Raw genomic sequence first — 56,258 nt, 5'->3', positions numbered from 1 at the left:
CGCGCAGACGCTGCGGCCTCCGGGCGCTTTGCCCGAGAAGGACTTCCTGGCGGCCTGCGTCCGCTGCGGTCTCTGCGTGCGCGACTGCCCTTACGACACATTGAGGCTTGCGGACTGGGCGGACGGGCCCGCCGTGGGAACGCCGTTCTACGTCGCTCGCAACGTTCCTTGCGAGATGTGCGACACCATTCCCTGCGTCAAGGCCTGCCCGACCGGCGCGCTCGAGCATGCGCTGACCGACATCGCGAAGGCCAAGATGGGTGTCGCGGTGATCACCAGTCGCGAAACCTGCCTCAACCTGCAGGGCTTGCGCTGCGACGTCTGCTATCGGGTATGTCCGGCCATCGACAAGGCCATCACGCTCGAGGTCTCGCATAACGCGCGCACGACCAAGCACGCGATCTTCGAGCCCGTCGTTCACGCCGAGTATTGCACCGGCTGCGGCAAGTGCGAGAAGTCCTGCGTGCTGACCGATTCGGCGATCAAGGTGCTGCCGATCGAGGTCGCCGCGCTGAAGCAGGACGAGCACTACAAGCGCGGCTGGGAAGAGAAGACCAAGGCAGGCGGAGCCCTCGTCGATGCGCCGCTGAAGCTGCCGGTGCGCAGGCCCGAGGGAGGCACGCCATGACGGCGAATGTCAGACCCTATGTCGAGGCGCGTGCGCAGAAGGGGCTTTGGGCCGCCTCGCGGTTTCTCGTGCTGCGCCGGGCCAGCCAGCTGTTCTTCCTCGCGCTGTTCCTGTCGGGACCGCTTCTGGGCGTCTGGATCGCCAAGGGCACGCTGGCCTCGTCCATGACGCTCGGCACGCTGCCGCTGACCGATCCCTTCGTCTTCCTGCAGTCGCTCGCGGCGCGCCATTGGCCCGAGGGCCTCTCGGCGATCGGCGCGGCCATCGTGCTCGCCGCCTATCTCCTGTTCGGCGGCCGGACCTATTGCTCCTGGGTTTGCCCGATCAATCCGGCGACCGATCTCGCAGCCTGGTTGAGGCGGCGGCTGGGCATCACCTTCACGGCCAAGATCCGCACCGATCTCAGGCTCTATTTCGTCGGTGCGGTGCTCGCGGCATCAGTGCTGTCGGGGTCGATCGCCTGGGAGCTGATCAACCCGGTGACGGCGCTGCATCGCGCGCTGGTATTCGGCCTCTGGTTCGGCGCCGGCGGCACCGCGGCGATCTTCGTGTTCGACCTCCTGGTCGCCAAGCACGGCTGGTGCGGCCATCTCTGTCCCGTCGGCGCGTTCTACGGCCAGATCGGCAAGGTCGCGCTGCTGCGCGTCACCGCCGACAACCGGGCGGCCTGCAACGACTGCATGGATTGCTTCGCCGTCTGCCCCGAGCCGCACGTCATCAGCCCCGCGCTCAGGGGCGAGCGTAGCGGCGCCACGCCGGTCATCACCGCGGGCGACTGCACGGTCTGCGGAGCCTGTATCGACGTTTGCTCCAAGCAGGTCTTCCATCTCGGTCTGCGCGGCCGCAATGCGGCGCGTCCTGACCCCTCCATGACCGCGCCATCGCCAGCGGCGCGTGTCGTCTCTTCCCAGCCGGCCGTCCTTGAAAGGGACCTCCCATGACGTTTGTTCGACTGATTCCGTTGATTGCGGCGGCGGCCGTGACCGTCGCGCTTGTCATTCCGTTCGCGGTGTCGGGGCCGCTCGCGCAGGAAGCCAGGCAGCCCAAGGCGCTGCGCGAGGCTCCGCTCACCGAAATGTCGGCGCCGCCCGACGTGACCAAGCAGTCGGTGCCGGCCAGCGGATTCGAACGCGCCTATCGTCAGCAGCCGCCGCTGATCCCTCACAAGGTCGATGGCTACCAGATCACCACGGAGAACAACGCGTGCATGGGCTGCCACGACTGGCCCGGCAACACGCGGGTGAACGCGCCGAAGATCTCGGAGACGCATTACGTCGACCGCCAGGGCGTGCGGCTCGATAAGGTCGCCGGCACCCGCTATTTCTGCCAGCAATGCCACGTGCCGCAGGCCGACGCGAAGCCGCTGGTCGGCAACATCTTCCAGAACGCGACGCAGGCGAAGTGAGGTTGACATGCAGGACACCAGCACTTCTGCCGCCGTCGCAGCCGCGCGGCCGGGCCTCCTGAAGCGGCTGTGGCGGTGGTTCTTCTCGCCGACCGCGCGCTATGCCTGGGGACTGATCGTCGTCGTCGGATTTGTCGCCGGCGTCCTGTTCTGGGGCGGCTTCAACTGGGCGATGGAGATGACGAACAACGAGCAGTTCTGCATCTCCTGTCACGAGATGAAGGAAAACGTCTATCTCGAATATCGCAACACGGTGCACTATTCGAACCGCACCGGCGTCCGCGCGAGCTGCCCGGACTGCCACGTGCCGAAGGAATGGAGCCACAAGGTGGTCCGCAAGATCCAGGCCTCGAACGAGGTGCTGCACAAGATCCTCGGCACCATCGGCACGCCCGAGAAGTTCAACGCGCACCGCATCGAGCTCGCCAAGAGCGTGTGGCGCGGCATGAAGACGACGGATTCGCGCGAGTGCCGTAACTGCCACAAGTTCGACCACATGGAATATGCGGTGCAGGAGCCGCGCGCATCCAAGCTGCACCAGACCGCGTTCGCGCAAGGCAAGACCTGCATCGATTGCCATCAGGGCATCGCACACAAGCTGCCGCCCAAGGCGCAGGAGGGCTATCGCGACATGCTCGACCATATCGACGAAGCCAGCCCCGTGCAGCGCATGATCGACTTCCTGCAGGATGCCGACATCGCCAAGGCGAAGGCGGCGAGGTGATGGACATGCTTCAGCAATCCCGCGATACGGCCGACAGCGCCGCCCGGCCTTCCGCCGCCGTCAGCGTTGCCCTGGTCTATGATTCGGGTCCCGCGGTGAACCGGTGGTTCTCAGGTCTCGTCGCCGAGCTTCGCCGCTCGGGCAAGAGCCTCGCCGGCCTGATCCAGGAGGACGTACCCCAGCCGGGTCGCACGCGCTGCGACATGGTTCTGCACGAGCTTGCCACTGGCCGGGCGATGTCGATCTCCGAGGATCTCGGCGCGGGGGCGACCTCGTGCCGTCTCTCCACGCCGCGCCTGCTCGAAGCCGCGCAATTGGTCGAGGCCCAGCTCGCCGACGCCGAGATCGTCTTTCTCAACAAGTTCGGCAAGGCCGAGGCCGAAGGCGGGGGCTTGCGCGACCTGATTGCCCATTGCATCGAGTCCGGCAAGAGCCTCGTGATCGGTGTTCCCGCGGGCAACCTCAAGGCCTGGACCGAGTTCTGCGGCGAATATTTCAGGACGGTCGCGGCGACGCCCGAGCCGCGCCAGGATGCGATCGCAGCTCTTGCGGCTCTGCTCGGTGATTCCAAGGCCGTCAGCGAGCATCTGCACGTGGTCTGAGGCGCGCCGGCTCGCGATCCAGCTTCTTCCATGCCGCGGAATTGACGGCGGGTGGACAGGATCGCCTCGCTCAATAGAATGCCCGCAATAACAAGAAAGTAGCGGGAGAGCGAGGCCATGAAGTTCGGCATCTTCTACGAGCTGCAACTGCCGCGGCCCTGGGTAGCGGGCGACGAGCTCGCCCTCTATCAGAACGCGCTGACGCAGATGGAGCTCGCCGACAAGCTCGGCTACGACCACGCCTGGGTGGTCGAGCATCATTTCCTCGAGGAATATTCGCACTCGCCCTCGCCGGAATCCTTCCTCGCCGCCGCCAGCCAGCGGACGAAGAACATCCGCCTCGGCCACGGCATCCTGCAGCTCACCACCAATCATCCGGCGCGCGTCGCCGAGCGTGTTGCGGTGCTCGACCTGCTCTCGAACGGCCGTTGCGAGTTCGGCATGGGCGAGAGCGCCTCCATCACCGAGCTCACCCCGTTCGGCCGCGACATGGAGACCAAGAAGGAGGTCTTCGAGGAGGCCGTGCAGGCGATCTTCCCGATGTTCAAGGACGCCGGCAGCGAGCATCACGGCAAGTACTTCGACATCCCCTTGCGCAACGTGGTGCCGAAGCCGGTGCAGAAGCCGCATCCGCCGCTGTGGCTCGCCTGCTCGCAGCTGCCGACCATCGAGCGTGCCGGCCGCTATGGTTTCGGCGCGCTCGGCTTCCAGTTCGTCAGCGCCGATGCCGCGCATGCCTGGGTGCACGCCTATTACAACGCCATGACCAAGCGGCTCACCAAGCTCGCGGACTATCGGATCAATCCGAACATGGCGCTGGTGTCGTTCTTCATGTGCGCCAAGACCGACGAGGAGGCGCGTGCCCGCGCCGACGGCGCCACCTTCTTCCAGTTCGCGCTGCGCTTCTACGGCGCCTCGCAGAACCGCCAGCGTCCCGCGCCCTACACGGTCAACATGTGGGACGAGTACAACAAGTGGAAGCGCGACAATCCCGAGGCGCAGGAGGCGGCCTTGCGCGGCGGCCTGATCGGCTCGCCCGAGACGATCCGCAGGAAGCTGAAGCGTTTCCAGTCCTCGCACATCGACCAGGTCATCCTGCTGAATCAAGCGGGCAAGAACAGTCACGAGCACATCTGCGAATCGCTCGAGCTGTTCGGCCGCGAGGTGATGCCGGAATTCCAGAACGACCCGGCGCAGGCCGAATGGAAGCAGGGCGTCATGAGCGGCGAGATCGAGCTGGAAGAGATCGACACCGAGGCCTTCACGGACCGCTACGGCAAGCTCGCGATCAATGTCGCGCCGGCCAAGGCGGCGGGGTAACGCTCGCATCCGGCATGGGCCCCGGTTCTGCAGCGCACCACCGAAGGGGTGCTGCGCTGCGTCCGGGGCACGAGGCTGTCGACCGACCCCACTCTCGTGTCCCGGACAAGCCGCAACGCGCCAGCGTTGCGGCGCAGAGCCGGGACCCAGAAAGCGGCAGATGCCGGCCCCGCTGTCGAACGCATTGCGAAGCACCAGGAGCAAAGCGTTAACCATCGCTGGCGGTTCCGGTCCGGCCGGCATCGCTTCGAAGTTTCTTAAATTTTGCTGGGTACCTCTTCAGGCACAGTGACCCCCTGGAGAAAGATATGGCTAAGCGCGCCAAGGCCAAACGTGGGAAGGCGGAGACGCTCGCAATCCCGGTGGCCGCGAGGGTTGCAATCGGCGCCGTGGCCGTCGCCGCCCTGGGGTACGGGGTGCTGTCTGGCCCGGCGAACGTGCAACCGGCACGCAAGCCCTCGGCGCAGGAAGTCCGGGCATCGTCGTCTCCGGTCTACGTGGCACCTCCAGTTCATGCCGCAGCGGCGGCTCCGGCCCCGGCTGCAGCTCCGATTCCGACACCGGCTCCGGCGCCACTGGCCGAACCGCCAAAAGCCGACGCTGATGCTCCCGGAGCCCTCGTTCGGCAGGTGGTCGACTATGCCAGCCGCCAGGCGCCGGGTACTGTCATCATCGACACCGGAAACACATTCCTCTATCTCGTCCTGAACGACAGGCAGGCGATGCGTTACGGCATCGGCGTCGGCCGCGAAGGTTTCACGTGGTCCGGTGAGCAGACCGTCGCCCGCAAGGCCGAATGGCCGGATTGGCATCCGCCGACGGAGATGATCGGGCGCCAGCCTTATCTTCCGCGCTTCATGGCGGGCGGCCCCGGCAATCCGCTCGGCGCGCGCGCGATGTATCTCGGCGAAACCGAATATCGCATTCACGGCACCAACAACCCCAATACGATCGGCAAGCGGGTGTCGTCCGGCTGCATCCGGCTCACCAATGACGACGTCACGGACCTCTATGAGCGGGTGAAGGTCGGCGCGAAGGTGATCGTGCTTCCGGCATCTGCCCGCAGGCCAACCCAGGGCACGCCGGCCGACGCCGCCTTCCGCCTGCCGGATCCGGGATCGCCGTCGAAGCGGTTCTCCGCGGCCAACGCACAGCTGTTATCGCCCGGACCGAGGGTCGCCGAGGCGCAATAGTCCGTTCCGTCCGACAGTCCCGATGGCCTGGACGAAACGCGCTGTGTCCGACGCTGCTATGCCGACGGCTTACGCGAGATCCGACGCCAGACCTCGAAGTCTCCCTCGGTAGCCTCGCGGGCGGCGCGGGCGTTCTTGTACAACCAGTCACTGCGTCTTGCCTTCAAGTCCTTTGTAATCGCCGCGGCGACGTCGCCGGTCCCCGTGTGGACGGCGGCGAGGTCGGCGCCCATGGCGCGCAACTGCTCGTAACGGAGGCCGGCGGCGTCATCGTCGAGATTGATCTTGCGCGAGTCCGCCGAGAGCCGGCGAAACACGAAATGCGTGCCTTTGGCATCCGGCTCGACGTCGAGATAAGGGTCTGGCGCACGATAAGCCCCGGTCGAGAGCTCGAGGAATCTGTGCCGCCGCGACGACTTGCGGTGCGACCAGTCCCAGGCGGAGGGAACGAGTGCCTTGGCCTCGCGCACCACGCGGCCGCCGCGCCAGGTCGCGACGACGACAAAACGAGGACGCCCCAGGCTTCCGCCACCGGCCCTCCGCCGGAAGAAGGCCGCATCCTTCGCGCCGTCAGGGAGGTTGGCTACCAGCAGCTTCCGGATCGAGGGCGAGGGAGTGGCAGCCTTGAAACCGTCGACGTCCTTCCAGAACTTGCGTCGGCAACGATCCGAGCATCTGACGTAGTGCCGGATCCAGATTTCCTGCTCGTCGAGCAGCGCGGGTCGCGGTTGCTTCAGGCCAGCCCGGTAACCCTCGAGAATGGCGTTGACGGCATCGCGGCCGACAATCTTCAGCTTCGGCGCGAGTTCGGCGCTTGCGACGAGGCGGACGAGATCGAAGGCGTACGGCATGACGGCCGCTTCGTCGAAATCGTTCACGCCCCACACCCATCGCCCGTCGGCATCGCGCCACGTTCCGAAATTCTCGAGATGGGTGTCGCCGACGCAAAGGGTAGATGGCGCGTCGGCCAGATCCGGGCAGATCGTCTCGATCCGTCGCGCCCAGTGATAGTAGGTCGCCCGCAGGAATGCGAACGCATTCTCGCGCATCCGCTCGTGCTTGTGTGCGAGGTCGTTTTCGACGACCTCGCACTGGCGACGAAGCCAGGTCTCGTATTCCTCGGTGTCCTCGAGAATGGACATGCCGCTCCAGGCCAAATGTTGTCCAGGAAGTAGGACGTGGTCGACGGACCCTTGCAGTCTGCACAGCCGGTGGCCAAATCCGCGTAGCCTGGAGGTTCAGGCGAATAGCTCACGATCTACTGAGTGCAAATCCTTCGGATCATAATATTTCTCGACCCAACTATCGTTGGTCGACAGAAACCAGCCGGCGTCGACAGCTGCCTGTTGCGTTTCTGCTTGCTTCTTGGCCTTTCCCTGTTTCTCGGCTTTCGGACCTTTTGCCGTACTGTCCAGGAAATTGAAATGATCCACCAATAGCAACGCTTCGATGACAAAGACGGTGGCTACATCGTCATCGTAGATCGCGAGCAAATTGTCGCCATTGGCCTCTTCGCCGCCCTGCGCAAGATTGGACGATCCGCAGAAGACCACCGGGTCGTCTCCCCTGAAACCGCACACCACGAACTTGTGGTGGATTTGGTGGCCGACTCCGAGGATGTTGGGGACTTGGTTGAAAGGAGGCGGCAATTGAGTATTGACGGGCTTGCCGGTCACCAAGACGCCGGTCTTCCTGCCTAGCGGGTAGAGCGAAGTGCCGCCGGGACTGTCGGAGATGCCAAAGCTGAAGACCTTGTCGTTGGCATGGATTGTTTTCAGTGCGTCGTAGACCGGGTTCGGCGCGGGCTTGGTGACCTTGCCGGTCTTTTTGCTCTTTCGTGGCGGGGACGAGATCGCCATCACCGCAAAGAGCACGCTACCTTCGCCCTTCTTCTGTTTGCTCTCCTGGCCGATGCGGTCGACGATGACTTTGAGCACGTCGCTCGCATGTTTCGGATCGTGCGGCGCAAAGGTGATGTCGGTTCTCGGCGTGCTCTTGCCCTTTGTGCTGAAGGTCTGATTCGACCATGTCGTCTTCTTGAAATTCGCCGCACTTACATCGTCTTCCCACACCTTGGCGAAAACGTCGGCGTACCAGCCGGCGACCTCCGGATCGTCATATATCAAGACGTGGTTGGAATTGACGTAGATACCGGTCACCGAAAAATTGGTTGAACCGGTGAGGACCTTTATCGCCTTGTTGCCTTTCGCGGCTCTCTTGTGGACGATGAAGACCTTGTCGTGAGCGTAGCGGCTGAAATGGCCGCGCTTGAGCAATTCCTTCTTGCCGGCAGCCTTCACGAAGGCCTTCTCGAAGGCATCCTCCAGCGGTGCCGCTTTCGGCTTCTCGGACTTCTTCGCAGCCCCGGATGATCGCTTCTTCGGCTTGCCCTGATGGTGGAGTGCGGCGTTGTCGAGAATCATGCGGATGCGCCCCTGCTTTGCGAGCTTCAACAGGATGTCGACCATATCCGGCTCGTTCAGATCGTATGCGAAGACGTCGATCGCAAGACTCTTGTCGGACATGACCTCGTCGAGCATGGCGAATATCTTCTTGCGCGCGGTGAAGCCGAGCCATTCGTATGCCTGCTGATAGGTGAACTCCTCTCCTTGCGCATTCTTGCCGGCGATCTGGGACGTGTCGAATTGCAGTCCTCTGCGGTCCGGCTGGATCTTCGTGTCCTTGCCGAAATGGTTGTCGAAAGCTTGCGACTGCGTGTAGCCTCGCGCAAATCCGAGCGCCAGCTTGCCTTTCGCGAATTCGTCGACCTCGATGTCCACCGACGTACTTAGAGCGGGATCGAGTGGCTGGAGCGATCGCTTGTTGTCGAAGAACCGCGGCGTCACCGTGTACTTGTAGTCGCCGAAGAATGGCTGAAGTCCCTGATGGACCTGCCCGGGGACGTGCACCCAGCGAAATTTGTGAATCGGCGCGTTGACGCTCGAGTTTGCCGGCTCGCTTGCGACCTGGGCGTGACTTGCGGGCCTCTCGAAGCGCAACTGGTTGTGAATATAATAGGGTGCCTGGCCTTTCGGCTGGCACGCGATTGTGAAGCCAGCGAGATTTTTCGTTGCGGCCTTGCTGGTGAAATCGAATGCCAGAAGCGTCTTTGCGTCGCCTCGATAGGCTCGGATCGAGAAATCACCCTTCTTCTGGGACGCGCTTCCCATGGAAATCTCCTCTTGCGCTTTTACTTCGAAAAGAAGCGTTCGTTGCCGAGGACCGTAAAACAAGAAATTTTCTATCGATTTTCATATGCTACCATGAATCTGTTCGATGCGCCACAAACAACCTTAGGGATGAGGGCGGGGAGGCTCCGCGTCCTCCTGGCGCGTGTACGAACCCGAACCTGGGTTGGTTTCGCAGGGTCCGTATGGCCGCCGCTGCTCAGAGCGGGACCGGCGCAGTCAGTCGCCGCCGTCCGCCAGTTGCGCCGCGCCAATGATGTGTATCCCCGGCGTTCCCGCCACGGCCGCCTCGATGAGCTGCCGGGCCACCTGGGTCACTGAACTGACGCGCGCAACGCGCGGCAACACGGGCGCGACGAAGCGCAGGACTTTCCCGACGGCCTGCTCGATGGGCCGGCTTTCGGCACGCTCACCATCGAGAAAGCCGGGCCGCAGGATCGTCAGGGAGGGGAAACCGAGCGCTCCGATCGCCTGCTCCAGCTCGCCTTTCGTCCGCGGGTAGAGAAATGGCGACCTGGGATCGGCACCCAGGGCCGACACCAGCGCGAGCCGGACGACGCCGGCTTCGCGCAGCCGCCGCGCGACGCGCAGCGCCAGGTCGTAGTCGACCGCCCGGAACGCCGCCGCCGACCCTGCCGCCGCCCGCGTCGTTCCGAGCGCGCAGATCGCGCCGTCGGCGCGCCAGTCGTCGTCGCCGGCACCGGCAATCAGATCATCGAGCCGGGGATTGGCGACTCGCTCCTCGGGCGGCAGCGCACGCCGCGTTGGCGCGATGATGCGCGTGATGCGAGAGTCCGCGAGAGCGAGCGTCATCGCGCGGCCGCCAACCAGCCCCGTCGCGCCTACGATGAGCAATGTGGTCATGACCATCCCGTCCTGGTTCTGCAGGTCAAGCCTTGCAGGCCAAACTTTGCAGGCCAAACTCTGCTGGCCAAGTGTACAGGAACCGGTTGCCGCTACAAATTCGGAGACTTCCTTGCCGTTTTGTCCCTATCGCTGGGGACAGACGCGGTCAGTAGAATTCGCTAGTCTGCGCTGAAGCCTAGGAAGATCGGAGGAGACCGTCTTGAGCACCGCGCCGCGCGTCGACATCGACCCTGCAGCCTTCTGGGCCGATCCCTATCCGATGCTCGCCAGAATGCGCAAGGAAGCGCCGATCGCCTTCGTGCCGCAGCTCGGCTCGACGCTGCTGACCAGCCGCGACGACATCTCGATCTCCGAGAAGCAGATCGACGTGTTCTCCTCGCACCAGCCCGCGGGCCTGATGAACCGGCTGATGGGCCACAACATGATGCGCAAGGACGGCGAGGCGCATCAGGTCGAGCGCCGCGCGATGTTTCCGACGGTGTCGCCGAGGACCGTGAAGGCGCACTGGACCGCGCAGTTCCAGGCCCATGCCGACCGTATCCTCGATGCGATCGCGCCGGGACGGGTCGATTTCATGCGCGACTTTGCGCTGCCGTTCTCCGGCGAATGCCTGAAGTCGATCACCGGCCTCACCAATATCGGCTTTGAGGACATGGACGCGTGGTCGCAAGGCATGATCGAGGGCATCGCCAATTATGCCGGCGATCCCGCAGTCGAGGCGCGCTGCCATGCCGCGACGTCGGGCATCGATGCGGCGATCGACGACATCCTGCCGGTGATGCGCAGGAATCCCGACCAGAGCATTTTGGGCGTGCTGCTCGCCTCCGGCATGCCGATGGAGAGCGTGCGTGCCAATGTCAAGCTTGCGATCTCCGGCGGTCAGAACGAGCCGCGCAAGGCGATCGCCGGCACGATATGGGCGCTGCTGACCCATCCCGACCAGCTCGACCTGGTTCTGCGCGGTGAGGTGACCTGGCTGCAGGCCTTCGAGGAATATGCCCGCTGGATTTCGCCGATCGGCATGTCGCCGCGCCGTATCGCAAAGCCGTGGAGCATCCGCGAGGTCGCCTTCGAGTCCGATGAGCGTGTGTTCCTGATGTTCGGTTCCGCCAACCGTGACGAGAAACACTTCGCGCGCGCCGACGCATTCGATGTCCGTCGCGACACCTCCAAGAGCGTCGCGTTCGGCGCCGGCCCGCATTTCTGCGCCGGCGCCTTCGCCTCCCGCGCCATGATCGCCGACGTCGCGCTGCCGACCGTGTTCGCCCGCGCCAAGAAGCTCGAGATCGCCGACGACGAGCCGGTGCGGATCGGCGGCTGGGCGTTTCGCGGCCTGCAGAACCTGCCGGTGAAGTGGGCGCATTAGGCCGTCAAATCACGACGGCTCCTGCAGCGATGACATCATGCGCCTGTTTTGCCCGACGGAGCAAACGTCATGCCCGCCGCGCGAGCCGCAAATCGCCTGAAGTGTAAGTCATTGATCTCATTGACGCCGGCTACTGTGCATGGGGTTGTTTTCGACATTTTGAGGTCCGGTGTCTTGCTGTGCCGCGGCCGACCAGTGCGGCTCTCACATTCGCGTGCGAAAAAATTCCCTCTGTATGGTCGCCCGCGCTTGAAAGAATAATCATGCGCGCCGCCGCAGACGCAGTGCTCGCATCGCTATTTTTCTGCATGGCTCGACAGCTTCAGCAACGCGCACCATCATTCTCCGCACGTGAATGAGCAACGGCCGCACGCGGCCGGGAGTGTGGAATGCAACGTCGTGACTTTCTCAAGCTGTCGATCGGAACCGCGGCCGCTGCAGCGATTGCTTCGCCTGCGGTCGCGCAAGGCGCTGTGAAGGAAATTCGTATCGGCTACCAGAAGACGGGCGTGCTGGTGATCGCGCGCCAGCAGGCCGCCCTGGAAAAACATTTCACAGCCTTGAGCATCAATGTGAAATGGATCGAGTTCTCCTCGGGTCCGCCGATGATGGAAGCGATGAACGTCGGCAGCGTCGATTTCGGCGCGGTCGGCGATTCCCCGCCGGTGTTCGCGCAAGCCGCGGGCGCTGCGATCGTCTACGCCGCCGGCCAGCCCATCACCAACGGCCAGGGCATCCTGGTGCCCAAGGATTCGCCGATCCGCGACATTGCCGGCCTCAAGGGCAAGCGCGTCGGCTTCACCAAGGGTTCCAGCGCCCACAACATCGTGGTGCAGACGCTGGAGAAGGCCGGCCTCACCTATGCCGACATCACCCCGGTCTATCTGACGCCGCCGGATGCGGGCCCGGCCTTTGCCAATGGCAGCATCGAGGCCTGGGCGATCTGGGATCCCTATTTCGCGATCGGCGAGACCAGGCAGAACGGCCGCATCCTGATCAATGCGCGCGAGGTCACCAAGACCAATTCGTTCTACATCGCCAATCGCGAGTTCGCGAAGAACCATGGGTTGATCCTTCGGCAGATCGTCGACGTCACGACTTCGGCCGGCAGATGGGCCGAGCAGCACCGCGATGAAGTCGCCAGATCGCTCGCCGCGATCACCGGCGTCCCGCTGGACATCCAGACCGTCGCGGCCGACCGCGCCAACTTCGTCGTCGGCCCCGTCACCGATGAGATCGTCGCGACCCAGCAGGGCGTCGCCGATCGCTTTTACAAGCTCGGCCTGATCCCGAAGCCGATTCAGATCCGCGACATCGTCTGGCGCAGCCCGGCAGCCTGACCGTGCCGACCAATCTCCCCATTTCAAAAGGTCTAGACATGAGACGCATCATTCATCGGCTGATCGCAGCGATCATGCTGTCGGTCGGCATCGTCGCCGCCGCCGTCGGCACCTCCTATGGCTAGTCGCCCGAGTGCATCCATGAGCAAGCAATCCAACGCCAACATCCTCTGGTTCCTGCCGACCCACGGCGACGGCCGCTATCTCGGCAGCGGCATCGGCGGCCGCGAGGTCAACTTCAACTATCTGCGCCAGATCGCGCAGGCCGCCGATCAGCTCGGCTATTACGGCGTGCTGCTGCCGACCGGGCGCTCCTGCGAGGATTCGTGGATCGTCGCCTCCAGCGTCGCGCCCTTCACCGAGCGTCTGCGCTATCTCGTCGCCGTTCGCCCCGGCCTGCAATCGCCGAGCGTAGCTGCGCGCATGGCCGCGACGCTCGATCGCGTCACGGGCGGGCGGCTGCTCGTCAACGTCGTCACCGGCGGCGATCCCGTCGAAAACAAGGGCGACGGCATCTTCCTCGGCCATGACGAGCGCTACGAGGTCACCCGCGAATTCCTCGACGTCTACAGCGACCTGCTCGCCGGCAAGACCGTCAATGTCGAGGGCAGGCACATCCACATCGAGGACGGCAAGCTGCTGTTTCCGCCGGTGCAGTCGCCGCGCCCGCCGCTCTATTTCGGCGGCTCGTCGGACGCCGGCATCGATGTCGCCGTCGACACCGTCGACAAGTACCTGACCTGGGGCGAGCCGCCGGCGCTGGTCGCCGAGAAGATCGCGAAGGTGAGGGAGGTCGCCAGCGCCCGAGGCCGCAAGCTCTCCTTCGGCATCCGCCTCCATGTCATCGTCCGCGAGACCAACGAGGAAGCCTGGCGCGCCGCCAACGATCTGATCAAGCATGTCGACGATGACACCATCGCCAAGGCGCAGAAGAACTTCGCGCGCATGGACTCCGTCGGCCAGCAGCGCATGGCGCAGCTCCATGGCGGCAAGCGCGACAAGCTCGAGATCGCCCCGAATCTGTGGGCCGGTGTCGGCCTCGTGCGCGGCGGCGCCGGCACGGCGCTGGTCGGGGACGCCCAGACCGTGGCGGCTCGCATCAGGGAGTATCAGGACCTCGGCATCGATACCTTCATCATGTCGGGCTACCCGCATCTGGAGGAGGCCTATCGCTTCGCCGAGCTGGTCTTCCCGCTGCTCTCGCTGGAGCAGCCGAGCAACGTGAGCAGGCTGCACTTCAACGGCGGTCCCTTCGGCGAGACGGTCGGCAACGATTTTCGTCCGCAGCACCGGGTGTCGCAGTCATGAGCCTGATCGACAGCATCTCACGTCCGCGCGCCGTCCGCCTGCCGCGCATTGACGGCCTGATCCAGTGGATCGTGCCGCTCGCCATCATCGCGATCTGGCAGCTTGCCAGCGTCACCGGCTTCGTGCCGACGCGGGTGCTGCCGGCGCCGAGCGACGTCGTGCTCTCGGGCTGGAAGCTGTTGCTGTCCGGCGAGCTGGTCCGCAACATCTGGGTCTCGTTCTGGCGCGCCTCGATCGGCTTTCTGATCGGCGGCAGCATCGGTTTCGCGTTCGGCCTCGCCAACGGCCTGTCGCAACTCTCGGCGAAGCTGACCGACACCACGTTGCAGATGGTACGGAACGTGCCGCATCTGGCGCTGATCCCGCTCGTCATCCTCTGGTTCGGCATCGACGAGAGCGCAAAGCTGTTCCTGGTTGCGCTCGGCGTGTTCTTTCCGATCTACCTCAACACGCTGCACGGCATCCGCACCGTCGATCCGCAGCTGATCGAGATGGGCCGCATCTACGGCATGACCGACGGCGAGCTGTTTCGCCGCGTGATCTTTCCGGGCGCGCTGCCGTCGATCTTCGTCGGCATCCGCTTCGCGCTCGGCATCATGTGGCTGACCCTGATCGTCGCCGAGACCATCGCGGCGTCCTCCGGCCTCGGCTACATGGCGATGCAGGCGCGCGAGTTCATGCTGATCGACGTCGTCGTGCTCTCGATCCTGATCTACGCCCTGCTCGGCAAGCTCGCCGACAGCGCCTCCCGTGTGCTGGAGCGCTTGACGCTCTCCTGGCACCCCGCCTTCCAGAAACGTTGAGAATCACATGCAGACAGCCCTTCGGACGGCCCTTCCCGAAACCGAGCTCGCCAGCCAAGCCAATTTCGCGCCTCACGCTCGCGTCGTGCGCGAGGAACGTCTGGCGCAGACGAGCGGCCTGCCGCTCACCATCCGCGGCCTGCGAAAATCCTTCGGCGACAACGAGGTGCTGCGCGGCATCGATCTGCACATCCCCGCCGGCCAGTTCGTCGCCATCGTGGGAAAAAGCGGCTGCGGCAAGAGCACGCTGCTGCGCCTGATCGCGGGCCTCGACAAGATCGACGCCGGCAGCATCAGCTTCGGCCAGGATGTTAAGCCCGAGGACATCCGCGTGATGTTCCAGGAGCCCCGGCTGCTGCCCTGGGCCCGCGTGCTCGCCAATGTCGAGGTCGGCCTCGGCCGGGACCGCGCATCACAGGACGCGGATGCGCGCGCCGAAAGGGCGTTGACCGAGGTCGGTCTCGCCGACAAGCGCCACCAATGGCCGTCGGTGCTGTCGGGCGGCCAGAAGCAGCGCGTCGCGCTCGCCCGCGCGCTGGTCTCCCGTCCGCGCGTGCTCGCCTTGGACGAGCCGCTCGGCGCGCTGGATGCGCTGACCCGCATCTCGATGCAACGCCTCCTGGAGCGCGTCTGGCGCGACCAGGGCTTTACCGCGATCCTGGTCACCCATGACGTCGCCGAGGCGGTCGCGCTGGCGGACCGGGTGCTGGTGATCGAGGAAGGCCGCATCGCCCATGACGTTGTGGTTCATGCAGGCAGGCCCCGCGCGCGCGGCTCGGTCGAGCTCGCGGGCCTCGAAAGCTCGATCCTGAGCCACCTGTTGTCGGCGGACGATCGTACCTAAATACAGGGAACCCCCGCTCCGGGGAGCAATGCCATGAATGTAGTGCCCCGCGATCTCATGACTGAAATCCCCGTCTCGTCCGCCGATTTCCGCGGCGCCATGCGCCACCTCACCGGCGGCGTCAGCGTCATCACCGCCGGGCGGGGCAAGGACATCACCGGCATGACGGTGACCTCCGTGACCTCGCTGTCGGTCGAGCCGCCGACCCTGCTGGTCAGCATCAACCGCGATGCCTCGTCCTTCCCCCTGATCCGCCGCCACGGCGCCTTCGGCGTGAACATCCTCAATGCCGACCAGCTCGATGTCGCCGAACGTTTTGCCGGCAAGGGCGGCTTGAAGGGCCCCGATCGTTTCAAAGGTGCCGAATGGGTGACGGCGGTCTCGGGCGTTCCGCTTCTGGTCGGTGCGCTGTCTTCTTTCGATTGCGAAGTCGAGGAGATCATGGAGCGCCACTCGCACGGCATCGTCATCGGCCGTGTCAGGGACATCAGGGGGTCGACCCGCAATGCGGCGCTGGCCTATTGGCACGGCCAGTATGTGGCGGTCGACCAGGACGAGGACGCCGCCACGCTGGCCGATGTCAGCGTTCCCACCCGCAGCCGGCGCAGCGTCTGATCGGCGCGCACAGGCTGGCCTTTTCCGCCTCGTCGCTCTAGAAGCCGGGAAGCCGTCCCGTTCGGGATGCGCCATGGAGCGGAACGATGAAGCGCATCGCGACCTTCGCCTTCTACGCCGTCGGTGCGCTCGCGATCGCCTATCTCGCGCTCTACGCCTATGCGATGTTCTCGGGCCAGCCCGTGATCATCCCCGGCGATCCCATCCACATCTTCCGCAAGCCGGATGCGCCGAGTTATTCGTGACCTCTTCGTCATTCCGGGGCGCGCGTCAGCGCGAACCCGGAATCTCGAGAGTCCGGGCTCGAGGCTTCGCATCGCGCCGCGATGACGCTCGACGTTACCCCCGCAAAATCGCCAGCGCGAGCGCCTGCGCGCGCGGCACGATGCTGTCGATCTCGAGATATTCCTCCGGCGTGTGCGCGAGGCCGCCGACCGGGCCGAGGCCGCAGATGGTCGGGGTGCCGACCGCGGCGGTGAAGCCGGAATCGGCGCAGCCGCCGGAGAACTCGCCCTGCAGCGTGGTGAGGCCGACCTGCCGTGCGGCCGCCTGATAGCCTTCGAATAGCGCCTTGGATTCCGCGCTCTGCACCACCGGCACGAACTCGCCCTTGATCGTCAGCGTCGCGCTCGTGCCCGGCACGTAAGACGTTGCGACGATCGTCTCGATCGCGTCCATCACCCGCGCTCGATCCGCCGGATCGACATAGCGCAGGTCGATCTGACCCTCGGCGTAGGGCGCCGTGGTGTTGACGGACTGGCCGCCCGAGACCAGGCCGACATTGAGCGTGATGCCCTTGTCGAGATCGGTCAGCGCGTGGATATGCACGATCTTGTGCGCGAGCTCACCGATCGCGCTGACGCCTGCGGCGAAATTCGCGCCGGAATGCGCGGCCTTGCCGGTGATGGTCATGTGCATGAAGATGCCGCCCTTGCGCCCCGTGACGACGTTGCCGGTGGGGCGGCCCGGCTCGGAGTTGAACACGGCGCGGGCGGAGCGGCCTTCGCGCTCGATCACGGGCCGGGAGGAGGGCGAGCCGATCTCCTCGTCCGAGGTGATCAGGAGCTTGATCGGGTGCGGGTTGCCGCCGAATTTGTGGAAGGCGGTCGCGACGAAGATGTTCATCACGACGCCGGATTTCATGTCGGCGACACCGGGTCCGTAGGCGCGGCCGTCCTTGATGGTGAAGGGACGGCGCCCGGCCTCGCCCTTGCCGAACACGGTGTCGCGATGCCCCATCAACAGCACCGGTTTTTCGTTGCTGCCGGGTTTTGCCACGTCGGCATGGATTGCATCGCCGAAGGTGGCGTTGGCCTCGCGGCGGCACGGAATGCCGTGCTCGGCAAAATGCCGCTCGAACCGCGCACCGACCGCATCGACGCCTTCCTTGTCGTAGGAGCCGGAATCGATGTTCACGACGTCGCGGAGCAGATCGATCATCGCCTGCTTCTGCGTCGCCAGCCAGTCCGTGATTTGAGCTTCAGACATGTGGTTCTCCGCGTGGTTTTCGCGGGTGGTTATAGGGCCTGGTGCAGGTGCGACCTAGTCGCCGGATGCGGCCCCCCTTTGCATTCGAAGCAGCCAAAGCCCTTTCATCGTCACCCCTGAGGTGCCCGCGAAGCGGGCCTCGAAGGGCGACGGCCCGGCTCCTTCCGCCGGGGTGCAGCTCGGCCGTGCATCCTTCGAGGCTCCCGGCGCGATGCGATTGCATCGCGCCGCTCGCGCCTCAGGATGACGGGATATATCTTGAGGTTGTTTCATTAATCTTGACAACCCAAGCGCTGCCGTCATCCTGAGGTGCGAGCCGTGCGGGGCGAAGCGCCGCGCGGAGAGCCTCGAAGGATGTTGTGATGGGCATCTACGTCTATATGCTGAGATGCGCCGACGGCTCATTCTACATCGGAAGCGCGACAGGCGAAGACACGTCAAAACGCGTCGATGAGCACAATGCGGGAGCTTATCCGGGATATACTTATTCGAGGCGCCCTGTCGTCCTCGTCTGGGCGGAGCATTTCGATCGGATCACCGACGGCGTTGCGGCCGAGCGCCAGCTCAAAGGATGGAGCCGCGCCAAGAAGGAAGCGCTCATTCGATCGGATTGGAGATTGGTGAGCCAACTTGCACAGCGGCGTGCGGGAGCACCTCGATCGAAGAAGTGAGTGTTTATATCGCGCCGGCTCGGCCGTGCATCCTTCGAGGCTCCCGGCGCGATGCGATTGCATCGCGCCGCTCGCACCTCAGGATGACGGGGCGAGCGCTGGTGCGCATGGTCAAGGAAATGCCCGGGACCAGCCCGGGCATTCGCATTTTCAACCGGCGTGGCGTCCCGCTTACGCCCCCATCATCGGCATCCGCGGATATTCTCCCGGCGTGCCGGCAGGCGGGATCGGGATGCCGCCGTCGGAATATTCGTTGAGCTTGTTGCGCAGCGTGCGGATCGAGATGCCCAGGATGTTGGCGGCATGGGTCCGGTTGCCGAGGCAGTGCTTGAGCGTCTCCAGGATCAGGTCGCGTTCGACGTCGGCGACGGTGCGGCCGACGAGAGCGCGCGTCACCTGCTCGGCGGCCATGGTGGCGTGCGCCACGGCCGGCGGGGTCTTGGCGAGGTCGAGGCGGTCGCCGTCCGGGGTCAGGATCGCGTCGGGTCCGATCTCGTCGCCCTGCGCCATCAGCACGGAGCGGTGCATGGTGTTTTCGAGCTCGCGGACGTTGCCCTGCCAGCGGTTGGTGGAGAGCACGCGGCGCGCTTCCGCCGAGATCGGGCGCACCGGCACACCGTTGGCTTCGGCGTACTTCTTCACGAAATGCTGGGCGAGCTCGAGGATGTCGAGGGGACGCTCGCGCAGCGGCGGGATCTTCAGGTTGACCACGTTGAGGCGGAACAGCAGGTCCTCGCGGAACGTGCCTTCGCGCACGGCTTCGGCCAGGTTGCGGTTCGAGGTTGCGATGATGCGGATATCGACCGGCACCGGCTTGGTGCCGCCGACGCGATCGATCACGCGCTCCTGGATGGCGCGCAGCAATTTCGACTGCAGGCGGACGTCCATCTCCGAGATTTCGTCGAGCAGCAGCGTGCCGCCGGTGGCCTCCTCGAACTTGCCGATGCGGCGCGCGATCGCGCCGGTGAAGGCGCCCTTCTCGTGGCCGAACAGCTCGGACTCCAGGAGATGCTCGGGGATCGCGGCGCAGTTGATCGAGATGAAGGGACGCTTGGCGCGCGCCGAGCGGGTGTGGACGTAGCGAGCCAGCACTTCCTTGCCGGTGCCGGATTCGCCGGTGATCATCACCGAGGCGTCGGAGCCCGCGATCTGCTGCGCCAGCTTGACGACCTTTGCCATCGCCTCGTCGCGATAGATCAGCTCGCGGGAATCGTTGGCGACGGCCGCAAGCACCGCGGCGATCAGCTCGGGATCTGGCGGCAGCGGGATGTATTCCTTGGCGCCGGCATGGATCGCCGCGACCGCGGCGCGGGCGTCGTTGGTGATGCCGCAGGCGACGATCGGGGCGTGGATGTGCTCGGCTTCGAGCCGCATCACGAGGTCGCGGATGTCGAGGGCGACGTCGACCAGCAGGAGGTCGGCGCCCTTGCCGCCGCGCAGCACGCGCATCGCCTGCTCGTGGTCCTCGGCGTGGGTCACGGTGGCGCCGTTGTCCATCGCGATCTTGGTGGCGGTGGTGAGCTGGCCCTTCAATGTGCCAACGATGAGAAGCCGCATGTCAGTCTCCTGTCCGTCTGGTCGCGCTGCCGCGCGCTATTCCCTGCAATGTCGCTAGCTGCGTTCGGCCTTGATGATTTCGGTCATGGTCACGCCGAGCTTGTCCTCGACCAGGACGACTTCGCCGCGGGCGACCAGCTTGTTGTTGACGTAGATGTCGATGGCCTCGCCGACGCGCCGGTCGAGCTCGAGCACCGTGCCGGGCCCGAGCTTCAGAAGCTCGCTGACGTCCATCTTGGAGCGGCCGAGCACGGCCGAGACCTGCACCGGAACGTCGAACACCGCCTCGAGGTCGGCGGCGGCGCGCGCCGCATATTCGTCCTCGTTGTAGCCGACGTCCGTGCCGGTCGGCGGCATCGGGCCGTTGAGATCGGGCAGCGGGACCTGTCCGTCGGTGTCGCTCATGGCTTAGCTCCCCCTGCGGGACGCGATATAGCGTCCGACCATTTCGTCGATCTTGGCTGCGATGGCGCCGCGCTCCAGCACGACGCCGCCATCGGCCCATTCGATCCGGCAGTCGCCGGTGGCAATCTCCGGCTCGGCCAGGATCACCAGCCGGCCCTCGAAGCCGCTCTGCTTGGCGAGCCGCTCGATCTTGTCGCGGGCGGCGTCGTAGAGCGCATCGTTGATGCGAACGACCAGATGCGGCGTGGCGACCAGATGCGAGAAGCAGTCCTTGACCAGCGCGACGATCTCGCCGAGCGGCTCGGCGGCGACCAGGTCGGCGCACAGCTTGCGCGCGACCGCGACCGCGACGTCGACCGCCTCGGTTTCCATCTTGGATTCGATGTTGCCGATGCCGGCGGCGATGCCGCGGATGCCGATGTTGATCTCTTCCATCGCGAGCGCGACGCGGCGGTCGCTCTCGGCTTTGGCTTCGCGCTGGCCGGCGGCAAAGCCTTCCTGATAGGCGCGCGCCTCGGCTTCCGCGACCCTCGCGGCGATCTCGGCGGCGGTCGCGGCCTTCTCGCGCGTCGTCCGCTCCGGCGCCGCGAAGTCGGTATCGAACAGGAATTTGGCGGGAGCTGCCATCAATACACCAGTTCGTCGTCGGCGCGGTTCTTGGTCAGCATGATCTCACCCTTGGCGGCGAGGTCCTTGGCGAGGTTGACCAGCAGCGCCTGGGCCTCGTCGACGTCGCGCAGGCGGACCGGGCCCATCGCCGCCATGTCGTCCTGGAGCATCTTGGCCGCGCGCGAGGACATGTTGCCGAAGAAGAAGTTGCGGACGTCCTCGTTGGCGCTCTTGAGCGCGACGCCGAGCTTGTCCTTGTCGACGTTGCGCATCAGCGTCTGGGCCGAGCCGGAATCCAGCTTCACGAGGTCGTCGAAGGTGAACATCAGCGCCTTGATGCGCTCGGCCGATTCGCGGTTGTCCTCTTCCAGCGAGGTGATGAAGCGGGTTTCGGTCTGGCGGTCGAAATTGTTGAAGATCTCCGCCATCACCTCGTGGGCGTCGCGGCGGCGGGTCTGCGACAGATTGGACATGAATTCGGTGCGCAGCGTCTTCTCCACGCTCTCGATCACCTCCTTCTGCACCGCCTCCATCTTCAGCATGCGGTTGACGACGTCGAGCGCGAGGTCCTCGGGGAAGATGCCGAGCACGCGAGCGGCGTGTTCCGGCTTCAGCTTCGACAGCACCACCGCGATGGTCTGCGGGTATTCGTTCTTGAGATAGTTCGCGAGCACCTCTTCCTGCACGTTGGAGAGCTTCTCCCACATGTTGCGGCCCGCGGGGCCGCGGATCTCGTCCATGATGCCGTTGACGCGCTCCGGCGGCAGGTACTGCTGCAGCAGGCGCTCGGTGGCGTCGAAATTGCCCATCAGTGCGCCGGACGCCGACATGCGCGAGACGAATTCGAGCAGCATGTCCTCGACCGTGTCGACCTCGACGGTGCCGAGCGTCGACATCTCCAGCGAGAGCTGGCGCACTTCGTCGTCGTCGAGCAACGACCAGATCTTGCCGCCATACTGCTCGCCCAGCGCCAGCATCAGGATCGCGGCGCGCTTCGGTCCGGCCAATTGCTCGGTCGTCTTGCCGTCCTTGGCGCGGGTGTTGGCACGCTGGCCGAGCGTGGAGATCACGCTGGTGATGTCGTTGCTGTTGGCGTTTTGCAGTGTGGCGGCCATGTCAGATCACTTCTCGTATCACTTTGCGGATTCGCTCAGCCATTGGCGGACGATGGCGACGGTTTCGTTGGGATTGCGCTCGGCGAGTTCGCCGACGCGGTGCACGGACTGGGCGTGGACCTGGCCCTGGATGGTGGCGACGTCGATCGCGCTGGCGGCGCCGCTCGGCAGCAGCGGCTGGGTGGCCGGCGCGGCCTCTTCGGAAGCCGCGGGGCCGGCGAGCACGCCGGAGATGGCGGCGGCGACCTCGTCGGAGGCGAGGATGCGCTTGACCAGCGGGCGGATCACCAGGAACAGCACGACGAGGCCGAGCAGCATCATCACGCCGAGCTCGACGAAGTACATGACGTCGTCCTTGGTGAACTGCAGCATGCCGAGGAAGCCGGAGGGCTCTGCGATCGGCGTGGTGGAGGGGGCGTCGGCAAAGCGGAGGTTGACGACCTCGACCTGGTCGCCGCGCTTCTGGTCGAAGCCGATCGCCGAGCGCACCAGGGCGGCGATGCGGTCGAGCTGCTCCTTGGTGCGGTCGGTGTAGGCCAGCTCGCCCTTGTCGTTCTTGGTGTAGATGCCGTCGACCAGCACCGCGACCGAGATGCGGTTGACCCGGCCGGCCTCGGTCACTTCGGTCTTGGTGGTGCGGGAGATCTCGTAATTGTTGGTCTCTTCGGTCTTCTTGCTCTGGTCCTTGGCCGCGACGCCGTTGTTCTGCTGGTTGCCGGGCAGCTCGTTGTTGACCGTGACCTGGCCGTTGTTGTCGGCGGTCATGCTCTGCTCTTCGCGGGTCTGGCTCGAGCGGAGCACGCGGCCCTCGGGATCGTACTTGTCCGAGGTCTGGGTGACCTTGTTGAAGTCGAAATCGGCGGAGAGCTGGACGCGGGCGCGGCCCGATCCGACCACGGAGGAGACGATGTCCTCGACCTGCTTGCGCATCCGCTTCTCGAAGGCGGTGCGGCGCTCGTCGCCGATCTGCTGGTCCGGATCGCTCTGGGCGCCGTCGGCGAGTAGCTGGCCGGCCTCGTCGACGATCGAGACGCGCTGGGGCTTCAGGCCGTTGACGGCGGAGGCGACGAGGTGGCGGATGGCGCGGATCTGCTGGGCTTCCAGCGAGCCGCGGACGCGGACCACGATCGAGGCCGAGGGCTCGGGCGCCTCGCGCGCAAACAGCGGGCGCTCGGGCAGCACCAGATGGACGCGGGCGGCCTGGATGCGGTCAATGGCGCGGATGGTGCGGGCGAGCTCGCCTTCGAGGGCGCGCAGGTGATTGATGTTCTGGACGAAAGAGGTGGTGCCGAGCGCGTCCGATTTGTCGAACACCTCGTAGCCGACGCCGCCGCCCTTGGGCAGGCCACCCTCGGCGAGCTTCATTCTGAGGCGCGTGACCTTGTCCTTGGGCACCATGATGATGGAGCCCTCATTGCGGATCTCGAACTGGATGCCTTGGCGCTCCAGGTCCTTGATAATGCTCGAAGAATCCTCGACGCTGAGGTCCGTGAACAGCGTCGTCATCTGCGGCGTGGTGACGCGCATGATGACGAACGCGAAAAAGCCGATGAGCGCGGCGGTGACCGCGAGCATCGCCCCGAACCGGGCGGCTCCGATACTTTTCAAAAAGTCCGCAAGACCTTGCAAGCAACCGCCCCAACAGATTCGGCCGCTTTCACCGGAAAGGCCGACTGGGCAATTATTGCCTAGGTGATGGTTTCGATATGGTTAACGAAGGTTAAGAGGTCGTACAAAATCGCGAACATGAAAAAAATCGGCCTCGCGGGGCGAGGCCGATTTTCGTCAAAAGCCGCAGATTTCCGGATCGCTTACTGGCGATATTGCTGAATGCGGGTGGTGCGAAGACCCGCCAGACCATGCTGGTCGATGGAAAACTGCCAGGAGAGGAATTCGTCGACCGTCAGGGTATAACGGCTGCAGGCCTCCTCGAGCGAGAGAAGTCCACCACGCACGGCGGCGACGACTTCGGCCTTGCGGCGGATGACCCAGCGTTTGGTGCCGGGTGCTGGCAGATCCGCGATCGTCAACGGACTGCCGTCCGGCCCGATGACGTATTTTACCCTCGGGCGATGGGGTTCTGTCATGGCGTACTCACAAACTCTCAACCACTGAACTCACGCCGTAACCGTAACCCCCGCGGCTTAAAAATCCGCTAAGCCTAAGGCTTCAATACAATTCTCGTTGAAAATGGCCGAAGCGGCGCCGTCTCGGCCGGCGGGACGGGGGCGTCCGGGCCGGTCGAGGGGGTCTTTGTAAATACTTTACTAACGAATGGAGCCTGCGCGCGGTGGCGCGAGGCCCTCAGCTGTCATCCCGGGGCGCGCGGAGCGCGAGCCCGGGATCCATACCGCATGATCTCTCGATGAGGCGCGGTCGCAGTACCAAGAAAAACTTCCTAACTACGAGTCTTCGCCAAATGTTGTCCTGGGGTTATGATCCCCGCCCCCGTGCGCAATTGCGCAACTAGGCGGGGATGACAGCGAGTGTGTGGCGAGCCCTCGCGCCCCTTTAATTGCTGCCGGTCGCGATGATGCTCTTGACCTGGCTGAGCGTGTAGCTGGCGCCATCGATGGTCAGCAGCGGCGGCGACTGGGTCAGGTCGACGGACGACACGGTGCCCTGCACCTGCGCGGCGATGCCGACATTGTTGTTCGCCACGTCCTTGCCGGTTGCCGAGATCGTGTACTTGCCGTCGGGCCATTGCGTGCCGTCATTGCCCTGGCCGTTCCAGGTGAAGGGAACGTCGGTGCCGGCGGCGGCGGTGTATTTGCCGGTGAACACGGTCTGGCCGCTGGCATTGGCGACGGTGATCTCGACGGTCGAATCCGTGGGCACGTTGAGATGCCAGGTCGCCGAGGAGTTCTTCATGGTCGCGGTCGAGCCGTCGACCAGGGCGGTCTTGCCGACAAAGCCCAGCGCCTGGGTCGCCTGCGTGGTCTGCTGCAGGGTGACGAGCTGGGACAGCGCATCGTTGGTCTTGAGCTGCTGCTCGACGCCCGCGAACTGCACCAGCTGCTGGGTGAACTGGTTGGTGTCGAGCGGATCCAGCGGGTTCTGGTTCTGCAACTGCGTGGTCAGCAGCGTCAGGAAGGTCTGGAAGTTGCCGGCGAGCGTCGATCCCGTGGTCGAGCTCAGCGAGTTCGACGAAGAGGATTTTGGCAGCTCGGTCGTCCCGGAGACGACGGTGGGGGCGGTGGCGGCATTCGTGGTGGTCATGATCGAATACTCCTCACACTCTGATGTCGACGCCGCTGCTCGAACCGAGCATGCGGCCGTAGCTGCGTCCCACGGGCGCGGCGGAAACGCTGTCGTCCTCGCTGATGATCAGCCGGCGGGCATTGCCGCCATTGTCGTTGCTCTGGCCGGAATTCTGGCCCGATGAATTCTGGTCGCGCAGGCTGAACGACAATCCGTTGCTGCCGGTCTTGAGGCCGGCATCGTCGAGCGCGCGCTGCAATTGCGGCGCGTCCTGGCGCAGCATCTGCAGCGTCTCCGGCTTCTCCACGGTGAGATGCGAGGTGACGTTGCCGGCGCGGTCGACGTTGATGCGCACATCGATGCGGCCGAGCTCGGCCGGATCGAGGCTGATGTCGAAGCGGGATTTGCCGGAGCGGATCGCGGCCGCGATCTCGACCGGCACGCCGTTGATCGGCACGGCCGTGTTGGTGGCGGCGGTCGCGGTCAGCGTCGCGGTCGATGCGGACGCGGTCGATGTGGTGTTCGTCAGCGGCGCCTGCACGGCCGAAGCGGCCTGGGCGCTGGTGTCGGTCGGGGCGACCAGACCTTGCGTGCCTGCATGAGCGGGCGTGGTCGGCGCGCCCTGGGTCGCGTCGGCGGTGCGGTCGGCCGCACCCGGCTTGGTCTCGGTCGCTGCGCCGTCTGCCTGCGGCTTGGCGACTTGCGGATGCGCGGCGGCATTGGCGGTCGTTGCGCCCGGCGCTTGCGCGGTGGCAGCGTTCGCCTTGCCGGTGTCCTGCCCGATATTGGAGACGTCGGACTGTCCTTGCGCAGTGGCGACGGCGGCCTGGAACGAGGTCTTCGGCGTGCCCTGATTGGCGGGGACCAGTCCGGCGCTCGGCTTGGTGTCGGTCGCGGCCGCATCGGTTGCGCCGGTGGCGGCATCGCCCAGCGCCGCCGAGGTGTCGGCGTCGACCTTGGCGCCGGCGGTCTTGGCGCTCTTGTCGCCCGGCGTGGCGGTGTCGGTCTTGCCGCCCGCGATCTGCGCCGCGGTCGAGGCGCTGGCGGCGATGCCGGCGGCGGCAATCGTCAGCGGTGAGGAGGTGGCGGCCTGGTTCGTCGCGGCGTTCGCATCGGTCGGGACGCTAGGTGCGGCAACCACGATCGCGTTCGGATCGGGCACGGCGGCCAGCGCCGCGTCGGCTGGCGCGGTTGCCGCGGCATCGACGGCGGCGGCGAGCCCATCGGTGGCCTCGGCCTTGTCGCCCTTGGTCTCGTCGGCCGATTTGGCGTCCGACGTCTCGGACTTGTCCTTGGCCTTATCCTTGGCCTGGAGCTTGTCTTTGTTGGCGTCCTTGGCCGGATCGGTGGTTGTGTCGCTCGCCTTGTCGTCCCTGGCGGGGGCGGACGTGTCGGTGTCGTCGCTCGCCTTGCTCTGCGCGGGTTGATCCGTGGACGAGGTGTCGCGCGGGCCCTTGTCGGCAGAGGACGAATCGCTCCGCCGCGGCGCGTTGTCCTGCGCGGCGTCCTTGGTGCTGATCGCCTGGGTGTTGCTGTCGACCAGCGACCCGAAGGAGTCGGGCGCCTGCTGCGCGTCCTTGGTGCTCTGCGACCGGGCAGGCTTTTGCTGCGTGCTCGAGACTTGCACGCTGGCCACGACATCTGACGTACGACTGACCACAGGCGACCCCTTGGAAACAAACTTCGGCATCAAGGGGAGCAAGGAGCGGGCCAGTGCTGTTTTATGTCATTTTATATAGCAAAATCAACGACTTGAAGATTCGTGACCGAGCCTGCGGGGCCCGCCGCAACCCCGCCATTTCTGCCTCCCCGGCAAGAATTGCCCTAAGCTGGCCGCCGTGCGTGATTGCTTCACCGGAATGCCGCCTATATTAAAGAGGTTACTCTCAGCCGCTTTCGACCGGGCCGCCGTGCCTTTCGGGAACCGAAGTTCCCGGGGATCGCCGATGTCCCGCGAGAGGCAAGAAATCGCGGATCGCCGCACGCCGCCGTCAAACCCCTTAAGGCCCATGCTCAACAGTCTGGATCTCGAAGGCCGTCCTGAGGACACCAGGGTCGTCGTCGCCATGTCGGGCGGCGTCGATTCCTCGACGACGGCTGCGCTTCTGAAGGCGGAAGGCTACGACGTCGTCGGCATCACGCTGCAGCTCTACGACCACGGCGCTGCGACCCACCGCAAGGGCGCCTGCTGCGCCGGCCAGGACATCCACGACGCACGCGACGTCGCCGCCAAGCTCGGCATTCCCCATTACGTGCTCGACTACGAGGATCGCTTTCGCGAATCCGTCATCGACAATTTCGCCGACAGCTACGCGCTCGGCGAGACGCCGGTGCCGTGCATCGAGTGCAACCGCTCGGTAAAATTCCGCGACCTCCTGAAGACCGCGCGCGAGCTCGGGGCGCAGGCGCTTGCCACCGGCCATTACGTCGCCTCGCGCCGCCGCGAGGACGGCTCGCGCGCGCTGGTCTGCGCGGCCGACGCCGACCGCGACCAGAGCTATTTCCTGTTCGCGACGACGCAAGAGCAGCTCGACTTCCTGCGCTTTCCGCTCGGCGACATGACCAAGCCCGAGACGCGCGAGCTCGCGCGCCGCTTTGGCCTTAGCGTCGCCGACAAGCACGACAGCCAGGACATCTGCTTCGTGCCGACCGGCCGCTACACCGACATCATCACCCGCCTGCGGCCGAACGCGATGGACCCCGGCGAGATCGTCGATCTCGAGGGCCGCGTGCTCGGCCGGCACAACGGCATCGCCAATTTCACCGTCGGCCAGCGCCGCGGCCTCGGCATCGCCGCCCACGCGCCGCTGTTCGTGGTGCGGCTGGAGGCAGCTCACCGCCGTGTCGTCGTCGGCCCGCGCGATGCCCTGAAGATGCATCGCATCGCACTTCGCGACGTCAACTGGATCGGCGGCGGCGACATCGACCGCGCCATCGGCGGCGGCCTCGAGCTGTTCGTGCGCGTGCGTTCGACACGCGCGCCGCAGCCGGCGTGGCTGCGCGGCAGCGATGGCCATTACGAGGTCGAGCTCGTCGCCGGCGAAGAGGGCGTCTCGCCCGGCCAGGCCTGCGTGTTCTACGATGCGCCTTCGGGGCAGGCGCGCGTGCTCGGCGGCGGCTTCATCCAAAGCGCAGCCGCGAAGGTCGGAGCCGCGCCATCGCGCCCGCTCGCGGAAGCCGTGCGCGGCTAATCATCATGAGATCGGACCGCATTCTCGCGACACCGGAGGTGCGCCCCCTCTCCCGCCTGCGGGAGAGGGTTGGGGAGAGGGCTCTCTCAACACGCGATATATTGCGAGCGGAAAGAACCCTCACCCGCCACGCTCTTGCGAGCGTGGCGACCTCTCCCGCACGCGGGAGAGGCGCTCGACCGCGCGCGGGGCTGACTTCGATCTCACCACTAGACAATTCTCTCTAGAGTTTCGTGTAAGGGCAGGGGCATGGCAGCAGACATCTCGCGGGCCGGGGTCGAGAAGGCCTATGGCCGCTGGGCACCGGTCTACGATCTCGTGTTCGGCAAGGTGTTCGACGCCGGCCGGCAATCGACCATCGCGGAGGCCGACCGCATCGGCGGGCGCATCCTCGACGTCGGCGTCGGCACCGGCCTGTCGCTCTCGGATTATTCGCGCACCACCAAGATCTGCGGCGTCGACATCTCCGAGCCGATGCTGCGCAAGGCGCAACAGCGCGTGCGAACGCTGCGCCTCTCCAATGTCGAGGTGCTCTCGGTGATGGATGCGAAGAACCTCGCCTTCCCCGAGAACTTCTTCGACGCGGTGGTGGCGCAATACGTCATCACCGCCGTGCCCGATCCGGAAGGCACGCTCGACGAGTTCGTGCGCGTGCTCAAGCCCGGCGGCGAGCTGATCCTGGTCAACCACATCGGCGCCGAGAGCGGCCCGCGCAAACTGTTCGAGCTCGCCTTCGCCCCCATCGCGCGCCGCCTCGGCTGGCGCCCCGAATTCCCCTGGGCCCGCCTCGTCAACTGGGCCGCCAAGCACGGCGGCATCACGCTCACCGAGCGCAGGCCGATGCCGCCGATGGGGCACTTCTCGCTGATCCGCTACCGCAAATCGTGATGATGTGACGCGGGAACAGGGGGCGCCGCGCGCGCGTTCCCCTTCCATGCGCACGACAAACCTCATTCTTGCGGGCCTCCTGATCGCCGCTTCAGGCAGCGCGATCGCGCAGGCCCCGCCCGCCCCGGCGACGCCGCCGCAAGCGACCGCGCCGCCATCCCCGCAACATGCCGCCAACTGCATGCCGCAGGACCGGCCCAACCGCTCATCGGACGGCACCACCACCGGCCAGTCCCGGGAACCGCTCGGTGACAAGCTGGCCAAATCCGACGGCGTGCTCTGCCCGCCGGCCGGCGTCGACCCCGAGATGCACGCCCCGGCCCCCGACAGCGGCGGCAACACCCCGGTCATTCCGCCCCCCGGCAGCCCCGGCGGCGACCAGACCGTGCGGCCGAAATAAGAGATCTTCGCGCGTCCGCGATGCTTCGGCCTCTCCCCGCGTGCGGGGAGAGGCCGAAATCCGCGCAACAGCGCGGATTTCGGGTGAGGGGGACTCTCCGGGAGTCCTGGAGCGTTTTCGAGCGAAGTGGATACCGGTTCGCGTCAAGAAAACGCGTCTAAACGAGAATCTGGAGCTCCGTTCCGATTCCATCGGAACGGGAAAGGCTCTGGTGCTCGAAAACGGGCAAATCCGCCGCCAAAATCGCCCGCTTTTCCACCGAAACGCCTTGTCCCGCCGAAGCTTTAGCAAACGCGGATTGACTTCCCGGCTCCCCCTTTATTATATGCCGCGCGTTCGCGAGATCGGCCTTCACCGCCGTTCGCGACCCTGTGGCGGGGTAGCTCAGCTGGTTAGAGCACGGGAATCATAATCCTGGGGTCGGGGGTTCGAGTCCCTCTCCCGCTACCAATTCCCCGAGCTTCGGATGGCCGGCCTTCACGAGGTGTTGCACGACCTGCTTCGCGTCGCGCGGGTTCACTTGCTCTTCGTCTTGGGCTTCTTTTTTGGCGCCGGGCCCGCTGCGGCTTCCCGCGCCAGCCGCTCTGCCTTCAGCCGCTCTCGATTTCGAGCAAAGGCCTCCTCGGCGAGCGCGTGCTCGGACATTGCCTTCACTGCATCGACCTGGCGGAAGGCCTTGCGCGCTTCGCGCTCCGCTTTGCTGATCGGCTTCCGCGGTTGGTATTCATCCGTTGGTTTTGTCATCTCGTCTCGATCCAAACGCTGCTCGACAGTCGGGTCAATTCTTGCTTGCCGGCCCGGCTTCTCGCGCCAGGCGCTCCGCTCTGAGACGCTTGTGGTTTTCCTGAAACTCCGGATCGGCGTGGCTGTCCGCTATCACTTGCCGCGCCCCGATAGGATTTTGCGCCTTGCGGTCCGCTTCATCCGCGACCTGTTGTTCGGCGGAGCGCTTCTGTTTGGCCATTGCGCGATCCTTGCATCTGCGATTTGTCCAGAACTATTCAAGTGATTCCCGGGAACAATAGACGCTTGTCGCGCAGGCGGCGACCTCAAAGACGCAGGATGCCCAGCCCAGCGGTTCCAGCGCACCGGTGAAACAGCCGCACGAACGGTTCTGGTGGGGAGATCGCAAAAGGGCGACGAACCCGCCCCCAGCCTTGGGGACAAGGCTGGACAGGGCCGGACCGCGCGGCGCTGCGCCTGCTTTTGTGAGCCTGAACGGGAAGCAATGGTTACATTGCGTCACAGCATGCTCTACGCTAGGGCGACCGTAGACGATTTGAGAGGTGAGCCCATGTCATATGCCTATAAGCCGAATGAAGACGTACGCCACCAGCCCCAAGGTCCACAAGGACGTGCAGCAAGCGATCCGGCAATGATCTACACCGTCGTTCAATGCATGCCCATCGAGGCAGATGGACGTCTTCGATATCGCATCAAGAGCAAGTCGGGGAATGTCGAGCGAGTCGTAACGGAAGAGCAGCTGTCGGACTTGCAGTGATCTGGCGCGCGTGCTGGCAGGAGGAGTGTCGTCGTGCTGAATGATCGAGAAAAGATCCTGATGGCGCTTCGAGAGAAGCCGCTCAAAGTCTACGAGGTCATGAAGCGCGCCAATGTCGCGAACGAGGAAGCCTGCCAGTCCCTCCTGTTGAAGATGCGAGACGAAGGCTCGGTGAAGTTCGATATCCACAAAGGGCGATGGCACGTCGGATGAGCCCCGTGCCTGCGTCGCCCCTTCCACGAGGTGTCGCACGACCTGCTTCGTGTCCTGACCGTCGCGTCGTGGGGATGCGGCGTTGTGATCCTGGCGATGGCGGGACGACTGGCCCTGGCGAGAGCCGGCGCGATGCCCGGGTGGCGGGGTCCGCTGACGCTCAGGCATCCCTTGGCAGGCGAGCTCTCGGACGAAGTCCACGCGTCCAACCGTCGGTTTACTCGCCTCATGCCCGCGCTCGTCGCGGTTCTGGGCATCGGCGCTCTCCTGTTCTGGCTGGACACCGTGTTCTTTCCAGTCGCCATCAATTGATGAGGTCTTGGTCGCCGGTTGCGCGCGGCGAGGAACTTGCGCGCCCGATCGACGCTTGAATCCGCGGGCCAGAGTCGCCGCCGATTGCTGGCCTGCACGGCCCGCCTCCAAGCCCCCCATGCCCCCCAGGGTGGGCCGTGCTTTTCAGGAGGAGACGAGGATCCGGAAGTCAGAGCGGTGATCGTCGAGGCCGACACGACGTGGCACCAGCGCGATGCGATGGTTCCTGGGATGGGGTGAGCGAAGCGTAACCCATCATGCCCCTTCCTGCTCGGACCTGAATGCGCTTCGCTCGGTCCATTCCGTGCCTGCTGCCGAAGGAACGGACCATCCCGGCAAGGCATTCACTGTCTGACCAAGACGGGCTCTGACGACAGCAGCATCCGCGGTGGACGAGCAGAAGAGGATAGAGCACCAGATCGAACTCGCCACGCGAGCGGCCGCGCTCGTCAAGGACGAACCCACCGGCCATCGCTTCCGCGGCTTTGCCGAGGAGCTGAAACGAAAGCTCCGCCGCATGATGCGCCGCGGCCAGGTCCGCGCCCGCGCCTACGAACTCTGGGAGCGGGCGGGACGGCCGGCAGATCGCGAGCTGGAGTTCTGGCTCGAAGCGGAGCGGCAACTGGAGGAGGAGTGGGAGGAGCGGAAGGGTGTAGGCGATTCTTCTTAGGCGACAGCTGCCGGGCTCGATCGAACGAGCGCCCCGGCCAGCGTCGTCATGCCCGTGCTGTCCCGCCCGCCTGCGGGCCGAAGCCCTTTGGCGCGGCGAACGCCCGGCATCCACGTTCTCGTGCCGGAACGCAACAAAGAAGAAAGCCGCCGGGCTCATCACCCAGGCGGCCTCTAAAAGTCCGGAGCTGTCGATCGTCGCCGCAGCCTCACGCGTACCGCCGTTACCTTGTTTGCGGCCATGCCTGATCCTCGTACGCCAAGGCGTGTGATTCCGCTGTGATCTGAAGCACACATTGCACAGTTGGTGCGAGGCCGGGTGCCGCGTGAGGACTCGATACGGTGGAGCGGGTGGAGCCCTTGCGGAAGCCCATCATGGCTCGGCAGCGGAAACCTTCGTCCAGGTTTCCATCCAGAAGAAATCGGTGACTGTGACTGACATTACGCGCAGCGGCTTTCTGACGCACGCCCTCGGCGCACGGTTCCGTTTCCGCCGTTCGAGCCCGGCACGGCAAGTGCGCTTTGCTCGCGTGCGTCGAACGGCTCACGCAACCACCTGAGCGATGTAACGAGATTTGCCTAGCGTTCAGCGCGACATATCAAGCAAGCTCGCGCGCTGTTCCAGCGTCGTCGTCGTCGAATGCGTCAAATGCGAGCGGTCGCCGCGACCGCAATTCGCATTCTGCCTATGGGCTATCTCACACTTTGAAGATTAGCGGCTCACAATTTGCTGACGCGATGCCGGGCGACATGCGTTGCTTTGTCTAATTCAGGTTGTATGGTGGCCGCGAGCATTTCGACTTGGTCGACGACGTGTGGGCGATGGGTGCTGTCCACATCGTTGGTGGTCTTGATCAGAAGAAGAGTGTTCGCCAGTGGGTGAAATGAGGGACGGAAGACAATGACCGAGGATAAGGACAATGTCGCTGCTCCACATCAATCTCTTCGGCGGTGTCGAGGTTATTTCTGCTTCCGGTGAGTCGGTATCGATCCCCAGCCGCAAGGCTGCAACTCTTCTGGGCTATGTCGCGCTCAGTTCCCCACGGGCCATTTCACGCGGCAAGCTCGCCACCCTGCTATGGGACGGTCACTTCAGCGATCGCGCGCGCGCCAGCCTTCGACAAGCCCTGCTCACGTTGCGGCGCGCGCTGCCGCAATATCCCGACGTGATCTCGGCCGATCGCGACGACATCCGTATCTGCCCGACCAAGATAAGTACCGATGTCGGGGAATTCGAGCGCCTGCTGAGGGAGGGCCATCCCGAACGGCTGGCCCGTGCGGCGGGGCTTTATCGAGGCGATCTTCTCGAGGGCACCAGCTCGACGTCCTGCCAATTCGAGTCCTGGCTGTCTGCCGAGCGCCAGCGGCTGAGGACACTGGCGATGCAGGCGCTTGCGGGCCTGCTGGATGCCGACAAGCGCGAACACATGGATATCGCGATCGCGCTCGCGCTGCGCATTCTCGCCATCGACCCGCTACAGGAGGGGGTCCATCGCATATTGATGCGCTGTTATGCGCAGCACGGTCGCCGAGCCGACGCCTTGCGTCAGTATGATCTTTGCCGCGCCGTGCTGTGGCGGGACGTTCGCGCGGTGCCGGACCAGGAGACCGAACAATTGCATCGCGAGATTCGCCGCATGGTCCATGCGTCCCAGCGATCCGCCTCGCTCAAATTGCCGCTCGCCAAAAACTTTGACGCAACTTTCACGCTCGGCGTGACGCCTGCATCACGATCCCTGTCGTAGCTCTAGCCACCCGCACAGTGATCGCGACTCCCTTCGGGAAGCGTGTGTCGCTCGCGGATCAGGCACTTCATCAGGAGACTTTGATCATGACTGGAACACAGCAGCAGTACGAGGATTACGGCCAACTGGACCCGCAGGGGATTTTCGGCTCCATCCTCGGCGGTGCGGCCGGACGCGTTATCGGTAATCTGCTCGGCGGCAAGAAGGGAAAGACCATCGGCGGTGTCGTCGGAAACATCGGCGGAGGTTTCCTGCCGTTTTCCGCCGGTCCGGACACGCAAGGTTCGGCGCAGGTCTCCGAGATGGAGCTGCAGAGCTTCTGGAGCGTGCTGAAGAAGATCGGCCAGGGCGTGCAGACCGGCGTGAACATCGGTCACCAGCTCGGCGTGTTCAGTGCCCAGCCCGGTCTGCAGCCGGCAGCAAGCGCGCCGCCGACCGACATGGAGCTGCAGAGCTTCTGGAGCGTCTTGAAGAAGATCGGCCAGGGCGTGCAGACCGGCGTGAATATCGGTCACCAGCTCGGCGTGTTCAGTGCCCAGCCCGGCCTGGAGCCGGCAGCAAGCGCGCCGCCGTCCGACATGGAGCTGCAGAGCTTCTGGAGCGTGCTGAAGAAGATCGGCCAAGGCGTGCAGACCGGCGTGAATATCGGTCACCAGCTCGGCGTGTTCAGTGCCCAGCCCGGCCTGGAGCCGGCCGCGGCCGCGCAGCCGACCGACATGGAGCTGCAGAGCTTCTGGAGCGTGCTGAAGAAGATCGGTCGGGGTGCCCAGACCGGCCTGGATATCGGCCATCAGCTCGGCGTGTTCAGCGCCGGCCAGCCCGGTCTGCAGCCGGCAGCAAACGCGCCGCCGACCGACATGGAGCTGCAGAGCTTCTGGAGCGTGCTGAAGAAGATCGGGCAGGGCGTGCAGACCGGTGTGAACATCGGCCACCAGCTCGGCGTGTTCAGCGCCGGCCAGCCCGGCATGCAGCCGGCAGCAAGCGCACAGCCGACCGACATGGAGCTGCAGAGCTTCTGGAGCGTGCTCAAGAAGATCGGCCAGGGCGCCCAGACCGGCCTCGATATCGGCCGTCAGCTCGGTGTCTTCAACGCCGGTCAGCCCGGCACGATGCACTAGACCCCACACGCACGAGGCGGGCGCAAGCCCGCCTCTGCGCACAGAATGGATGGAAGCCAGATGGCGGATTCAAACACGTCGCAGCAATTCATCGTGCAGGGAGACCCGGTCCGATCCGGTCAGCTCAACGAACACCTGCGGCTTGAAACCGGCGTGACGCGAATAGCGCAGGTCGCTCCCGACGTCGTCATCCTGTCGATGACGAAGACACAGGCCGATCGCCTGAAGTCGACGTTTGCCACGCTCGTGGTCGAACCGAATTCAGCGCTGAAGCCGTTCGATGCCGACTGATTTCGGTGGGCAAACATTGGACACGCAAAACATCAAGGAGGCTGCAATGGCCACGAGAGGCAAACCAGGAACGTCCGGGCAACGCGAGCACGATGCGACCGAAGCGGCGGCAATCGGCAACGGCGTGGATCCGGGACACGGTGCCGGCCCGTCACCGGCGTCGGACCAGGGGCCCGCAACGATCGTATCGCGCAAATCGCAATTCATGATCGCGCCGCAGCAGCAGCCCGGGCTTGCGACCTTCAGCGTCGACTTCCTGACCCAGCAGCTCACCAACAGCCCCGACATCGAAGTGGTGAAGACGGTCTCTCCGCCGCGCCTGTTCGGATTTCAGAGCGCGGAGCTCGGACAGGTGCCGCTCAGTCCGCTGGTTCTCGCCAAGATGACGCCCGACAAGGCCAAGCTGCTGCAGACCCAGGCCCAAGGGCGTTGCGCGGTGGAGCGTGACGAGCGGCTGACCTACATGCTCGACCCGACCACGCCGCAGCTTCCCAATCCGGGCGTGCTGACGCCGCTGGCCGACGGCTTCACCGCGACGATCGAGGTGTTGGGCCAGGACGGCCCGCTGCCCGAAGCCGAGGTCTATGTGTTCGGCAGCATGTGGCCGGCACAGGGCATCACCGACGCCACCGGCCGTGCCACGGTGACCCTGCAGGGCGAAACGCCGGAAACCATTCGCTCGATCCTCGTCAAACCGAAAATCGACTACTGGACCTTCTGGCTCGATCGTCCGCAGCTCGTTCCCAACAGCGTCAACCGGATCGCCGTGAGGGCGCTCGGCGCAGTCCTGCGAAACTTCCCCGGCCAGCAATTGATGGGGTGGGGTGAGCGCGCGATGGGCCTCGATCGTCTGCCGCCGTCCTATGACGGTAGCGGTATCAAGATTGCGATCATCGATTCCGGCCTGGCGCCGACCCATCGCAATCTGCACGGCATCACGGAAGGCACCAGCATCGTCGGCAATGACAAGGCGGCGTGGACCGTCGACACGATCGGCCATGGCTCGCATTGCGCCGGGATCATCGCCGGCGGTCCGGTCGGCGCCGGCGGCGGAATCCGCGGCTTCGCTCCCGCGGCGGAGATCCATGTCTGCCGCATCTTCCCCGGCGGCCGGTTCAGCGATCTCGTCGCTGCGCTCGATTACTGCATGGAGCACGGCATCGACGTCGTCAACATGAGCCTGGGCGGCGGCGACCCCTCGCAGATCATCGAGGAACGCATCATCCGCGCCAAGCAGATGGGCATGGCCTGCATCATCGCTGCCGGCAATTCGTCGGGGCCGGTGCAGTTTCCGGCGTCGACGCCGCATTGCCTGGCGGTCGCCGCGCTGGGCAAGTGGGGCGAATTCCCCGATGACAGCTATCATTCGCAGCAGGCCCTCGACGGCTTCCAGAGCCGCGACGGATATTTCCCGGCAAAGTTCTCCTGCTTCGGACCGGAGGTCGACGTCTGCGCGCCCGGCGTCGGCATCGTCTCGTCGCTTCCCGCCGATGGCTTCGGCGCATGGGACGGCACCTCGATGGCGACGCCGCATGTCACGGGCCTCGCCGCGCTCGTGCTGGCGCATCATCGGGACTTCACCAAGGGCAACTTCCAGAATCGCGATGCACGCCGCGTCGAGCGGCTGTTCCAGATCCTGAAGGAAACCGCGACGCCGCTGCAATTCGGCGACCCCAACCGGACCGGCGCGGGACTGCCGAACGCGATGCGGGCGCTCGGCCTCGAAACCGGAATCGCCCCGGTCGCCGCCGCTGCGTCCGCAACCGATCCGTCGCTGGCGACGCTGCGTCGCCTGCTCGGATTGCCGCCGGCCGAAGCACCGAGCATGGTCCCGGCGAGCGCCCCTGCGCCGCAATCCGCCGCGCCGATGCAGGCCAGCGCGAGCAACGTGGCGCGCGGTCCGGCCCAAACGGCAGGCGCGATGACGCTGCAGTCCGTCGATCCCACGCAAAGCGGCTCGAGCTACGTCGCCCGCGGTCCCGCACAGACGGCGAACGAGGTGTTCGTCCCCACCATGATGGATCCCGATCCGGCTCAGATCCGGGAGATCATGCACAAGGTCGGATTGCTGTAACGCGCGCCGACGCGAATGAGGGATAAGGGGCACAGCGGCAACCGCCGCTGTGCCCCGCGCGTTTGCTGCGTCGTGATGGGGAGCGTGGAAGAGCGTAGGCCGTAGGATGGGTTGAGCCCTTGCGAAACCCATCACGTGCCGGCATCGGGAATGATGATGGGTTTCGTTTTGCTCTACCCATCCTACGCGCGCATGCAGGCTATAGCGGATTTGAGCGCAATTGCTCTAAGTTGCCTTCGGTTATTCGTCCGACGACGATTAGGTATCGTGGCATACCCATAAACGCAAAAAGGCGGATCGCGACGAGCAGATAAGGCACGCCATTTAGATCACAAGCCTGAGGGTAAACGTGGTGCAGGGTAGTCGGCTGATCCACCAACAGAGCGCCGCTCTTATCGCCACCTACGTAGTATGGTGCATAGTCGCACTTCCCTAAGATGATGTCAGATAAGCAAGGGATGAATGAAGCCTCGCCGAACTTTGCAACCGCGTAGCTGTGAGCAATCTTGGCGAGCATCCTAGCGTATTCGCGTGGCGCAACGCGACCGAGTTTTAGTGCGATGCCTTCCGGTAGCTGCTTTTCGAGCTCGCCTATTGGATATCGGACGATTGGCCTTCCAACAAACTCTGTCGTTGGTCGAGCCTGACGAAGTAAGCCCGCTGCTTCTAGGTCGAATCCTAGGCAGACCATGGGAAATTCGTCGAGCGGCACCGTCAGCGTTTCCATCCTACCATCATCTCGATGGTTCGTCGTCCGCTCGGTAGTGGTTTTGAGCTTGCGTCGGCTCCTTAGTTTAAGTTTAGCTCGTAGTGGGCCCAAAGTGCCTTGTAGACATAACCCTTCAAACCGCTTTGTAATGTCGGCGCATCTGTCGCAACTTGCCTTTGGCAAGAACCAATCTCCGCCCCTCGGCTGTAATCCAAGAGGAACAATGTGTTCATCGGATAGGTTGTCAGACGAGCCACAATAGATGCAATGACCGACAGCCTTGTATTTTTCAGCCGACCATAAGAGCACAGTCGACGGGGAGCCGGGATTCTTAGCCATGAATTCGATCTGCTAGTTGGAAATTTGAAGACTAGAGGCCATCAGTGGCGGCTTCTAGAACTGTCTTAATCGTCAATACCGCCGTGCCACGGGCACGTGCCGCAGCGCTGCTACTACTATTCAAAGCGTCGCTGCAGGTCGTAGGATGGGTAGAGCTCTTGCGAGGCCCATCACGTTTCAACGCCCGGTGGCATCGATGGGTTTCGCTTCGCTCTACCCATCCTACGAGCTGGTGGTCGAAGCCTGCCCTGTTCACGTATTCCTCGTACTGTCTGCCGAGCGCCCGGAAGCTCTCCCCCAAGTCCGACAACTCTACGGGCCTCCTGTTGTCGTATTTGACCTCGAAGGCAACGCTCTTGTCGTCGATCGCATGCGTCCTCCCAGTTACACGCTTAGCGAGTGTTCCACGTCCACGGGCTAGGTCAAGGGCGAGAGACTGTTGCCAACAAGAGCGCCCCTGTTTCCCCCTCCGTCAACCCCTCCCCGCAAAAATATTCCGCTTTACCGAAATTCGGTTTTGTCGTATGTGTCGCTCATCCCGGCTCACCCAAGAGGGGCGACTTGTGGTCGTCTTGTTCGCGAGCCGGGCTTGCGGTGGACGCGGCAGCGTCGGCATGAGAGGTGCGGGCAGGGCGGGTAGTCCCTGTGAGCCCGTAACCGCGTGCGGACGACGGCGCTGCTAGGCTTCGTCTCGTCTGTAAGTTTCCGGCTTCGTCGACAGGGCCGGGAATACTGCGGCGACATGGCGGGCCGTGCGTACGGCAAAACCGTGTGGTCCTGGCCGTCGTTGCCACGGTCAAGTTCTGCGAAGGTGCGAGCGAGCCCAACCGGGCAGACTGCATCGTCCAAATTCGCAGGGCGAGGGAGGCCAAAAGGAATGGTCGGCTCCCGGGAGATCACGGCATAAGCCGTCCAGCCACTGCGCAGGGAAGGCCGAGTGATCGGCGACACCTGTATGCTGCTGTGCGGTCTTTTTTGCGCGTGCCTTTCGCGCAGCAGACCGCGGGTGCCTGTCGGCACCCGGCCTTCCCTGCGCCCTCTTGGCTCAAGAGGGTGAAGTGACGAAGCAAAGCTCGGGCGAAACGTGCCGCGAGGCTGCGAAGGCGTGTCTGCAAGCCGAGCTGCGTGCCACAAGCTCGATCTCGTAGAGTGGGCAGAGCGCAAGCGTGCCCACGCCCTGTTGCTTATGGAAGGAGATCGTGGGCACGGCGCGTTGCGCCTTTGCCCACCCGGCAGTCAGCATTGATGATGCAGGCTCAAACTCATGACCGTCACCCTAAGGTGCTCGCCATGCAAGGCAAGGCTCGGCCTGCGATTCGTGCACATCGCAAGCCTCGCACGTCCAGCGACAACAGCTTTGCGGTCGCGCGGGTATGACGGTTCTCTGGGCCCGGGACTTTCGCTGCAGCCACCCACCCAGGGAACGCCGCCCTCTCGCGCGTGTTGTGCCCTTGGCGGAGCCCCGGCCGATGCTATGGTGTCCGCTATCTCTGTGATGACAGGACGAGGACATTCCAGTGGCTGACGTTCATCCCGCGGCGGGCAAGCAGGCTTCGCCGGACGCGCTCACCAATATTCCGCGGCTGGTGACGGCTTATTTCGCCGGCAAGCCCGATGCCGCGGATCCCGCGCAGCGCGTGGCGTTCGGCACCTCCGGCCATCGCGGCACCTCGTTCAAGAATACCTTCAACGAGGACCACATCCTCGCGACCACGCAGGCCATCTGTGACTACAGACACGAAAAAGGGTTGACCGGCCCGCTCTTCATCGGCATCGACACCCACGCGCTGGCCGAGCCGGCGCTCGCGAGCGCCGTCGAGGTGTTCGCGGCAAACGGCGTCGACATCATGATCGACAAGGACGGCGGCTACACGCCGACGCCCGTCATCTCACACGCGATCCTCACCCATAACAAGGGTCGCGCCAGCGGCCTTGCCGACGGCGTCGTCATCACGCCCTCGCACAATCCCCCCGAGGACGGCGGCTACAAATACAATCCGCCGCATGGCGGCCCCGCCGACACCGACGTCACGGGAATCGTCGAGAAGCGCGCCAATGCCTACCTCGCCGACAACCTCAAGGGCGTGAAGCGCATGGACTATGCGAAGGCGCGCAAGTCTTCGAACGTCCACGCCTATGACTTCGTCACGCCCTACGTCGCCGATCTCGGCAACGTGGTCGATCTCGAGCTGGTCAAATCCGCCGGCATCAAGATCGGCATCGATCCGCTCGGGGGCGCCGCCGTGCATTATTGGCATCCGATCATCGAGCGCTACGGCCTGAAGGCCACGGTGGTGAACGAGGCGATCGACCCGACTTTCCGCTTCATGACGGTGGATTGGGACGGCAAGATCCGCATGGACTGCTCCTCGCCCTATGCGATGGCGAGCCTGATCGGGATGCGCGACCGCTTCGACGTCGCCTTTGCCAACGACACCGATGCCGACCGCCACGGCATCGTGACGCGGTCCGGCGGCCTGATGAATCCGAACCATTATCTGGCGACCGCGATCTCCTATCTGTTCGCGCATCGTCCGAACTGGAGCAAGGATGCCGCGATCGGCAAGACCGTGGTGTCGAGCTCGATCATCGACCGCGTCGCCAAAAAGCTCGGGCGCAGGCTGGTCGAGACCCCGGTCGGCTTCAAATGGTTCGTCGATGGCCTCCTCACCGGCGGTTTCGGCTTCGGCGGCGAGGAGAGTGCAGGGGCCTCGTTCCTGCGCCGCGACGGCACGGTGTGGACGACCGACAAGGACGGAATCATCCTCGGCCTGCTCGCAGCCGAGATCATGGCCAGGACCGGCCGCGATCCCAGTCAGCTCTTCGGCGATCTCACCGCCGAGTTCGGCATGCCGCATTACGCGCGCATCGACGTCGCCGCGACCGGGCCGCAGAAGAACATCCTGAAATCCGTCACGCCCGAGCAGCTCGGCCTCAAGGACCTCGCCGGCGATCCGGTCCGCTCAACGCTGAGCAAGGCGCCCGGCAACGGCCAGCCGTTCGGCGGCATCAAGGTCGAGACCGATTTCGGCTGGTTCGCGGCGCGGCCGTCCGGGACGGAAGACGTCTACAAGATCTACGCCGAGAGCTTCCGCAGCCCTGAGCATTTGAAGCGGATCCAGGAAGAGGCGCAGGCGGGGCTGGCGAAGGTGTTCGGGGCGTAAGTTGTTCCAAGAGGTGCCGCTCTCTTACCCTCCCCTGGAGGGGGAGGGTCGATCGCGCGTAAGCGCGAGCGGGGTGGGGTGATCACTCCTCTTGGGCAGTGCCCGTGTGGAGAGATCACCCCACCCCGCTCCGCATTCCGCTTCGCTCCATGCGAAGCGACCCTCCCCCTCCAGGGGAGGGTCAGACGTGTCTGGGTAAGTCTGTATACATCGTTAGTGATAAAGGTATTATTATCCTCAAAATTTGGTCTTGAACGTTTCCCTCCCTCAGTTATTGTGTACACAGCGCATACATAAGCCGTGGGAGTGAGACCGATGACAAAGCCCTTCCCGATGAACGCCTGGTACGCCGCCGCTTGGGACGCCGATGTGAAGCCGGCGCTGCTGCCGCGGACGATCTGCGGCAAGCACGTCGTGATGTATCGTAAGGCCGACGGCTCGGTGGCCGCGCTCGAGGACGCCTGCTGGCACCGCCTGGTGCCGCTGTCGAAGGGGCGGCTTGAAGGCGACACCGTCGTCTGCGGGTATCACGGCCTCAAGTTCAACGCCCAGGGCCGCTGCACCTTCATGCCCTCGCAGGAGACCATCAACCCCTCGGCCTGCGTGCGCTCCTATCCGGTGGTCGAGCGTCATCGCTACGTCTGGCTCTGGATGGGCGATCCCGCGCTGGCCGATCCCGCGCTGGTCCCGGACATGCACTGGAATCACGATCCGGCCTGGGCGGGCGACGGCAAGACCATCCACGTCAAATGCGACTATCGCCTCGTGCTCGACAATCTCATGGATCTCACCCACGAGACCTTCGTGCACGGCTCCTCGATCGGCAATGACGCCGTCGCCGAGGCGCCATTCGACGTCACCCATGGCGAGAAGACGGTCACGGTGACGCGCTGGATGCGGAACATCGAGCCGCCGCCGTTCTGGGCCAAGCAGCTCGGCAAGCCGGGCCTGGTCGACCGCTGGCAGATCATCCGTTTCGAAGCACCGTGCACCATCGCGATCGACGTCGGCGTGGCGCCGACAGGCACCGGCGCGCCGGAGGGCGACCGCTCGCAGGGCGTCAACGGCTTCGTGCTCAACACCATCACGCCCGAGACCGAGAAGACCTGCCACTATTTCTGGTCCTTCGTGCGCAATTATCAGCTCGGCGAGCAGCGCATCACCTCCGAGATCCGCGAGGGCGTTTCCGGCATCTTCCGCGAGGACGAACTGATCCTCGAGGCGCAGCAGCGCGCCATGGACGAGAACCCCGATCGCATCTTCTACAACCTCAACATCGATGCCGGCGCGATGTGGACGCGCAAGCTGATCGACAGGATGGTGGCGAAGGAAAACGGGCCGCAGCGCCTTCAGGCCGCGGAGTAGATCATGGCCGAGCGTGAGGTCGACCGTTCCGTCTCGCAGACCGTGAAGGCGCAGCTCGCGCTGCGGGACCAGATCCTGTCGGGAAGCCTGCGTCCGGGCGAGCGCATCTCCGAGCTCCAGGCGGTGGAAACCACCGGCGCCTCGCGCACCCCGGTGCGCATGGCGCTGGTGCGGCTCGAGGAGGAGGGCCTGCTGGAGGCGATCCCCTCCGGCGGCTTCATGGTGAAGGCCTTTTCGGAGCGCGACATCTCCGATTCCATCGAGCTGCGCGGCACGCTGGAGGGCCTTGCCGCGCGCTTCGCCGCCGAGCGCGGCGTCTCCGCGCGCGAGCTCGAGCCCTTGAAGGAATGCCTGGCTGCGATCGACGACTTGCTGAGCCAGGTGCCGATCTCGATCGAAGCCTTCTCGTCCTATGTCACGCTGAACGCGCGCTTCCACGCGCTGCTGACGGAATTGTCGCGCAGCCCGCCCCTGATCCGGCAGATCGATCGCGCCTCGGCGCTGCCATTCGCCTCGCCAAGCGGTTTCGTGATGGCGCAGTCGGCATTGCCGGAAGCGCAGCAGATCCTGATCATCGGCCAGGAGCACCACCGCGTCGTGATCGACGCCATCGAGAACCGCGAAGGCGCGCGCGCCGAAGCCGTCATGCGCGAACATGCGCGGCTCGCCGTGCGCAATCTGCGGCTGGCGCTGCGCAACCGCACCCATCTCGACCTCCTGCCGGCGCTCGCGCTGATCAAGACCACAACCGATTGAGGGCAGCCGCCATGCGCTTCATCGAAACCTGGATTCCGGCAACGCTCGTCTCGATGCGCGACCTTGCGCCGGGCATTCGCGAATTCCTGATCCGGCCCGACCAGTTCGATGCCGCTGCGTATCCGGTCGGCAGCCACATCAATGTCAGCGTGACCGTCGACGGCCTGCCCGAGACGCGGTCCTATTCGCTGGTCGGCGAAGCCTGCTCGGCCGGCCTCAAGATCGCGGTGCGCCGGGCCGAGGATTCCCGCGGCGGCTCGCGCTACATGTGGCAGCTCGCGCCGGGCGCGCGGCTCGACATCACCCAGCCCGCCTCGCTGCTCGCGGTCGACTGGGCCCGCGAAAACTATTGCCTGATCGCCGGGGGCATCGGCATCACGCCGATCTTCGGCGCCGCGCAGGCGCTGGCGCGCCGCGGAGCAGGCGTCACGCTGCATTACGCAGTGCGCTCGCGCGCCGAAGCGGCCTATCTCGACGATCTCGCCGCCATGCTCGGTGACCGCCTGGTCGTCCATGCCGGCGATGAAGGCAAGCGGCTCGATCTCGACGCGCTGTTCGCGTCGGTCCCACGAGGCACGCTGGCCCTGTTCTGCGGCCCGATGCGCATGCTCGAGGCCGCGCGCCATGCCTGGATCGGCGCCGGCCATCCGCTGCCCGATCTCCGCTACGAGACATTCGGCTCCAGCGGCACGCTGCCGACCGAAACTTTTCGCGTGCGCCTGAAGGACTCCAACGTCGAGCTCGAAATCCCGCGCGAGCGCTCGATGCTCGATGTGCTCAACGCCAGCGGCTTTGAGGTGATATCCGACTGCAAGCGCGGCGAATGCGGCCTCTGCGCCATCGACGTCGTCGAGGTCGACGGCGAGATCGACCATCGCGACGTTTTCTTCAGCGACCACCAGAAAGAGAGTAACCAGAAGATCTGCGCCTGCGTTTCGCGCGCGCGGGGGACGATCACGGTGGACACGCTGCTGCGCGCGGATGCGATTTGACACCGGGCGCGGTCGTCATGTCGCGGCCATGACGCCGCGGGTGGCTTGGTAGCCTACGCCGCGTAAATGGCCCGAAGCTTTTTCGTCTCCAGCAGCGCCATGACGCCATCCGCCGACACCGGTCGGCTGATCAGATAACCCTGAACCTCGCCGCAATTGATCTGCCTGAGATATTCGAGCTGATCGGCAGTCTCGACGCCTTCGGCGACCACGCCGATGTTGAGGTCTCGCGCCAGGCCGATCACCGATTTCACGATCGCGGCGCAGTCCGGCTGCACCAGCATGTCGCGGATGAAGGACTGGTCGACCTTGATGCGGCTGAACGGCAGCTTGCGCAGATAAGTCAGGGAGGAGAAGCCCGTCCCGAAATCGTCCAGCGCCACGGTGACACCGAGCAGCAGCAGCGCGTTCAGGACCGGCTCGGCCGAGCCGTATTTGGACAGCAGCATCGATTCCGTGATCTCGATCTCGAGCCGGTGCGGAGCGATCTTCGCCTCGCTGAGCGCCTGCACGATGATCTGGAGGATGCCGGCGTTGTGAAATTGCGACGCGGAGAAATTCACGGCGACCCTGATCTCGTCGGGCCATTTGGCGATCGTCGCGCAGGCGCGGCGAATCACCCACTCGCCGATCTCGTGGATCAGCCCGGTCTCCTCCGCGATCGGAATGAATTCGCTCGGCAGCACCAGTCCGCGCTCGGGATGTCGCCAGCGCAGCAGCGCCTCGAAGCCGGTGATGCGGTCTTCATCGAGATCGAGGAACGGCTGAAACACGAGGAACAGCTCGTTCCGCGCGATGGCGCCTTGAAGGTCCGCTTGCAACGCCTTGCGGTCGCGGGATGAACGGTCGTCGGCTTCCTCGAAGAAGCAGACCGTGCCGGGCCCCGCCTTCTTGGCGCGATAGAGCGCGGCGTCGGCATTCTTCATCACGTCGAGCTGCGTGTTGCCGTCGCGTGGCGCCAGCACGATGCCGACGCTGGTCGCGCCGACGATCTGGCGGCCCTCGATGCGGAACGGTTCGGTGAAGGCCGCGACGAAGCGTTCGGCGATCTCGAGCGCGTCCTCGGGGCGCGCCAGGTTGGCCATCACCAGCGCAAACTCGTCGCCGCCGATGCGCGCGACATGCTCGGCCGGGCGCGTGCAGCGTCGCAGGCGGCTCGCGACCTGGACCAAAAATTCGTCGCCGGCGGGATGACCGAACTTGTCGTTGACCTCCTTGAAACGGTCGAGATCGAGCAGGAGAACCGCGAACTCCTCGCCTGACAATGTCAGCCGCTTGAGCGCGGCTTCGAGCGTCTCGTTGAAGGCGACGCGGTTGGGCAAATGGGTCAGCGGATCCAGCCGCACCGAGCGCTCGGCCTCGATCTGCCGCATCACGCGACGCGCGAAGGAGAACGAATTGACGAACACGCCGCGGATCAGAACGCTGCCATAGACCACGACGAGGAAGGCGATCAGGAGAAACGCCAGATCGCCGTTCCTGCCGAGGCAGATGGCGATGCCGACGAAGATGGGGGCAGTGAAGGCGATGGCGGCGATCGGGATGGTGGCGAAGGCCAGCGCACCGCCGGCCAGCATTCCCGAGCACAGGCAGGTGATGACGAGCTGGCCGCCGGTGGAGGCACCATTGAAGAAGGCGACCGGTACGATGCCCCAGGCGGCGCCGAGCACGAAGGCATTGCGCACCAGGCGGTGCATGGCGCGGCGCGAGACGAATTGCGGCTTGGTGATGCGGCGTGCCGCGCGGGACTGCAGGCCGAACGCGATCGCTGCGCCGGCCACGGCGGTGGCCCAGATCAGAGCGGAGATGCGGTCCGGTGATTGCCACAACGCGACGGCGAGCACGATGGCGTTGCAGGCATTGGCGAGCATGATGCCGACGGAATAGCCAAGCACGAGCGAGATCTGCTCGGCGCGGATATGGCCGGCCACGGCTTCGTCGGTTGCGGGACCGCCGAACGCCGACAGATCGCCGGCAAACAGCCGGGCGAAATAGGTGGTCAGTTGAGTCCGCATTCCAGAGCCTAGCAGCTTGGGCAGTTCGTCCAGCTCGGTGCGGAGAATTCGCCGCAAACCTTTGACGAACTATGAATTATCCTTGGCTGCGGCGGTCGGCGTGGCCACTTCTGCGTGTTGGTGAGAGAGTATCGATAACAAATCGATACAAATGCGCGGTGACAGCCATGTTGGGAAAGCGCCTTAACGCCCCAACTGCTTCGGATCGTAATAGAACCGCTCCTCGATCAATTTGTCGCCGCGCCAGCTCTGCCATGCGATCTCGTCCAGCGTCCGCGTCACCCCTTCCGCATTGGTGAAGCTGAAGACCCAGCGTGTCGCGACATGGTCGCCCTCGATCAGGCTCGGACCGATACGCACGGCCTTGACCTCCTTGGTCGCGGCCAGCACGCCGCGCTCCTTCGCGACCAGCTTTTCCCGGCCAACCGTGGGAGCAGCGTTGTTCTCGTAGGTCGCGGCGTCGGGCGCATAGAACTGCTCGATCGCGCCGACGAAATCCCCATCCTCCAGGCGCTTGGCAAAGGCTTCGACGACCTCACGGCTCGGCATGGCGTACCTCGCAAATAAAACCGACTTGCAGTCGGCAAATACCGACTGATGGTCGAAAAGTCAACTGGCGGCCTCTGCGGGATTCGATTAGACGAGACCCATGGCAAAACAAGCGGAGCGGCGGGCGGCGACATCGGAGGCGATCCTGACGGCGGCGCGCCGGCTGTTCGGGACGCAAGGCTTTGCCGCCACCACCATGGACGAGATCGCGGAGGCAGCCTCAGTCGCCAAGGGCGCGGTCTATCATCACTTCAGGACCAAGGAGGCGGTGTTCGAGTCCGTGTTCGACCAGGTCTCGCGCGATCTCGTCGTGGAGATCGACGGTGCCGCGCGCGCCGAGAAGGACGTGCTTGCCGCGATGGTCGCCGGCACCCAGCATTACTTTGCCGCGACCGCGAAGGGGCCGACCGGCCAGGTCATCCTGCGCGACGGCCCGGCCGTCCTGGGGTGGGAGCGCTGGCGCGAGATCGACGCCAGGCACTTTGGCGGCAAGCTGCCGCGAGCGCTTTCCGCGGCGATGGACGCCGGCCTCATCGCGCGGCAGCCGGTCGAGCCGCTGGCGCGGCTCCTGCTCGGCGCGGTGACGGAGGCTGCGGTCGCCTGCGCCGGACGCGCGGATATCGCAAGGGCGGGCGCGGAATATGCCCGTGCGTTCAAGTCGCTGGTCGAGGCGCTGCGCGTCAAGCCATGATTGTGCTAGGTGACGAAACGGGAAACGCCAACAGCAACAAGAAGACAGTCAAGACATGACCGCAAATGCCTCTCTCACATCCAGCGATCCAGAGTTCGACTACATCATCGTCGGCGCCGGCTCCGCCGGCTGCGTGCTCGCCAACCGCCTGTCTGCGAACGGCAGGCACAGCGTGCTGCTGCTCGAAGCCGGCCCGAAGGATTCCAACATCTGGATCCACGTCCCGCTCGGCTACGGAAAGCTGTTCAAGGAGAAGAGTGTCAACTGGATGTACCAGACCGAGCCGGAGCCCGAGCTGAAGGGACGGCAGGTGTTTCAGCCGCGCGGGAAGACGCTGGGCGGATCGAGCTCGATCAACGGCCTGCTCTATGTCCGCGGCCAGCATGAGGACTATGACCGCTGGCGCCAGCTCGGTAACACCGGCTGGGGCTATGACGACGTGCTGCCTTACTTCAAGAAGGCCGAGAACCAGTCGCGCGGTGCCGATCAGTATCATGGCAGCGGCGGTCCGCTGCCGGTCTCCAACATGATCGTGACCGATCCGCTGTCAAAGGCCTTCATCGACGCCGCGGTCGAGACCGGTCTGCCTTACAATCCTGATTTCAACGGTGCCACCCAGGAAGGCGTCGGCCTGTTTCAGACCACGACGCGCAACGGCCGACGCGCCTCGACGTCCGTCTCCTATCTCGGCCCGGCAAGGACACGCGGCAATCTCAAGGTCGAAACCGAGGCGCTCGGTCAGCGCGTGCTGTTCGAAGGACGTCGCGCCGTCGGCGTCGAATACAGGCAAGGCGCAACCGTGCGCCGCGCGCGGGCGCGGCGGGAGATCGTGCTGTCGAGCGGCGCCTACAACTCGCCGCAGCTGCTCCAGCTCTCCGGTGTCGGGCCCGGCGACCTCCTGCGCAAGCACGGCATCGATGTCGTGCTTGACGCGCCGGGCGTCGGTCACGATCTCCAGGACCACATGCAGGTCCGCATCGTGATGCGCTGCTCGCAGAAGATCACGCTCAACGACACCGTCAATCATCCGCTCCGCCGCACGCTCGCCGGCGCGCGCTATGCGCTCTTCCGCAAGGGCTGGCTGACGATCGCGGCCGGCACCGCGGGTGCTTTCTTCAAGACCAGCCCGCGGCTCGCCTCGCCCGACATCCAGGTGCATTTCCTGCCGTTCTCGACCGACAAGATGGGCGAGAAGCTGCACGACTTCTCCGGCTTCACGGCGTCGGTCTGCCAGCTCCGTCCCGAGAGCCGCGGTTCCCTGCGGATCCGGAGTGCGGACCCGACCGTGCCGCCGGAAATCCGCATCAACTACATGTCGACCGAGACCGACCGCACCACCAACGTCGAGGGCATCAAGATCCTGCGCAAGATCCTGAATGCGCCAGCCATGAAGCCGTTCGTGGTCAGCGAATATGACCCCGGGACGAAGGTATCCACGGATGCCGAAATTCTGGATTATTGCCGCGACCGCGGCAGCACCATCTACCATCCCACCTCGACCTGTCGTATGGGCAACGACCCGCTCGCGGTGGTCGATCAGCGGTTGAAAGTGCGGGGCCTCGAAGGCCTTCGCGTCGTCGACGGCTCGATCATGCCGGATCTCGTGTCGGGGAACACCAACGCGCCGATCATCATGATCGCCGAAAAGGCCTCCGACATGATATTGGAGGATGCGGGATAACCCGCGATTGTTGAGAGGACCAGGACTTGGCTACGCGATTGAGGATCGGCACACGCAAGAGCGCGATGGCGCTGGCACAGACGGAAGAGATCGCGCGCCGCCTGACCGCCGCCCTGCCCGGTCTCGACGTCGAGATCGTCAAGTTCGACACCACGGGCGATACCGACCAGACCAGCAAGCTGCTGCCCCATGGCGGCAAGGGCGGCGCCTTCGTGGCGCAGATCCGGGCCGCCGTGCTGTCCGGCGACTTGCAGGCGGCGATGCATTCGCTGAAGGACATGCCCGGTAACGAGGACACGCCAGGCCTCGTCATCGGCGCCACGCTGTCGCGCGATCCACCCAGCGACGCGCTGGTGCTGCGCGATGGCGTGACCCTGGAGGCGCTGTGCCAGTCGCGCGGCAAGGGTTTTAAAATTGGCACCAACGCGGTCCGCCGGGCCGCCTATGCGCGGCGGCTGTTTCCGGATGTCGAGGTGATCCACTTCCGCGGCGCCGCCGACACCCGCGTGCGAAAACTCGACAATGGCGAGAAGCAGAAGCTGCCGGATGGCGGCGCGGTAGGCCCGGCGGACGCGCTGATCATGGCGCGTTCCGGTCTCGACCGCGTCGGCCTCGCCAGCCGCATCGCTTACGAGTTTACTGCGGTGGAGATGCTGCCGGCGGCGGGGCAGGGCATCGTCGCCGTCGAATGCGCGGCGCAGGACTGGCAGACGCGAAAAATCCTGTCATCGATCGACGATCCCGCTGCGCACGCCTCTGCCGACGCCGAGCGCGAGGTGCTGTGGGTGCTCAACGGCCACTGCAATTCTCCGGTGGCCGGCTTCTCGACCATCGCCGGCGATCAGATGTCGCTGACCGCATCCGTGCTCGACCTCTCCGGCAACACTATCATCGAAGCCTCGCGCGAAGGTCCCGCCAATCGCCCGCGCGAGCTCGGCCGTGCGGTGGGTCTGGATCTGCTGATGAAAGGCGCCGCCGAGATCATCGAGCGCAGCCGGCCGCGCTAGGACGTTAATTCCAGCCTAATTCGAGCAAGTTTTAGGTAAAGTTGCCCTTATCTAATCGAGAACTGTCTTAACATCTTCCGCTTCTCCTGCCGGCCGTGAGGGCGCATAGAGCCGTCACTTTGGCAAAAAGAGTGGCGACGATGGCTGGCAATGAAGTCTTCATCCTCGAAGACGATCTCACGATGCGCGCGATGCTGAGAATTGTTCTCGAGCGCGCCGGGTATCGACCGGTGTTTTTCGCGGATGGCGGGGCGCTGCTTGCGCGCCTTGGCCGGAGCTGTCCGGCTTGCATCCTCCTGGACCTCTGTCTGCCGGCCGAGTCCGGGCTCGACGTCCTGGGCGAGCTCCGAAACATGTCCAATCCGACGCCGGTCCTTATCGTATCGGGCCAAGGTGATATTCCGACCGCGGTGCGCGCGCTTCACCTGGGGGCCGCAGATTTCGTGGAGAAGCCGTTCAACGCCGGCGATCTCATCGCGCGGATCGAGGATGCCGGGGCGAGCGTCGACACAGGCTCGCCGGCTCAGGCTGACGGCTTCAAGACTTCCTGGCGGCTGACCAAGCGAGAGCAGGAAGTGCTGGATCATTTGCTTGCCGGCTCGACCAGCAAGGTCATCGGGCGCAAATTGAACCTCAGCCCGCGAACGATCGAGGACCATCGTGCTAGCATCATGCGAAAGGCTGGGGTCAAGACAATCGCCCAGCTTGCGATTGCGGCTTTCGAGGCCACCCGGAGCAGCCGAACGGTCCCCGTCGCGGGAGGTGCGCGTGGCGACGCCAGCCGGCAGAACGCGTCCTTGTGATCTCCGAGCCTAACCGCGCCCGTCTCTCACGCGCTTGATCATCTGCTCGACATGGGCGATCGGCGTCTCCGGCTGGATGCCATGGCCGAGGTTGAAGATCAGCCGCCCTTGCGCAAAATTGGTCAGCACGTCATCGACCGCGCGGTCGAGCGCGGCGCCGCCCGCGATCAGCGCCAGCGGGTCGAGATTGCCCTGCACGGCGACCTTGCTCTGCACGCGCTCGCGGATGAAGGCCGGCTCTGCCGTCCAGTCGATGCTCACGGCATTGACGCCTGTCGCCTCGACGTAACCGGGCAGTAGCGCGCCGGCGCCGCGGGGGAAGCCGATGATCTTGGCATCCGGCACCTTGGCCCGCACGCCCTCGATGATGCGCCGCGTCGGCTCGACCGACCAGCGCGCGAATTCAGCCGGCGGCAGCACGCCAGCCCAGGTGTCGAAGATCTGCAAGGCGTTGGCGCCGGCATCGAGCTGCGCCAGCAGATATTGAATGGAGTTCTCGACCAGCGCGTCGATGATCTCAGCGAACGCCTCCGGATGCCGGTAGGCCATCATTCGGGCCGGCGCCTGGTCGGGCGTGCCCTGGCCAGCAACCATGTAGGTCGCGACCGTCCACGGCGCGCCGCAGAAGCCGATCAGCGCGACCTTCGGGTCCAGCGCGCTACGCACGATACGCAGCGCCTCGAACACCGGCTCGAGCTTGCCGAAATCGGCGCGCCGCATCAGCGTCGCGACCTTCGCGGGATCATCCAGCGGATCCAGCCGTGGGCCCTCGCCGACCTCGAACCGCACCGAGCGCCCGAGCGCATAGGGGATCACCAGGATGTCCGAGAAGATGATCGCCGCATCGAAGCCGAACCTGCGGATCGGTTGCAGCGTCACCTCGGCCGCAAGCTCCGGGTTGAAGCAGAGGTCGAGGAAGCCGCCGGCCTTGGCGCGCACCTCGCGATATTCCGGCAAATAGCGGCCGGCCTGCCGCATCATCCACATGGGCGGGGTGCTCTGACGCTGGCCGGAGAGCACGTCGATGAAGGGCTTTTTTGCAGATTGGGGCACGAATGGTCCTGAACAGGGTTATGGCCCCTGATACACCGCCTCGGCCCGCAGCGGAACAGGGGAACCAGCGCGATCGGGCCGCGTTGACTCGCCGATGGAGGAGATCATGGCTGAGACATTCAATCCCGCGCCGCATGACAAGCACGCCGACGATCCGCATGAAGCGCTGGCCGCCGACCGCCACAGCAAGCTCGACGCCGGGCTCAGAGACACCTTCCCAGCGTCTGATCCCGTGAGCGCCGCCCAGCCGACGCCCTCGAAGGCCGATGCTGATGCCGACAGTCCCTCGCTCTGGGACAAGGTCAAGGCGATCTTCAGCTAGCAGGCGCCAGGAGGCCGGATTCCGATAGGCTCGCTAATATCCTGTTAGCGATGCGCCGATTGCGGCATCCGTAGGACTACTGGAACCCGGGCAGATCGCCGCGTATTCCAGTAGGGATTTCAGAGTTCACTAATAGAAGCCGCAGAGTTTCCGAACCATCGGAGAATTCTGCCGCATGAGCCTTGCGACCCAAAGAGCCGGATGGAGCCGCCTGCCGCTGCGCGCGGCGGCGTTCGTCGTGCTGACCTGCGCGACCATTCTCGGCGTCAGCGGCTGGCGCGAATGGGCTGCGCGCGATGCGGTGCTCCGGGGTGCCGAGACCGAAATGGCCAACGTCGCCCGGTCGCTGACCCAGCATGCCGAGGACAGCCTCGATCTCCTGGATTCCGGCGTCGTCGGCGTCGTCAGCCGGCTCGAGATGGACGGCACCGGCCCCACCACCATCGCCAAGCTCGGCAACGTCATGGAGGCGCGCAGGAAGGCGGTTCCGCGCATCCACAGCTTCGCCATCATCGACGACCAGGGCAACTGGCTGACCTCGCCCGGCACGATCGGCTCGACGCTCAGCGACGACGCGCTCTTCCGCCATCATCAGCTCTCCCCGAAACGGGAGCCCTATGTCGGCCATCCCGTGAAGAGCCTCCTCGAAGGCGAATGGGTGGTCACTCTGTCGCGCCGCTTCAACAAGCCGGACGGCAGCTTCGGCGGCGTGGTGCTCGCGACCATCAGTTCCGGATATCTCGCGCACTTCTACGAGCAGTTCGAGATCGGCCGCAACAGCTCTGCTGCGTTGGTTCATGGCGACGGATTGATCATCGCGCGCAATCCCAGCAACGACAAGTTCGTCGGCCGCAGCGTCGCCGACACCCCGCTGTTCCGCGACGCCAGCCTGCAGCGGCCGAGCGGCGCCTATCATTTCAAGTCGCCGCTGGACGGTGCCGAGCGCGTCAGCTTCTTCAAGCGCTCCGTCCGCTATCCGCTGGTCCTGCTCGCCACGCTGGACAAGGACGAGCTGCTCGCGCCCTGGCGCGCCGCGGCCATCTCCCGCATGCTCTACGTCCTCGCGCTGGTGATGCTGATTGCGGTCATCGGCGCCGTGCTGGTGCGGCAGTTGCAGCGCGGCCAGCGCATGGCCGCGGCCCTGGTCGAGAAAGAGGCCCATTTCCGCCTGCTCGCCGAAGGCTCCAGCGACATGGTGACCCGCATCGGGCTCGACGAGCGGCTGCGCTATGTCTCGCCCTCGTCCGTGCGCGTCGTCGGCTGGCGCGCCAATCAATTGATCGGCACGCCGGCGCTGGCGGGCATCAATCCGGAGGATCTGCCGGTGGTCCAGGCGATCGTCGACGCCATGAAGCGCGGCGAACGCGAGGAGGCGCGCCTCATTTACCGCAACGCGCACAGGAGGAACGGTGAGGTCTGGCTGGAATCGACCATGCGGGTGACGCGCAAGGACGATGGCCGCGTCGACGGCGTGGTCGCGATCTCGCGCGACATCACCGAGCACAAGAAGCTGGAAACCAGGCTCGAGACGCTTGCGATCGAGGACAGCCTCACCGGCCTTGCCAATCGCCGTCGCTTCGACGAGCGGCTGAAAGAGGAATGGGCGCGGGCCTATCGCGACCGCTCCAGCCTCGCTTTGCTGATGATAGATGTCGATCACTTCAAGGCCTACAACGACGATTACGGCCATCCCGCGGGCGACGCCTGCCTGCGCCTGGTCGCGAAGATCATCGCGGCCGAGACGCAGCGTGCCGGCGATCTGGCGGCGCGCTATGGCGGCGAGGAATTCGCCATGCTGCTGCCGAACACCGATGCCGCCGGCTGCGCCCTGGTCGGTGAACGGATCCGCAAGGCCATTCACGAGGCTGGCCTCGTTCAAAGCAGCAATCTGGCATCTGGATGCGTTACCGTCTCGGTCGGCGGTGCGACCTGCCGGCCGGCGCTGGAGCGCACGGCGGGCGTGGCCTCGCTGGTTGAAGCTGCCGACCGGGCGCTCTACGCCGCCAAGGACGCCGGCCGCAACCGCCTGATGATGTCCGGCGAGCTCATGAGTTTGATGCCCAAGGCGTCCGGCCAGTAGGACGGCTCAATAATGCGGCGGAGGCTCGTTGGCGGGCCCCGGCGCATTCGCCTCGGCTTCCTGGAGCCGCTCGCCGAGCTCCGCGATCTTCCGCGTCAGCAGATCGATCTGCTTCCACTGCGCGGTGATGGTCTGGTTCAGCGTCTCGATCGCGTCGTCCTGGTAGGCGAGCCGCGTCTCCAGCGTGTCGATGCGCTCGCTCAGCGTCCTGATCTCATTCGTCACGCGCAGCATCCTTGTTCCGTTCGCGCAAGCCGGATTCTTGCAGGCCATGGCCCAGCGCGACACGCTCATCGAACACGAAGCATTCGCCGCGCCAACGGCTCTGCGCCTCCGGCACCTCTTCCAGATATCTGAGGATGCCGCCCTTGAGGTGATAGACCTCGGCAAAGTCGCGCGCGAGCAGATGCGCGCTCGCCTTCTCGCAGCGGATGCCGCCGGTGCAGAACATCGCGATCCTGCGGTGTCTGGCCGGATCGAGCCGCTCGGCGGCAAAATCCTTGAACTGGCCGAAGCTTCTGATGCCGGGATCGACGGCGCCTTCGAACGTTCCCATCGCCACCTCGAAGGCGTTGCGGGTGTCGAGCAGCAGCGTATCGGGTGCCGAGATCAGCGCGTTCCATTCGCTGGCATCGACATAGGTGCCGACCTGGCGGGTCGGATCGGCAGCCGCATCGCCGAGCGTGACGATCTCCTTCTTCAGCCGCACCTTGAGCCGTCCGAACGGCATCGCCTCGGCGGTGGAGAACTTCAATTCGAGATTGTTCAGCCGGCCGCCGAACATGTCGCCGTGCGCCAGCTCATGGGCGAGGGCATCGATCGCCTTCGGCACACCGGCGAGCGTGCCGTTGATGCCCTCCTGCGCCAGCAGCACGCTGCCCTTCAGCGTCAGGCCGGCGCAGAACGCGCGCAGCGGTTCGCGCAGCTCGCGGTAATCCGGGAGGGCAGCGAACTGGTAGAAGGCGGCGACCTTGGTGGCCGAATGCGGTTCAGACATGCGGCTCGTTTAGCAGGCGCGTGCGGCCCGGAAAACCCGCAGGGGGCGCCGGCCTCGAAAGGTCTATACGCCTGGTGGATGGCA

At 65.0% G+C, this 56,258-nt stretch carries 55 protein-coding genes, 1 tRNA gene and 1 pseudogene (1 of these 57 running past the window's edge); 37 read left to right on the top strand and 20 right to left on the bottom strand.

Features of this window, described 5'->3' with window-relative positions; translation table 11 throughout:
- The 7 genes from napG to TSA1_RS11325 all read left to right on the top strand — a co-directional run.
- On the top strand, positions 1-628 hold the 3' portion of the coding sequence (napG, locus tag TSA1_RS11355) for a ferredoxin-type protein NapG (protein WP_100176427.1). 137 nt of this gene lie to the left of the window's left edge; the window shows 628 of its 765 coding nt (coding positions 138-765); its start codon lies beyond the left edge, outside the window; the stop codon is at positions 626-628.
- Entirely contained in the window at positions 625-1,569 is a 945-nt protein-coding gene (gene napH, locus TSA1_RS11350; protein ID WP_100176426.1) for a quinol dehydrogenase ferredoxin subunit NapH, read from the top strand. Before napG ends, napH begins: the two co-directional genes overlap by 4 nt.
- Positions 1,566-2,033 carry a nitrate reductase cytochrome c-type subunit gene (locus TSA1_RS11345; RefSeq protein WP_174718857.1) on the top strand — a complete coding sequence of 156 codons (468 nt, stop codon included), beginning with the start codon at positions 1,566-1,568 and terminating at the stop codon, positions 2,031-2,033. The genes napH and TSA1_RS11345 overlap by 4 nt, the downstream gene beginning before the upstream one ends.
- Before the next feature lie 7 nt (positions 2,034-2,040).
- On the top strand, positions 2,041-2,757 hold the full coding sequence (locus TSA1_RS11340; RefSeq protein WP_100176425.1) for a NapC/NirT family cytochrome c: 717 nt from the start codon (positions 2,041-2,043) through the stop codon (positions 2,755-2,757).
- A 5-nt stretch (positions 2,758-2,762) separates the two neighbouring features.
- Positions 2,763-3,359, top strand: a complete 597-nt coding sequence (locus tag TSA1_RS11335) for a DUF2478 domain-containing protein (RefSeq protein ID WP_161497218.1) — start codon at positions 2,763-2,765, stop codon at positions 3,357-3,359.
- A gap of 117 nt (positions 3,360-3,476) precedes the next feature.
- Positions 3,477-4,679, top strand: a complete 1,203-nt coding sequence (locus TSA1_RS11330) for an LLM class flavin-dependent oxidoreductase (RefSeq protein ID WP_100176423.1) — start codon at positions 3,477-3,479, stop codon at positions 4,677-4,679.
- 308 nt (positions 4,680-4,987) lie between these two features.
- Positions 4,988-5,872 (top strand): L,D-transpeptidase, encoded by an 885-nt coding sequence (locus TSA1_RS11325; RefSeq protein WP_100176422.1) that lies wholly within the window; start codon positions 4,988-4,990, stop codon positions 5,870-5,872.
- Positions 5,873-5,928: 56 nt separating this feature from the next.
- Here the strand turns inward: TSA1_RS11325 and TSA1_RS11320 are convergent, their stop codons facing one another.
- The 3 genes from TSA1_RS11320 to TSA1_RS11310 form a co-directional block, all read right to left on the bottom strand.
- Positions 5,929-7,014 carry a DUF2252 family protein gene (locus tag TSA1_RS11320; RefSeq protein WP_100176421.1) on the bottom strand — a complete coding sequence of 362 codons (1,086 nt, stop codon included), beginning with the start codon at positions 7,012-7,014 and terminating at the stop codon, positions 5,929-5,931.
- A gap of 96 nt (positions 7,015-7,110) precedes the next feature.
- On the bottom strand, positions 7,111-9,105 hold the full coding sequence (locus TSA1_RS11315) for a phospholipase D-like domain-containing protein (protein WP_245448210.1): 1,995 nt from the start codon (positions 9,103-9,105) through the stop codon (positions 7,111-7,113).
- Positions 9,106-9,279: 174 nt separating this feature from the next.
- Positions 9,280-9,924, bottom strand: coding sequence for a Rossmann-fold NAD(P)-binding domain-containing protein (locus TSA1_RS11310; protein ID WP_245448208.1), 645 nt, complete (start codon positions 9,922-9,924; stop codon positions 9,280-9,282).
- 202 nt (positions 9,925-10,126) lie between these two features.
- Here TSA1_RS11310 and TSA1_RS11305 point away from each other — a divergent pair, with 202 nt between their 5' ends.
- The 8 genes and pseudogenes from TSA1_RS11305 (at position 10,127) to TSA1_RS39630 (ending at position 16,448) form a co-directional block, all read left to right on the top strand.
- Positions 10,127-11,293: a cytochrome P450 gene (locus TSA1_RS11305; protein WP_100176418.1), complete on the top strand. Its 1,167-nt coding sequence runs from the start codon at positions 10,127-10,129 to the stop codon at positions 11,291-11,293.
- 389 nt (positions 11,294-11,682) lie between these two features.
- On the top strand, positions 11,683-12,633 hold the full coding sequence (locus TSA1_RS11300) for a sulfonate ABC transporter substrate-binding protein (RefSeq protein WP_100176417.1): 951 nt from the start codon (positions 11,683-11,685) through the stop codon (positions 12,631-12,633).
- A gap of 2 nt (positions 12,634-12,635) precedes the next feature.
- Complete coding sequence (locus TSA1_RS40925; protein ID WP_283811685.1) at positions 12,636-12,758, top strand: hypothetical protein; 123 nt, start codon at positions 12,636-12,638, stop codon at positions 12,756-12,758.
- Between the two features lie 16 nt (positions 12,759-12,774).
- A complete protein-coding gene (gene ssuD / locus TSA1_RS11295) occupies positions 12,775-13,941 on the top strand; it encodes an FMNH2-dependent alkanesulfonate monooxygenase (RefSeq protein ID WP_100176416.1) in 1,167 nt (388 codons plus the stop codon).
- A complete protein-coding gene (gene ssuC, locus TSA1_RS11290) occupies positions 13,938-14,744 on the top strand; it encodes an aliphatic sulfonate ABC transporter permease SsuC (protein ID WP_100176415.1) in 807 nt (268 codons plus the stop codon). Before ssuD ends, ssuC begins: the two co-directional genes overlap by 4 nt.
- A gap of 208 nt (positions 14,745-14,952) precedes the next feature.
- Positions 14,953-15,588: pseudogene (locus TSA1_RS11285) on the top strand (ABC transporter ATP-binding protein); the annotation flags it as partial.
- Between the two features lie 33 nt (positions 15,589-15,621).
- On the top strand, positions 15,622-16,203 hold the full coding sequence (locus TSA1_RS11280; protein ID WP_100176413.1) for a flavin reductase family protein: 582 nt from the start codon (positions 15,622-15,624) through the stop codon (positions 16,201-16,203).
- 86 nt (positions 16,204-16,289) lie between these two features.
- Positions 16,290-16,448: a hypothetical protein gene (locus TSA1_RS39630; protein ID WP_164718287.1), complete on the top strand. Its 159-nt coding sequence runs from the start codon at positions 16,290-16,292 to the stop codon at positions 16,446-16,448.
- A 94-nt stretch (positions 16,449-16,542) separates the two neighbouring features.
- Here the strand turns inward: TSA1_RS39630 and TSA1_RS11275 are convergent, their stop codons facing one another.
- Entirely contained in the window at positions 16,543-17,691 is a 1,149-nt protein-coding gene (locus tag TSA1_RS11275; protein WP_100176412.1) for a M20 family metallopeptidase, read from the bottom strand.
- A 362-nt stretch (positions 17,692-18,053) separates the two neighbouring features.
- Here TSA1_RS11275 and TSA1_RS11270 point away from each other — a divergent pair, with 362 nt between their 5' ends.
- On the top strand, positions 18,054-18,362 hold the full coding sequence (locus TSA1_RS11270; protein ID WP_100176411.1) for a GIY-YIG nuclease family protein: 309 nt from the start codon (positions 18,054-18,056) through the stop codon (positions 18,360-18,362).
- A 171-nt stretch (positions 18,363-18,533) separates the two neighbouring features.
- Here the strand turns inward: TSA1_RS11270 and flbD are convergent, their stop codons facing one another.
- The 8 genes from flbD to TSA1_RS11230 all read right to left on the bottom strand — a co-directional run bounded on the left by flbD (position 18,534) and on the right by TSA1_RS11230 (position 26,909).
- A complete protein-coding gene (gene flbD, locus TSA1_RS11265) occupies positions 18,534-19,919 on the bottom strand; it encodes a sigma-54-dependent transcriptional regulator FlbD (RefSeq protein WP_100176410.1) in 1,386 nt (461 codons plus the stop codon).
- 54 nt (positions 19,920-19,973) lie between these two features.
- Entirely contained in the window at positions 19,974-20,324 is a 351-nt protein-coding gene (gene fliN / locus TSA1_RS11260) for a flagellar motor switch protein FliN (RefSeq protein WP_100176409.1), read from the bottom strand.
- A 3-nt stretch (positions 20,325-20,327) separates the two neighbouring features.
- Positions 20,328-20,951 carry a FliH/SctL family protein gene (locus tag TSA1_RS11255; RefSeq protein ID WP_100176408.1) on the bottom strand — a complete coding sequence of 208 codons (624 nt, stop codon included), beginning with the start codon at positions 20,949-20,951 and terminating at the stop codon, positions 20,328-20,330.
- Positions 20,951-22,048, bottom strand: coding sequence for a flagellar motor switch protein FliG (gene fliG / locus TSA1_RS11250; RefSeq protein ID WP_100176407.1), 1,098 nt, complete (start codon positions 22,046-22,048; stop codon positions 20,951-20,953). Before fliG ends, TSA1_RS11255 begins: the two co-directional genes overlap by 1 nt.
- A gap of 18 nt (positions 22,049-22,066) precedes the next feature.
- Positions 22,067-23,677, bottom strand: a complete 1,611-nt coding sequence (fliF, locus tag TSA1_RS11245) for a flagellar basal-body MS-ring/collar protein FliF (RefSeq protein ID WP_100176406.1) — start codon at positions 23,675-23,677, stop codon at positions 22,067-22,069.
- 182 nt (positions 23,678-23,859) lie between these two features.
- A complete protein-coding gene (sciP, locus tag TSA1_RS11240) occupies positions 23,860-24,135 on the bottom strand; it encodes a CtrA inhibitor SciP (RefSeq protein WP_002714638.1) in 276 nt (91 codons plus the stop codon).
- Positions 24,136-24,559: 424 nt separating this feature from the next.
- Positions 24,560-25,267 (bottom strand): flagellar hook assembly protein FlgD, encoded by a 708-nt coding sequence (locus TSA1_RS11235; protein WP_100176405.1) that lies wholly within the window; start codon positions 25,265-25,267, stop codon positions 24,560-24,562.
- A 13-nt stretch (positions 25,268-25,280) separates the two neighbouring features.
- Positions 25,281-26,909, bottom strand: a complete 1,629-nt coding sequence (locus TSA1_RS11230; RefSeq protein WP_100176404.1) for a flagellar hook-length control protein FliK — start codon at positions 26,907-26,909, stop codon at positions 25,281-25,283.
- 349 nt (positions 26,910-27,258) lie between these two features.
- Here TSA1_RS11230 and mnmA point away from each other — a divergent pair, with 349 nt between their 5' ends.
- From mnmA to TSA1_RS11200, 4 genes are all read left to right on the top strand, one after another.
- A complete protein-coding gene (mnmA, locus tag TSA1_RS11225; RefSeq protein ID WP_100176403.1) occupies positions 27,259-28,440 on the top strand; it encodes a tRNA 2-thiouridine(34) synthase MnmA in 1,182 nt (393 codons plus the stop codon).
- A 249-nt stretch (positions 28,441-28,689) separates the two neighbouring features.
- Positions 28,690-29,328, top strand: coding sequence for a class I SAM-dependent methyltransferase (locus TSA1_RS11215; protein ID WP_100176402.1), 639 nt, complete (start codon positions 28,690-28,692; stop codon positions 29,326-29,328).
- A 46-nt stretch (positions 29,329-29,374) separates the two neighbouring features.
- Positions 29,375-29,728 carry a hypothetical protein gene (locus TSA1_RS11210; RefSeq protein ID WP_100176401.1) on the top strand — a complete coding sequence of 118 codons (354 nt, stop codon included), beginning with the start codon at positions 29,375-29,377 and terminating at the stop codon, positions 29,726-29,728.
- Positions 29,729-30,101: 373 nt separating this feature from the next.
- A tRNA-Met gene (locus tag TSA1_RS11200) sits at positions 30,102-30,178 on the top strand.
- A 66-nt stretch (positions 30,179-30,244) separates the two neighbouring features.
- Here the strand turns inward: TSA1_RS11200 and TSA1_RS11195 are convergent.
- Together TSA1_RS11195 and TSA1_RS11190 are read right to left on the bottom strand one after the other, a co-directional pair.
- Entirely contained in the window at positions 30,245-30,472 is a 228-nt protein-coding gene (locus tag TSA1_RS11195) for a hypothetical protein (protein WP_100176400.1), read from the bottom strand.
- Between the two features lie 34 nt (positions 30,473-30,506).
- Positions 30,507-30,692: a hypothetical protein gene (locus tag TSA1_RS11190; RefSeq protein WP_100176399.1), complete on the bottom strand. Its 186-nt coding sequence runs from the start codon at positions 30,690-30,692 to the stop codon at positions 30,507-30,509.
- Positions 30,693-31,262: 570 nt separating this feature from the next.
- On the opposite strand from TSA1_RS11190, the gene TSA1_RS11180 reads away from it, so the two are divergent.
- The 7 genes from TSA1_RS11180 (at position 31,263) to TSA1_RS11150 (ending at position 37,651) form a co-directional block, all read left to right on the top strand.
- Positions 31,263-31,442 carry a hypothetical protein gene (locus tag TSA1_RS11180; RefSeq protein ID WP_100176398.1) on the top strand — a complete coding sequence of 60 codons (180 nt, stop codon included), beginning with the start codon at positions 31,263-31,265 and terminating at the stop codon, positions 31,440-31,442.
- An 84-nt stretch (positions 31,443-31,526) separates the two neighbouring features.
- Complete coding sequence (locus TSA1_RS11175) at positions 31,527-31,754, top strand: hypothetical protein (RefSeq protein ID WP_145984298.1); 228 nt, start codon at positions 31,527-31,529, stop codon at positions 31,752-31,754.
- A gap of 388 nt (positions 31,755-32,142) precedes the next feature.
- The gene (locus TSA1_RS11170) at positions 32,143-32,424 is read left to right on the top strand and encodes a DUF2934 domain-containing protein (RefSeq protein WP_100176396.1); all 282 of its coding nucleotides are present in this window, start codon (positions 32,143-32,145) and stop codon (positions 32,422-32,424) included.
- A 919-nt stretch (positions 32,425-33,343) separates the two neighbouring features.
- Positions 33,344-34,168 carry an AfsR/SARP family transcriptional regulator gene (locus TSA1_RS11165; RefSeq protein ID WP_100176395.1) on the top strand — a complete coding sequence of 275 codons (825 nt, stop codon included), beginning with the start codon at positions 33,344-33,346 and terminating at the stop codon, positions 34,166-34,168.
- An 86-nt stretch (positions 34,169-34,254) separates the two neighbouring features.
- Complete coding sequence (locus TSA1_RS11160; RefSeq protein WP_145984297.1) at positions 34,255-35,286, top strand: hypothetical protein; 1,032 nt, start codon at positions 34,255-34,257, stop codon at positions 35,284-35,286.
- Positions 35,287-35,346: 60 nt separating this feature from the next.
- A complete protein-coding gene (locus TSA1_RS11155; RefSeq protein ID WP_097660188.1) occupies positions 35,347-35,577 on the top strand; it encodes a hypothetical protein in 231 nt (76 codons plus the stop codon).
- Positions 35,578-35,623: 46 nt separating this feature from the next.
- Positions 35,624-37,651, top strand: a complete 2,028-nt coding sequence (locus TSA1_RS11150) for a S8 family serine peptidase (protein ID WP_161497217.1) — start codon at positions 35,624-35,626, stop codon at positions 37,649-37,651.
- A gap of 199 nt (positions 37,652-37,850) precedes the next feature.
- Here TSA1_RS11150 and TSA1_RS11145 read toward each other — a convergent pair whose 3' ends face one another.
- A complete protein-coding gene (locus TSA1_RS11145; protein WP_100176392.1) occupies positions 37,851-38,378 on the bottom strand; it encodes a hypothetical protein in 528 nt (175 codons plus the stop codon).
- A gap of 1,838 nt (positions 38,379-40,216) precedes the next feature.
- Between TSA1_RS11145 and pgm the strand changes: the two genes are divergently transcribed.
- The 4 genes from pgm to TSA1_RS11120 all read left to right on the top strand — a co-directional run bounded on the left by pgm (position 40,217) and on the right by TSA1_RS11120 (position 44,976).
- Positions 40,217-41,863, top strand: coding sequence for a phosphoglucomutase (alpha-D-glucose-1,6-bisphosphate-dependent) (gene pgm, locus TSA1_RS11135; protein WP_100176391.1), 1,647 nt, complete (start codon positions 40,217-40,219; stop codon positions 41,861-41,863).
- A gap of 315 nt (positions 41,864-42,178) precedes the next feature.
- Positions 42,179-43,228, top strand: a complete 1,050-nt coding sequence (locus TSA1_RS11130) for an aromatic ring-hydroxylating dioxygenase subunit alpha (protein ID WP_100181082.1) — start codon at positions 42,179-42,181, stop codon at positions 43,226-43,228.
- A gap of 3 nt (positions 43,229-43,231) precedes the next feature.
- Positions 43,232-43,984: a GntR family transcriptional regulator gene (locus TSA1_RS11125; RefSeq protein ID WP_097662837.1), complete on the top strand. Its 753-nt coding sequence runs from the start codon at positions 43,232-43,234 to the stop codon at positions 43,982-43,984.
- An 11-nt stretch (positions 43,985-43,995) separates the two neighbouring features.
- A complete protein-coding gene (locus TSA1_RS11120; RefSeq protein WP_100176390.1) occupies positions 43,996-44,976 on the top strand; it encodes a PDR/VanB family oxidoreductase in 981 nt (326 codons plus the stop codon).
- Between the two features lie 53 nt (positions 44,977-45,029).
- Here TSA1_RS11120 and TSA1_RS11115 read toward each other — a convergent pair whose 3' ends face one another.
- Both TSA1_RS11115 and TSA1_RS11110 read right to left on the bottom strand, forming a co-directional pair.
- Positions 45,030-46,991 (bottom strand): putative bifunctional diguanylate cyclase/phosphodiesterase, encoded by a 1,962-nt coding sequence (locus TSA1_RS11115; protein WP_100176389.1) that lies wholly within the window; start codon positions 46,989-46,991, stop codon positions 45,030-45,032.
- Positions 46,992-47,174: 183 nt separating this feature from the next.
- Positions 47,175-47,540: a nuclear transport factor 2 family protein gene (locus TSA1_RS11110; RefSeq protein WP_100176388.1), complete on the bottom strand. Its 366-nt coding sequence runs from the start codon at positions 47,538-47,540 to the stop codon at positions 47,175-47,177.
- A 100-nt stretch (positions 47,541-47,640) separates the two neighbouring features.
- Here TSA1_RS11110 and TSA1_RS11105 point away from each other — a divergent pair, with 100 nt between their 5' ends.
- From TSA1_RS11105 to TSA1_RS11090, 4 genes are all read left to right on the top strand, one after another.
- Positions 47,641-48,231: a TetR/AcrR family transcriptional regulator gene (locus tag TSA1_RS11105; protein WP_100176387.1), complete on the top strand. Its 591-nt coding sequence runs from the start codon at positions 47,641-47,643 to the stop codon at positions 48,229-48,231.
- A gap of 55 nt (positions 48,232-48,286) precedes the next feature.
- On the top strand, positions 48,287-49,912 hold the full coding sequence (locus TSA1_RS11100; RefSeq protein WP_100176386.1) for a GMC family oxidoreductase: 1,626 nt from the start codon (positions 48,287-48,289) through the stop codon (positions 49,910-49,912).
- 26 nt (positions 49,913-49,938) lie between these two features.
- Positions 49,939-50,919, top strand: a complete 981-nt coding sequence (gene hemC, locus TSA1_RS11095; protein ID WP_100176385.1) for a hydroxymethylbilane synthase — start codon at positions 49,939-49,941, stop codon at positions 50,917-50,919.
- Positions 50,920-51,059: 140 nt separating this feature from the next.
- Complete coding sequence (locus TSA1_RS11090) at positions 51,060-51,722, top strand: response regulator transcription factor (protein ID WP_100176384.1); 663 nt, start codon at positions 51,060-51,062, stop codon at positions 51,720-51,722.
- A 9-nt stretch (positions 51,723-51,731) separates the two neighbouring features.
- Here the strand turns inward: TSA1_RS11090 and hemE are convergent, their stop codons facing one another.
- Positions 51,732-52,775: a uroporphyrinogen decarboxylase gene (gene hemE, locus TSA1_RS11085; RefSeq protein WP_100176383.1), complete on the bottom strand. Its 1,044-nt coding sequence runs from the start codon at positions 52,773-52,775 to the stop codon at positions 51,732-51,734.
- Positions 52,776-52,881: 106 nt separating this feature from the next.
- Here hemE and TSA1_RS11080 point away from each other — a divergent pair, with 106 nt between their 5' ends.
- Entirely contained in the window at positions 52,882-53,097 is a 216-nt protein-coding gene (locus tag TSA1_RS11080) for a hypothetical protein (RefSeq protein WP_174718856.1), read from the top strand.
- 175 nt (positions 53,098-53,272) lie between these two features.
- Positions 53,273-55,177 (top strand): sensor domain-containing diguanylate cyclase, encoded by a 1,905-nt coding sequence (locus tag TSA1_RS11075; RefSeq protein WP_100176381.1) that lies wholly within the window; start codon positions 53,273-53,275, stop codon positions 55,175-55,177.
- 6 nt (positions 55,178-55,183) lie between these two features.
- On the opposite strand, the gene TSA1_RS11070 is transcribed toward TSA1_RS11075, so the two are convergent.
- Together TSA1_RS11070 and trhO are read right to left on the bottom strand one after the other, a co-directional pair.
- On the bottom strand, positions 55,184-55,402 hold the full coding sequence (locus tag TSA1_RS11070) for a SlyX family protein (protein WP_100181081.1): 219 nt from the start codon (positions 55,400-55,402) through the stop codon (positions 55,184-55,186).
- A complete protein-coding gene (gene trhO, locus TSA1_RS11065; RefSeq protein WP_100176380.1) occupies positions 55,392-56,174 on the bottom strand; it encodes an oxygen-dependent tRNA uridine(34) hydroxylase TrhO in 783 nt (260 codons plus the stop codon). The genes TSA1_RS11070 and trhO overlap by 11 nt, the downstream gene beginning before the upstream one ends.
- Positions 56,175-56,258: the final 84 nt, after the last annotated feature.

Origin of the sequence: Bradyrhizobium nitroreducens, assembly GCF_002776695.1 — a bacterium.
GTDB lineage: Bacteria > Pseudomonadota > Alphaproteobacteria > Rhizobiales > Xanthobacteraceae > Bradyrhizobium > Bradyrhizobium nitroreducens.
Note: the sequence above shows the minus strand (reverse complement) of the source record. Positions and strands in the feature narration are given on the sequence as shown.

Excerpts from the sequence above, each read along its gene's own strand:
- TSA1_RS11255 (WP_100176408.1), bottom strand. The coding sequence starts at position 20,951 with ATGGCAGCTCCCGCCAAATTCCTGTTCGATACCGACTTCGCGGCGCCG.
- mnmA (WP_100176403.1), top strand. The coding sequence starts at position 27,259 with ATGCTCAACAGTCTGGATCTCGAAGGCCGTCCTGAGGACACCAGGGTC.
- TSA1_RS11120 (WP_100176390.1), top strand. The coding sequence starts at position 43,996 with ATGCGCTTCATCGAAACCTGGATTCCGGCAACGCTCGTCTCGATGCGC.
- TSA1_RS11115 (WP_100176389.1), bottom strand. The coding sequence starts at position 46,991 with ATGCGGACTCAACTGACCACCTATTTCGCCCGGCTGTTTGCCGGCGAT.
- TSA1_RS11270 (WP_100176411.1), top strand. The coding sequence starts at position 18,054 with ATGGGCATCTACGTCTATATGCTGAGATGCGCCGACGGCTCATTCTAC.
- TSA1_RS11320 (WP_100176421.1), bottom strand. The coding sequence starts at position 7,014 with ATGTCCATTCTCGAGGACACCGAGGAATACGAGACCTGGCTTCGTCGC.
- TSA1_RS11125 (WP_097662837.1), top strand. The coding sequence starts at position 43,232 with ATGGCCGAGCGTGAGGTCGACCGTTCCGTCTCGCAGACCGTGAAGGCG.
- TSA1_RS11330 (WP_100176423.1), top strand. The coding sequence starts at position 3,477 with ATGAAGTTCGGCATCTTCTACGAGCTGCAACTGCCGCGGCCCTGGGTA.
- TSA1_RS11300 (WP_100176417.1), top strand. The coding sequence starts at position 11,683 with ATGCAACGTCGTGACTTTCTCAAGCTGTCGATCGGAACCGCGGCCGCT.
- TSA1_RS11145 (WP_100176392.1), bottom strand. The coding sequence starts at position 38,378 with ATGGAAACGCTGACGGTGCCGCTCGACGAATTTCCCATGGTCTGCCTA.
- TSA1_RS11165 (WP_100176395.1), top strand. The coding sequence starts at position 33,344 with ATGTCGCTGCTCCACATCAATCTCTTCGGCGGTGTCGAGGTTATTTCT.
- TSA1_RS11215 (WP_100176402.1), top strand. The coding sequence starts at position 28,690 with ATGGCAGCAGACATCTCGCGGGCCGGGGTCGAGAAGGCCTATGGCCGC.
- TSA1_RS11235 (WP_100176405.1), bottom strand. The coding sequence starts at position 25,267 with ATGACCACCACGAATGCCGCCACCGCCCCCACCGTCGTCTCCGGGACG.
- TSA1_RS11325 (WP_100176422.1), top strand. The coding sequence starts at position 4,988 with ATGGCTAAGCGCGCCAAGGCCAAACGTGGGAAGGCGGAGACGCTCGCA.
- TSA1_RS39630 (WP_164718287.1), top strand. The coding sequence starts at position 16,290 with ATGAAGCGCATCGCGACCTTCGCCTTCTACGCCGTCGGTGCGCTCGCG.
- TSA1_RS11210 (WP_100176401.1), top strand. The coding sequence starts at position 29,375 with ATGCGCACGACAAACCTCATTCTTGCGGGCCTCCTGATCGCCGCTTCA.
- TSA1_RS11130 (WP_100181082.1), top strand. The coding sequence starts at position 42,179 with ATGACAAAGCCCTTCCCGATGAACGCCTGGTACGCCGCCGCTTGGGAC.
- TSA1_RS11150 (WP_161497217.1), top strand. The coding sequence starts at position 35,624 with ATGGCCACGAGAGGCAAACCAGGAACGTCCGGGCAACGCGAGCACGAT.
- TSA1_RS11280 (WP_100176413.1), top strand. The coding sequence starts at position 15,622 with ATGAATGTAGTGCCCCGCGATCTCATGACTGAAATCCCCGTCTCGTCC.
- TSA1_RS11160 (WP_145984297.1), top strand. The coding sequence starts at position 34,255 with ATGACTGGAACACAGCAGCAGTACGAGGATTACGGCCAACTGGACCCG.
- TSA1_RS11190 (WP_100176399.1), bottom strand. The coding sequence starts at position 30,692 with ATGGCCAAACAGAAGCGCTCCGCCGAACAACAGGTCGCGGATGAAGCG.
- TSA1_RS11080 (WP_174718856.1), top strand. The coding sequence starts at position 52,882 with ATGGCTGAGACATTCAATCCCGCGCCGCATGACAAGCACGCCGACGAT.
- TSA1_RS11100 (WP_100176386.1), top strand. The coding sequence starts at position 48,287 with ATGACCGCAAATGCCTCTCTCACATCCAGCGATCCAGAGTTCGACTAC.
- TSA1_RS11275 (WP_100176412.1), bottom strand. The coding sequence starts at position 17,691 with ATGTCTGAAGCTCAAATCACGGACTGGCTGGCGACGCAGAAGCAGGCG.
- TSA1_RS11195 (WP_100176400.1), bottom strand. The coding sequence starts at position 30,472 with ATGACAAAACCAACGGATGAATACCAACCGCGGAAGCCGATCAGCAAA.
- trhO (WP_100176380.1), bottom strand. The coding sequence starts at position 56,174 with ATGTCTGAACCGCATTCGGCCACCAAGGTCGCCGCCTTCTACCAGTTC.
- TSA1_RS11340 (WP_100176425.1), top strand. The coding sequence starts at position 2,041 with ATGCAGGACACCAGCACTTCTGCCGCCGTCGCAGCCGCGCGGCCGGGC.
- flbD (WP_100176410.1), bottom strand. The coding sequence starts at position 19,919 with ATGCGGCTTCTCATCGTTGGCACATTGAAGGGCCAGCTCACCACCGCC.
- TSA1_RS11105 (WP_100176387.1), top strand. The coding sequence starts at position 47,641 with ATGGCAAAACAAGCGGAGCGGCGGGCGGCGACATCGGAGGCGATCCTG.
- TSA1_RS11110 (WP_100176388.1), bottom strand. The coding sequence starts at position 47,540 with ATGCCGAGCCGTGAGGTCGTCGAAGCCTTTGCCAAGCGCCTGGAGGAT.
- TSA1_RS11310 (WP_245448208.1), bottom strand. The coding sequence starts at position 9,924 with ATGACCACATTGCTCATCGTAGGCGCGACGGGGCTGGTTGGCGGCCGC.
- fliN (WP_100176409.1), bottom strand. The coding sequence starts at position 20,324 with ATGAGCGACACCGACGGACAGGTCCCGCTGCCCGATCTCAACGGCCCG.
- TSA1_RS11155 (WP_097660188.1), top strand. The coding sequence starts at position 35,347 with ATGGCGGATTCAAACACGTCGCAGCAATTCATCGTGCAGGGAGACCCG.
- TSA1_RS11335 (WP_161497218.1), top strand. The coding sequence starts at position 2,763 with ATGCTTCAGCAATCCCGCGATACGGCCGACAGCGCCGCCCGGCCTTCC.
- TSA1_RS11345 (WP_174718857.1), top strand. The coding sequence starts at position 1,566 with ATGACGTTTGTTCGACTGATTCCGTTGATTGCGGCGGCGGCCGTGACC.
- TSA1_RS11090 (WP_100176384.1), top strand. The coding sequence starts at position 51,060 with ATGGCTGGCAATGAAGTCTTCATCCTCGAAGACGATCTCACGATGCGC.
- fliG (WP_100176407.1), bottom strand. The coding sequence starts at position 22,048 with ATGGCCGCCACACTGCAAAACGCCAACAGCAACGACATCACCAGCGTG.
- sciP (WP_002714638.1), bottom strand. The coding sequence starts at position 24,135 with ATGACAGAACCCCATCGCCCGAGGGTAAAATACGTCATCGGGCCGGAC.
- ssuC (WP_100176415.1), top strand. The coding sequence starts at position 13,938 with ATGAGCCTGATCGACAGCATCTCACGTCCGCGCGCCGTCCGCCTGCCG.
- TSA1_RS11075 (WP_100176381.1), top strand. The coding sequence starts at position 53,273 with ATGAGCCTTGCGACCCAAAGAGCCGGATGGAGCCGCCTGCCGCTGCGC.
- ssuD (WP_100176416.1), top strand. The coding sequence starts at position 12,775 with ATGAGCAAGCAATCCAACGCCAACATCCTCTGGTTCCTGCCGACCCAC.
- napH (WP_100176426.1), top strand. The coding sequence starts at position 625 with ATGACGGCGAATGTCAGACCCTATGTCGAGGCGCGTGCGCAGAAGGGG.